We start from the raw sequence: 57,318 nt of genomic DNA on the forward strand, positions 1-57,318 counted from the left end.
AGGTTATCGCTGTCACGTCCCGTTGATACTGTGCGGCGTCTGCCTGCATGCGCGCCCAAAACAACTGCAAAAGATCCGGCCTCAAGAAAATTGAATACTCCGCCCTGACAAGACTCATCCAATAAGTGTTGCAATCACCGCAAGAACCCATACACAGCCAAGACACACCCCACGGCGTTACTGAACAGCAGCTAGTAGTGTCCTGCGCCGTAAGTTCATTTGTTAAATGTTGAATGAGGAAATGGAAGAACTTAAGGCACTCAGCCCGTGAATTCCTGATCCGACTTCGCCAAAGGACTCCTGACGCAGGACATGTGTTTGTGACGGTTTCGTCGGGGAGATTAATCCCGACGGTGCTGGGCGTTACTCACCCTTTCCCGTGGTCCGAAAACGAGCTGTGCTATCGTCGTTAGTGACATTTCAAAACTTCATCAAGGACGCGTACTTGTGGCACCCCTGTCTGATGGGTGGCCGTTTACGTCTGGAGGCCCTGACGGATGCGATCTCATGATTGCTCCAACCCACCGCGGTTTGGCGCATAGACGGTCGAGGCCTGCCCGTTCCACAAGAGCGATGACGCGACAGGGTGGCCGCATGAGTGGCTTTTTCGGCGTAGATCGGGAACCCGTGAGCGATATTACTACCAACACTTCTTCATCACCCGTCTTTGCCATGCGTGCCGTGGCCTTCACCGTCGAGGCGCCGAGCGAGATCGTCGTCACAGCCGATCACCTCTACAAAACCTTCGGTCGTTGGCCGCACGAGATCGCCAAACGACTCTCTGCCGTCATCTGCACCATCTTCGCCCAGGCCGACGCGAAGTACGCTCAGGCCCAGTTCGACGAGGTCACCTGGATGCTCGAGCGCGCACACCCGAAAGTCGCCGAAATGCTCCACGAGGCGCGCTTAGGACGGGAGCTAAAGATAAGTAGTGAACGACTCAATAAAGAGATCACATGCCGCACCGACGTCGGCGGTGTGTTCCCCAGCTCTCCGGCCCTGCTCTGTCTCGCAGGAGCCGTCCCCGTCGAGCGACACGACGACTGGGAAGCCGGGGCCCGCCGCTACCTCTCCGAGGACTGCATGCGCCAACTAGAGGCATTCAACACCGCTCTTTCCGGTCTCGACATCAGGGCCATGAAGGAGGTGATTCCCGTACCCGAGCTCATTGAGGCATAGTCAAATTAGCTGACCCGCACGGTGACGTTGAGTTACACCACCCGGCGGGGCGTGGCCGCAATAATTTAAACAAATGGATAACTCACTTTAACGATTTGATGCACAGCACAGCACGGAGATTGAATGAATCTCTGCAAACCCGTCCGGCGATGTCGCCGGGGAACGGAGCAATCATGGTTGGAAATATTTCACGACGTACTACGTTTGGTAGTGCCGGAGTCGCGATCCTGATGGTCGGACTTCTCGCCGGTTGTACGGCGACCACCGCTGGCGGAGAGACGGACGGCGCACCGGCTGACGCATCCGCATCGACGCTTGAACAACTCCAGGACAAGGGCACGATCACGGTTGGATTTGCCGGTGAAGCACCCTATAGCTTTCAAGACGGCGACCAGCTCACCGGGGCAATCGTGGCCCTGCACAAAGAAATTTTCGGAAACCTCGGCATTGAAACCGTTGAGGGGGTTAATACTGAGTTCGGCGCACTGATTCCTGGCCTGCAGGCTGGCCGGTTCGACGTCGTCAGTGCTGGCATGTCGATTTTGCCCGAGCGATGTGAACAGGCCCAGTTCAGCGAGCCGGAGTTCAACTATACGACGGCCTTCATGGTCACCGACGGCAACCCGTTGGGCCTGAGCGACATGGCTTCGATTAAGGACTCAGGGGCGCGCATGGCCACCCTTACTGGGTCCGTTGAGGCCGGATACGCCGAAAAGCTCGACATCGAGGCGAGCAATGTCGCCACACCTCAAGACGGCATGGACGCAGTGGTGAACGGTCGAGCCGACGTGCTCGCCCTCACCGGAATCTCGTTGAACTGGATGAAGAACAATAACCCGGACGTTCCCGTTGAGGTGACTCCGTCGTTCGTCGCCGTGATTGACGGTGTCGATCAGGTTGGAGCCGGCGGAACCGTGTTCCTGACCGGTGACGATGAACTGGTCGCCGCGTACAACACCGAGTTGAAGAAGATCACGTCCGACGAAGCTGCCTACGTCGCGATCATGGGTGAGTTCGGCTTCACCGCCGGAGAAATGCCTGACCCTGACATGAGCACTGCCGATCTCTGTGAAACGGCCTAGGCCTTCCAGAAACCACCGACGAGGTCGCCGTGAACAACGTCGATGCGTTCATTGCAGCGCTGCCGGGGATCGGTAGGGGAATTCTAGTGACCCTTGAGCTAACCCTCGGCGGCGCAGTGTTCGCGTTCCTGATCGCCCTGGCGCTTGGTCTGGCCACTCGTAGCCGGTTGCTGCTGGTGCGCGGAGCGACACGGATCGTGATTGAATTCTTCCGAGGTACCTCGCTCCTGGTGCAGCTCTTCTGGCTGTTCTACGTGCTCCCGCTGCTGGGAATTCGTCTGGATTCGCTATTTTGCGGCATTCTGGCGCTCGCACTGAACTACGGTGCCTACGGGGCAGAAGTCGTGCGCGGCGGAATCAGCGCGGTGTCAATCGGCCAATTCGAAGCGAGCCGGGCACTCAACTTCACATCGTGGCAACGGATGCGACGGGTCATTTTTCCGCAGGCCTGGGCTCAGATGGTTCCCCCGTTTACGAATCTGCTAATTCAGCTGTTGAAGGGAACGGCGCTGGCGACGTTTATTCTGCTGCACGATCTGAACTTCTTCATCAATGAGTTGCGTCGTTCGACAGGAGACACGCTGTTCGCCTACGGGATCGGCCTGGTCATCTACTTCGTTATCGCCTACCTCCTCACCCTCGGGATGAATGCCGTCGAGGTTCGGGCAAAAAACCGCATCGCTGCCGGGCCGACCCTGCGTGAGGTGATGGGCCTGAAGCCGCCGAAAGCCAGATCGCAGATCGACCAGACGCCGCGTTCACGAATGACCGGGGTGATCTCGTGACCGATCTCTGGAGCTGGGACCGCGCGTTCCAAGCCGTGCCTGTGCTGCTTGAGGGTTTTCAAATCACTCTGCTAGCCACGGCTCTGGGTATGGTCGTGGCAGCAATTCTCGGGCTCGCTATCGCTATTTCACGTCGCTCACAATTTCGCATCATTCGTTGGCCCGTTGGGGCAATGAACGAGTTTATCCGTCAGACGCCGCTCGTGGTGCAGTTGGTGTTTGCCTACTATCTGTTCACCAGCATCTCGCCGCTACAGATCGGCATCACCGTCATCGGCATCCACTACGCGACCTATATGTCAGAGGTATATCGTGCGGGCATCGATGGTGTTGCACCGGGACAATGGGAGGCCACCCGAGCTCTCTCGATGGGTCCCGTCCGCACCTGGCGAGCGGTGATCCTGCCGCAGGCTATTCGCAGTACCCTGCCGGCGCTGGGCAACTATGCGGTATCAATGTTCAAGGAAACACCATTCCTCTTCGCCATCAGCGTCGTCGAGATGGTCACCGCGGCGCAGCAATTCGGCGCCCAGCATTTTCAATACATCGAAGCGATTACCTTGGCTGGGTTGATCTTCTTGATCGCTAGCTACCCGACATCACTGCTTATTCGGAAACTGGAGACCAGACTTGCCTACTAAAAGCGCCGCACGCACCACCGCAGTTCCCGAACCTCCTCGGATCCAGTTTGAGGGGGTCGTTAAGAAGTTCGGACTGAACACGGTGCTGGATGGACTCGACTTTTCGGTGGCACGCGGCGATCGAGTGACCCTGATCGGACCGAGTGGGTCAGGCAAGACCACTATTTTGCGCTTACTCATGACTCTCGAAGAGGCTAATGGCGGCTTGATCTCCATCGATGGTGAACCATTCACTCATGAGCGCAAGGGCAAGCGGCTCGTGGCGGCGTCCGAAAAATACAAGCGTCGGATGCGTACCAAGATCGGAATGGTCTTTCAACAGTTCAACCTGTTTCCCAATATGACAGTGCGAGAAAACATCACGGAAGCGCCGCAGCATGTTCTGGGGCAGTCCAAGGATGTTGCAAATATGCGTGCAACAGAGTTGTTGGCTCAGGTCGGACTGGAGGGGAAAGCGGATGCGCACCCCTCCCAGCTTTCCGGAGGTCAGCAACAGCGGGTCGCGATAGCCCGCGCCCTCGCCATGGAGCCGAAAATCTTGTTGCTCGATGAGGTGACTTCGTCGCTCGACCCGGAGATCGTTGCGGAAGTTCTGGCAATTTTGCGCGACATCGCTCTCAGCACGGACATCACGATGCTCATCGTGACGCACGAAATGCAGTTCGCCCGCGATGTCTCCAACCGGGTACTGATGTTTGATGGCGGCCGCATCGTGGAAGAGGACGAACCAGAAGCCATCTTCACTAACCCCAGAGAAAAGCGCACGCAGGATTTCCTCAAAGCTGTCTTGTAATAAACCTTCGCGTTTTTCTGCAGACCGTACCCAAACATAGACCCGGGTGACTCTGGAGAACACGAGCGCTGCCGCCGAGCAGATCTACCGACTGCCCATTGTGATGTCGTTGTCACCGGCCGTGGCCCCGGGAAACTGGCTGCCGACCGAGGGGCCGCTGAGCCAGCGGGGCATCGGTGTCATCTCTCCGTGTGACATGGCTCTCGACCGCGTTCCCCAGAATCGTCGCCATGCTCCGACGCCGCTAACCAGCAAGCAGCTGGCACGACCCAGGCACCGAAGATATTGTCCATTCCCGACACAGCATGGATCAACAAACCAGCCGACAAACCCATCGAGAATGAACAGCTGGTGTGGTATCGCCCCTGGGTAGTGGACACGGGGTAAGCGGCGAGTTGAACTTCCGCGGTCTGTGACGAGTGTTGCAGTTCGAAGTCGACTGGGCTGACCTGTCCGATCGAGGAGTGCCGGCGCCGACAGTAGTATAGGTCCTCGAACCAGGCTCCGACTTCGCGGTGGCGCGGTCGCGGGTGGGCCACAGTCGGCGGTAGTAGAACTCGGTCTTCAGTATCGCGAAGAAGCTCTCAGCCATTGCGTTGATGCCCCTACGGTGTCAAATCGGCCAGTGTTAGATGTTTGGGCGGGTCGGAGATAGTTTTGATGATGCACCGTCTCAGGTTTCATGCCGCCGTTTCGTTGGCGGCTTCGATATTCATCGGGCCGTTTGTTCCAGCGCAATAGTTGAGCTCATATTCAGCCGGCGGCAGGTTCCCCAAGGCGCTGTGAAGCCGCCGATTGTTCTACCAGTCGAAGATGAGTTTTTCGACGTCGGCGAGGGTCTGTAACGGCCCGGTGATGAAGGGTGAGTTCTTCGCGGCGGCCTCGTTTTTGTAGAGGCCCATCACGGTCTCAGCGGCCGCATTGTCATACGCGTCACGCACCGTTCCAATCGATGCGCCCAAGCTCTCGAGTGCGACAGTCTCGGTGAACTTGATCGACATGTATTGCGAGCCGGCATCATTGTTAAGCCGAATTCGGCTTAACAATGATTAGGCCGAGGAAAACGCTAAACCGAAAAATCGTGCCGCTGCCCATCGTCTGCTGGGAATTGCTCTTCTTTCTCGGGTTAGTGTCTGGCGGTGTTGGCGTTACCGTCGTTGTATCCGGATGCCCAGTAAAGAGAAAATGCAATGGAAACAATGGTTGAAGAGATTGGTATGGCGGTCGTCGACGCGCTGGAAGTGGCCGGCTACAAGGAATCGACGATTGGTCAGTATCGTAAGTCGATTCGGGTTTTGGCAGTCCTGGCGCAGGAGCAGGGTGGCGTCTACACACTCGGCTTCGGCGCAGAATTCGCATCGATGATGATGATGATGATGATGATGATGATGATGATGATGATGATGATGATGATGATGATGATGATGATGATGATGATGATGATGATGATGATGATGATGATGAGTGCGAGGACGGGCAGGTTCAGTGCTCAGCGTCGTTTCGATTACGGCAGATTAGAAGCAATGAACGCCGCGACGCCCGGTAGCAGCCAGTCCGACATTGAATGGCTCACCGAAGAAAAGCTTGAAATGCTCTACACCCTCGCGTAATCAACGGAAACGCTAAGCCGAAGAATGACGGCTGGTTCTCGGCGAGCAAGGGCAGCGGCACGATTTCTCGGCTTAGCGTTTTCCTCGGCTTAATCGCTGTGATGTATCAAACCGGGCCGTACGGCGTGGCCGGCATGGTCGCGACGCCAGAGCGCCATATTCAAACAGACCTCAACGAACGGTGTGTCTTTGACCGTTGACGCATGCCAGCCCACGATCGCACGAGAGTACAAGTCGATCGCGAATGCCACGTAGACGAAGCCGCCCCACGTCGGCACGTACGTGAAATCCGTTACCCAGCTGTGGTTCGGCCGGGGTGCACTGAAGTTGCGCTTGAGCAGGTCAGGGGCTCGAGGTGAGTCCTTGCCGGTCGAGGCCGACGCCCGGGGCTTCCGGCCTCGCACGAGGCCGTTCATGCCCTCGAGGCGCATCAAACGGTCGACCGTGTGCTTGGAGACGTCAGTGAACTCGCCTCGGCGAAGCCACGCCGTCATCTTCCGTCACCCGTAGAGAATCTCGGGCTGCTGGCGCCCGTGCACATCTCGCACTTTCAAGGCTTTCAGCCGGTCGACGAGTGCCGCGTCGCTCTGAAGTCGCGCCGCGGCGGCGCGAGTCTTCCATGCCCGAAATGACCGTGAAGTGACCGTGACGCCCTGCTCGCGCAGGACGCCGCACGGCAACTCGACTCCATGGCCGTTCGCCTTCATCTGGACGATGAAAGCGACTATGGACGGTTGCGAGGGTTGAGCTCCCTGAGCTCAAGAAAGACGCCGCTGCTTTGAGGATGTCATTCGTTTCCCGCAAGTCCCGGTTTTCGCGCTTGAGGCGTTTGATCTCCTCGAGCTCCTCGCTCGTGGGCCCGGTGCGTTCGCCGGCGTCGGCCTGCGCCTGGGTGACCCACTTTCGGAGCGTCTCCGCACCGATGTTGAGCTTGGGTGCCAGGTCGCGGCACGCGGCCCACATTGACGGGTAATCCTTCACACGATCAAGAGTCATACGGACCGCTCGTTCGCGAACCTCTGTTGGGTGTTTCTTGGGCATATCCGAATCCTTTCACCAGAAAGAAAACGGCAGGAAATCAGGGACGGTTCACCTTCTCATCGGTCGCCGACCTCCAAGACGCGATGGAACGCTACATCGAGAACTATAACAAGGACGCCAAGCCGTTCACCTGAACCAAATCAGCGGAGCATCTGCTGGGCAAGATGAAACGGAAACAAATAATTAACACGGAACACTAGTCGCCGCCGGCCGGCTCGCCCATGCCGTCCTTGTCTGGGTAGGCAATCATCCGTCGACGCCCGGGCGGTTGCGCCGGATTGGGTGTTCCGGCACGCATCGTGTATCATGGCGGGGCCTACCCTGCGTCACAAACGTGCTCACATTCCCGTGTACTGCACCTCAGTTGACCGGAGGACCATCGTCAAGTCGTTCAAATCATTCCCCCTGCTCGGCTGGATTATCCTGGCCATCGTCCTCGGTATCCTGACCGGCCCCGTAATGCCTGCCTGGCTTGGCGGGGCATTCATGACGTACAACTCGATCTTCTCCGGATTCCTGGGTTTCATCGTGCCTTTGATCATCCTGGGGCTCGTGATGCCCGCGATCGCCGAACTCGGCAAGGGCGCCGGGAAATGGCTCGGGATCACGGCCATGATCGCGTACGGCTCCACGATCCTGGCGGGAATGCTCGCCTACTTCGTGAGCCGTTGGCTGTTCACTCCGTCGCTGGCAGGAGCCGGCCTCGATGTGATCGGCGATGATTCCGAATCGGGTTTCAGCCCCTACCTCACGGTGGTGGCCACCGCCGGCGACTCGGCGACCGAGATCGTTCTCCCACCTGTCATCGGTGTCATGAGCGCGCTGGTGCTCGCCTTCATCCTCGGTATCTGCCTGGCCGCGCTCCACAGCAAGGTGCTCTTTCGCGCAGCCGTGGAGTTCCGCACGATCATCGAGATCGTGATCCGGCGCATGATCGTTCCCGCATTGCCGCTGTTCATCTTCGGGATCTTCATGGATCTTTCCGCCAGCGGCTCCGCGGTGACCGTCGTCACGAAGTTCCTGCTCGTGGCTCTGGTCTCCTTCGGGCTGACGTTCGTGGTCCTGCTCGCGCAGTACTCGGTGGCCGGAGGGATGGCCGGCGTGAACCCGTTGAAGGCACTGTGGAACATGCGCGATGCCTACTTCACGGCGCTGGGCACCTCGTCGTCGGCTGCCACGATTCCGGTAACGCTTGCCTCGACGAAGAAGAACGGCGTCTCCGACTCGATTGCGGGCTTTGTCGTGCCACTGTGTGCCACGATCCACCTTTCGGGGTCGATGGTGAAGATCACCTGCTTCTCGTTCGCGGTGCTGCTGCTCACGGGCGGTGAAAGCAGCTTCGGTGCCTACCTGCCGTTCATCCTGATGCTGGGCGTCATGATGATCGCCGCCCCTGGCGTTCCCGGCGGGGCGATCGCCGCGGCCGCCGGCCTGCTCACGCAGATGCTGGGGTTCGGCGAGGCCGAGGTGGGGCTCATGTTCGCGGCATACATCGCTCTGGACAGCTTCGGCACTGCCACGAACGTGACGGGCGATGGTGCGATCGCGATGATCATGAACAAGCTCACCAGGGGCAACCTGGGCGCCCAGGCGCAGGATCCGGCAGACGCGAAAGTGGAAGTGGGAGAAGGCCGCGAGACCCCCTCGCACGCCCCGGCCCGGTAGCCCCTCTCCACGGCCGGTTGCCGGAATGTCACCAAGGTCCTCAAATACAGTTCCGGGCATCGCCGATAGGGATCGGCAATGCCCGGACGGGTCATTGGCCTGCCGAATCGATAGTGGTGTCGATCGCACGGACGCCGAGCCGGGCGAAGTTTGCGCCGTACGTGCTCATGGCTGAGTACCGCGCAGGGTACGGCAGCATCGCGATAGCCAGTGTGCCGCAGAGGGTTAGCAGCGCGACCGGCGTAGCAGTGTGTCCTTGTCCTTGGCCTTCACGACCCCGCTCATGGCTCCGATGGCGGATGCGCACAAATGGCAAAACCGGTGGTGATCAGCAGTGGCTGGTGGCCGGGCAGGCGGAACAGGCGCCCGAGCCAGAACGTGCTGCCGAAGGTGAAGAGCACGACGGCCGCGACCGAGGCGATGGTGACCCAGCCGAGACCGGCGATATCGACGAGGCTGAGTTTCAGGCCAAGCAGCACGATCCCGAGGCGCATGAAACGCTTCGCCGCGACAGAGAGCCCTGGCGCGAGAAATCCGGAGAGCGGCGCCTGCGCGGCTGGTAGCTGGGCGACGATGATGCCCAAAGCGACCGCAGCGGTGAGCAGGGGAACGGCGGGCAGTACGGCGTAAACTCCCCAGGCCGCAAGTGCGGCGGCGCCGGACACCGCGACGCCCGGCAGCCATGGGTGACTTCGGATCACAGCACGGGGCCTGGGGATCGCGCGAAGGAGGTCATGCTTTGGCGGGCACCATGAGCTCGCGGAATCGTTGCAGGCCAACGTTGCCGCCGGACAGGATGACGCCGATGCGCTGGTTCGGCGCGCGGTGCTCGCGGAACATCACTGAGGCGAGCGCGGTCGCCCCGGACGGCTCGAGCACGATCTTCAATCGGTCGAAGGCGAATGCCATTGCTTCGATGATCTGGTCGTCGGTGACCAGGTCGACGGCGTCCACGAGCCGGCGGTTCACGCCGAAGGTCAGCTCCCCGGGAATCTCGGCCCCCTGGCCGTCGGCGATCGTGTCAGGCACGGCGATCTGCACACGCTCGCCGGCAGCGATGGATCGCCGGGTGTCGTCACCAGCCTCTGGCTCGACCCCGACCATCCGGATGCCAGGGAAGAGGCCTTTCGCCGCCGTCGCACTGCCCGCCATGAGGCCGCCACCGCCGATGGGAACGCGCAGTTCGTCGAGCTGTCCGATCTCCTCCAGGAGCTCGAGGGCCGCCGTTCCTTGCCCGGCCATGATTCCGTAATGCTCATAAGGGGGGATGATGGTGAGCCCGCGTTCCGCGGCGAGGGTATTGCCCATCGCTTCCCGGTCGCCGGTGAAGCGGTCGTAGAACTGCACCTCGGCGCCGTAGCCGCGCGTGGCAGCGACCTTGGACTCCGGCGCATCGGCCGGCATCACAATGGTCGCGGTCGATCCGGCCATCGCGGCGGAAAGCGCAACAGCCTGCGCGTGGTTACCAGATGACCAGGCTGTGACTCCACGGTTCAGTTCGTCCGCGCCGAGGCGGGAGATCACGTTGTACGCCCCGCGGAACTTGAAGGCACCGATGCGCTGGAAATTCTCGGCTTTGAGAAAGACCCGCGCTTCGCACAAGTCGTCCAGTGTTCTGGATGTCAGCACGGGCGTGACATGAGCGATTCCGGAAATTTGTCGTACGGCATCCCGCACCGAATCGAGGGTTAACATGCTTTAAGCTTACGGTTCTGCCGAAGCTTACGACTTCGCAGAGAGGGCTTCCCTGGCACTGGCGAAGGCATCGGTGCAGCGGATGATGTCGTCGCTGCTGTGCGCCGCAGACAACTGCACACGAATGCGCGCCTTGCCAAGCGGCACCACCGGGTAGGAGAACGCGATCACGTAGACGCCCAACTCAAGCAGGGCGTCCGCCATCGCAGCGGCCTCGTGCTCGTCGGCGAACATGACCGGGATGATCGGATGCTCGCCAGGCAACAGCATGAAGCCGGCCGCGCTCATCCGCTCACGGAACAGTTCGGCGTTGCGCTTCAGCGTTACCCGCAGCTCGGCGCCCTCGGCCACCAGATTCAATGCTTCGATCGATCCGGCGACGACGGATGGCGCGACGGCGTTCGAGAACAGGTACGGGCGGGCGCGCTGACGGAGCAGGTCTACTATTTCCTGGTGGGCACTGATGTAGCCACCGGATGCGCCGCCCAAAGCCTTGCCGAGCGTGCCGGAGACGATGTCAACGCGGTCGGTGACCCCGAACAGTTCCGGGGTTCCGGCGCCGGTTGGCCCGACGAAACCGACCGCGTGCGAATCGTCCACCATCACGAGGGCGTCGTATTGCTCGGCCAGGTCGCAGATCGCATCCAACGGGGCGAGGTAGCCGTCCATGGAGAAGACGCCGTCCGTGACTACCAGGCGGCGGCGGGCACCGGATGCCGCCTGCAACTGGGCTTCCAGGTCGGCCATGTCACGGTTCTTGTAGCGGTAGCGCGTTGCCTTGCTCAGGCGCACCCCGTCAATAATCGACGCGTGATTCAGTTCGTCTGAGATGACGGCATCCTCGGCGCCGAGCAGCACTTCGAAGATGCCGCCGTTGGCGTCGAAGCAGGACGGGAACAGGATGGTCGCCTCGGTTCCAAGAAGCGTGGAAAGCCGGTTCTCCAACTCGACGTGCTGGCTCTGCGTGCCGCAGATGAACCGCACGCTCGCCATGCCGAAGCCCCACTCATCGAGTGCGGTTTTCGCCGCGGCAACCAACCGGGGATGGTTTGCGAGACCGAGATAGTTGTTGGCGCAGAAATTGAGCACCGGCTTGCCCGATGCCCGCACATGCGACGACTGGGCAGACTCTAGCTGGCGCTCCGTTTTATATAGCCCGGCAGCGCGAATCTCGGTAAGTGTCTGCGCGAGCTGCTCGCGAACTGTTCCGTACATCTTCTCCTCCTTAGGTCCAGTCGATGACGACTTTGCCGCTGTCCCCGCCGCGGGCGACGGCGAAGGCCTGCTCCCAGTCGCTCGCGGGGAAACGGTCTGTGATGACGGCCGATACGTCAAGGCCGGTTTGCACCATGGCGTTCATGGCGTACCAGGTTTCGAACATCTCGCGTCCGTAGATGCCCTTGATGGTGATCATATGGCTGACGACTTTTGCCCAGTCGATGCCAATCGGTGCGCTGGGAAGGCCCAGCATTGCGACCCGTCCGCCGTGGGTGAGGTTCTCGAGCATCTCTGGCAGGGCGGTCGGATGCCCGCTCATCTCCAGCCCGATGTCGAAGCCCTCCGTCATGCCCAACGCACCCTGGGCTGACGCGACGCGGTCTATCGCAACGTTCACCGCGAGGTCGACCCCCATCCGCCTGGCGAGTTCTAGGCGGGCTTCATTGACATCGGTGATGACGATGAACCTGGCGCCGATGTGGCGCGCGACTTTCGCGGCCATCAGGCCGATCGGGCCTGCTCCCGTAATCAAAACATCTTCGCCGACGAGGGGAAAAGAGAGGGTCGTGTGCACCGCGTTGCCAAGAGGGTCGAATATTGCGGCCAGGTCGGGATCGATGGTTTCCGGATGCTGCCACACATTGCTCGCGGGAATTACGACGAATTCTGCGAAGGCGCCATCCCGGTTCACACCGACGCTGGAGGTGTTTATGCAGAGGTGCCGGCGACCGGCGCGGCAGTTGCGGCAGTGCCCGCAGACTATGTGGCCCTCGCCCGACACCAGCTCGCCCACCCGGACGCTGGCGACGTCTTCGCCGATCTCGACCACGCGTCCGGAGAACTCGTGCCCCGGAATGAGCGGGGCCTTCACGGCGCCGGCTGCCCAGGCATCCCACGACTCGATGTGCAGGTCGGTCCCGCAGATACCGGTGCGCAGCACGCGGATCTTGACGTCCCCGGGGCCCGGCGTTGGTTCTGGTCTCTCAACCAGGCGCAAGCCGGCTACGGCCGCGTCTTTGTAGAGAGCTTTCATCGGTGATTTCCTCTCGTGCGTCCCTCGTGGGGCCGAGCTAATGAAACCATCTTTGGCCGGAGAATGTCAGGCGTCATTAGGAGTGTTCTTCAGCAGCTATCGCAGGACCTTCAGCCTAGCTGAGCTGGAGTGTGTTCGAATCAACCCAACCTTCACACGAAGCGGTGTTCACTACTTGACACGCTCGTCAGTGACTCGGCACCCGGATAGACCCGTACCTCTCGTACTGTAGTTACAAAACACTCTTCGCGGCGCCGTTCGATTTCTGCTGGGAGGGAGGCCAGTGACTGCCCGCGATACTTGATTGCCCGTCGCACATTTGGAAGAGGCACGAAAACTGGCCTTGCCCCCGTTTGACTGCGAGTTGGGCGATGATGCTCGTGCGCAGGTTCAGCCGTGACCCGTTGAGGGCTCCTTCATCGTCGACGAACAAGTCGATGTCCTCCTCGAGGCCGACGACGTCGAAGTTGTTGCACCCGACGCTCACGTCCAGGGCCTCCACGATGCGGGCCGTGTCGGCGCGTGCCCGGGCAGTGGCGGCGTCTGCGCGGATAGGTGTTCTCGTGTAGTCGTACGTTATGGCATTTCTCTCTTCTCCTCGGACAACTTGTTTTTTTGCCTTCCGGCAAAGAGAAATCGAAAGCGACCGAAGCGGTGAAGTGCCCAGAATTTCAGACGAAATAAGGGAGCCTGCGACCGCGTCTGAAAATCTGGGAACGCAGCCGCGCAGGAAGCTACGATGACCGGCCGGAATGGTCAAAAAAACAGCAGAGGAACAGTGCCGCACAACGGCTCCGCCCTGGCAGGACTGAGGGCGGCCGCGCCGCCGTTCCCTATGTTGCTGCTGTGGTGGCTGTGGCTGGTGTTCTGGTGGGGAAGCGCGAGGGGACGCCCCTCGCCGGCTAGAGTGCGGCGGCGGCCGCTTCAATGATGATGCGTGCGCCGAACTCTCTGATCAGGCGGTGACACCCGGCACTGCTGGGAGAGGTGGCCTGGCCAGGGACGGCGCCGAACGGGTTCCCAGCGCGGCCGTGTGACCGGCGACGTTCAGCGAACCAGAACGCCACTCCGTCTTCACCACGAGCGTCGTCGTACTGCCGGCGGCGATCAACCGTTTTCGCATCCGGAATCTTCGGACCAGGAAGTCCGACCTGCTCGAAAATAATGTATCCCGCCGAGTTATTCTCGACGATTGAGGTCGGGATAGTCCCAATGCTCAGCTTGACGGTGCGCGGCGTTCTCGTATGTATATTGCGTAGCCGAGATCACTGCCGTGATGCTGGTGCGGATGCGCGTGTCATCGAGGTTGGACAGGGCGTGACTGAGCTGGTGTCCTGGGCTGTGTTGAGGCTGATCTCAATTCCTTCGATCTCGCCGAGCTGTGCGCGGTCCAGCGCGGTATCGAGGCGCTCGAGCAGGTCGGTGACGATCTGCTTTAATCACCTGCGCTGAGCCGGATCGAGCCTGACCATCAGAGCAGAACTCTCGGGTCACCACGTCGTCACAACTCACGCAGACCGGTCGATTGAGGATTAGGTGGGGATTAGACTGGTGGGCATCGATCCAGGGCGAGGTCGCGCAAGGAGGTCGCGGGTGCCGATTACGCGGACCGTGTTGGAAGTCGCCGAGCAGCATCCGGACCAGCTGGCGATCGTTGCGGCTGATATTCGGCTGACGTATGCGCAACTCGTCGAGGATTCCCGGTACATGTTCGCCGCCGTGGATGGGCTTCACCGGAGGCAGCACCTGCCGCCGGCACCTGCCGTTGAAACCGGCGGCATCCCGATCACGGCCGTGAGTATCGCATCAGCGTTCCATACGGCACGCATCATTGCGGGGCTCGCGGGGTTCCGCGCTGTGTCGGCGACTATCGACCCACGGTGGCCGCTGGAGCACAGGGTCGGCGTCATTCTTGCCACGGGAATCGGTGTGGTGATCAGTGATGCTACCGACATTGCGGATGCCCTCGCCGCGCTCGGCTGGACCGGTACGATCCACCCGCTGGCGGACTTCATGCAGCGCGAGGCATCTGCCACGGCGGCGGCGGCACCGACGGTGCGGCACGGCAACGAACCTTTCCTCCTCTTGTTCTCATCGGGCACGACGAGCAACCCCAAGGGATTCCTGAAGACGCGGCACCAGTACCGTGAGAACTTCGCGATCTCCAGTGCATACCTGGAACCTTGGCCCGGCGTCGCAACGCTCGCGCCCGGCCCAGTGTCGTACAGCCTCACCCTCTACGCGCTGATCGAGTGCCTCGCCTCTGGAGGCAGCGCGCACATGGCGGACGTGTTCAATCCGCTGGAAATGGCCGCGCGCATTTCCGACGAGAAGATCACCCGCGTCGTTACTGTGCCTGCCGTCGTGCAAGCACTGGTGGATGCCGCCCGTCGTGACCCCGCCCGCTTCACCACGCTCGAGCTGATCGTCACTGGCGGCGCGAATCTACCCGCCGTTCTTCGTACGGGTCTGGCCGACGTGCTGCCCGATGTGCGGTTGATCAGCTATTACGGTGCAGCTGAGATTGGGTTCATCGGTGACAGCCGTGACGGTGACGGCACAACTATCAACATCTACGATGGTGTCAAGGCGAGTATTCGCGACACGGATGGCGTCGAGCTGCCCGACAGCGAGCCCGGCACGCTGTGGATCCGGGCCGCCGCTTGCTCCGACGGCTATATCATCGGTACGACGGACACCGTGCTGAAAGGCTCCGACGGCTGGTCAACTGTAAATGACCACGGCCGGCTGGTCGACGGTGCGTTGGTTCTGGTGGGCCGCGCCGGAGATATCGCCGTCACCGGCGGACACAAGGTGGCGCTACCGGAGGTGGAACGCGCATTCGAGGGGATGCCGCGCATAGGCGCGATTTGCGCGGTGGCGCTTCCTAACGAGCGGCTGGGCGCTATCATCGCCCTCGTCATCGAGGGTGAAACGCCAAACAAGGGCCAGCTGCTCGCCCGCGCGCGGCACAACCTGGCACCGCAATTCGTACCGCGCCGTTGGTACTGGGTCGAGCGGCTGCCGCGTACAGTCGGCGGAAAGATTCGCCGCGCCGCCACCGCTGAGCTCGTCGCGCAGGGAGAGGCCGTGCGGCTGTGAACGATCAGCGCCGCGTGGTCATCACCGGACTCGGGGCCATCACCCCGAGCGGCTTGGATGTGCCAACGATGTGGGATGCCGTCCGCCACGGACGCAGCGCCATTACGACGCTTGACGATCCCGAATTCGCCGACCTGGCCGTGCATATCGGCGGGCAGGTGCACGGGTTCGAGGTATCTAGTGTCCTCGCACCCAGCCTGGCCCGTCGGCTGAGCCGCAGCCAACACTGGGCCGTCGCGGCCGCTGACCAGGCACTCGCGCAGGCAGGCTGGACGCCCGGAGCCGGCGAGATGCCATGGGACCCGGACCGGTTCGCGGTGATCGCCGCCACGGGCTCCGGACCTGTCACCGCGATGCAGCACGCCACCCGCGCCCTCGACGAGCGCGGCCCCCGTGCCGTGCCGCTGACCCTCGCGATCTACGGTGCACCGGACGCGGCGGCGGCCTTACTCAGCCAGCGCTATCAGGCATTCGGGCCGGCACAGAGCGTATCGGCGACGTGCGCGAGCGGCGCAATCGGTCTCGGGGAGGCGCTGCGTCGCATCCGCCACGGCTACGCCGACGCAGTCCTTGTCGTCGGTGTCGAGGACTGTCTAAACCCGGTAAATCTCGCATCGAACGCGAACATACACGCTCTGGCATCTGGGTACGAGCATGATCCCGCCGCTGCATCCCGCCCCTTCGATCGGGCACGCTCCGGGTTCGTAATGTCGGCCGGGGCAGCCGCCATCCTTCTCGAGTCCGAGGAGGGCGCGCGCACCCGCCGGGCTACCGTGTTAGCCCAGCTGGCCGGTTTCGGGGCGGCCAGCGATGCGTACCACCCGACCGCACCGCATCCACAAGGTCGAGGAGCGGCGCAGGCTGTGCGTGTCTGCCTTGCCGACGCAGGTGTCACGCCGGATGCCGTCGACCACATCAACGCACACGGCACCGGAACACCGGCCGGTGATGCCGCAGAACTGAACGCGCTGGATGCCGCGCTCGGTGATCGAGCTCGCAGCATCCCGATCAGCGCGACCAAGTCCAGCACGGGCCACCTCCTCGGCGCGTCGGGGGTGCTGGAGGCGATCATCGCCGTGCAGTCGTTGCGTGACGAGGTATTACCGCCCACTCGCAACCTCGACGACCTCGAGTTCGCAGGCTGGGATATCGTGGCGGGCGAAGCCCGCCGACAGAGTATTGACACGGTGCTGTCGAATTCGTTCGGGTTCGGCGGCCACAACGGCGCGGTACTGATCAGGCGCGTCAATGGATGACGAAGGAGCAGATATGTCAGACCGGGAAACCCGACACGCAGAATTGGCCTCGACGTACCTGCCCGACGACCTGTTGGGACGTTTCCGCGCGCGTGCCGACATCTACGATCGAGAAAACCGCTTCTTCGATGAGGACCTCGCCGAGCTCACAGCGCAGGGCTATCTCACCCTGTTTGTGCCGGAGGAGTTCGGCGGCGCTGGTCTGAGCCTCAACGAAGTATCTCGGCTGCAGCAGCGCCTGGCCACGGCAGCGCCCGCGACGGCCCTCGCTATAAACATGCACCTGATGTGCGTCGGGGTTGTACGTGCGATGTTCGAGCGCGGCGACCGGTCGCTGACGTACGTGCTCGACGAGGTGATGGCTGGTGAGATCTTCGCGTTCGGGGTAAGCGAGCCAGCCAATGACTGGGTACTGCAGGGGTCGAACACCATTGCTCAGCCGCAGGAGGACGGCGGCTACCTGCTGACCGGGGTGAAGATTTTCACCTCACTGTCACCGGTATGGACACGCCTGATCACCCACGGGCTGGACAGCACGGATGCCGACAATCCGAGGCTCGTGTACGGGTTCATCGAGCGGAGCGCGGAAGGCATCAGCGTGTCGGACCAGTGGGACGTGCTCGGTATGCGCGCGTCGCAGAGCCGTTCGACGATCCTGGAGAACGTGCGGATGCGGCCGGAGAAGGTAGCTCGCAGAATTCCGACGGGACGATACCCCGATCTGTTGACGTTCGCGATCACGAGCAACTTTCAACTGCTGATCGGGGCTGTGTACACGGGTATCGCGCGCCGTGCGCTGGATCTGGGCGCCGCGGGGCTGAAAATCCGGAAGTCGGCCAAGAACGGCACTACCTACGCCCAGGTTCCCGAGTTCCGGGCACGCCTGGCCGACTCCCTCATGGCGTACATGGCCGTGCCCGCGCAGTTGGACGCTTACACTCGCGACTTCGACGAACTCATCGACCACGGCGCAGGCTGGCCGCTGCGTCGTCTGATCAGCGCCCGCATCAACGCATCGAACGTGGCCCGGCACGCGACCGAGACCGCGCTGATGTGCGCAAGTGGCAGCGGATACAACAACAGCAACGAGCTCAACCGCCTGTTCCGGGATGCTACGGCCGGGCTGTTCCATCCGCCGAGTGCTGACGCCGCCCGACCGATGTACGCGGCCGCATTACTCGACGAGCCCACCATTGACTGACGGGCTTCGTCCGCCAGAGCTGATCCCTGTTAGCTGATCATTCCATCGTCCTGCCAGGGCGATTGAGGCTGTGTGCAATCTCTCCCAGCAGATCAAACCGGACGAGATCGTGGCATTTTCGGCACGAACAGAGGGGGAAAATTTAAGACGATTAGTCATGAAACAGATTCTCCTTACCGCTGTCTCAATTCACCATACGAGCGCAAGTCTCAGGAGACCGTCACCCGTGTGCTCCACGGCGTCATCATCGACTATTGCGAAACGAACTCTTTAGGAAAAGTAGAGGTAACATGACTGACAATTTCTACTCCAACCCGGCCGCCAGGCGGTGGCGAACGGATGCTGTGGGCGACTCGATCCTGCAATTCCACCGCAGCCTGCCCGACTATCGGCCGAGCCCGCTCACGGAGGTTTCCGCCCTGGCCGACGAGTTGAGAGTCGGCCGTGTGTTCGTGAAAGATGAATCGTCCCGATTCGGCCTGCCGGCATTCAAGATGATGGGCGCGTCGTACGCGGTGTCCCGCGTGCTGTCGGCTCGGGTGGGGTCGCCGGATGCGGCGCTTCCTCTGGACGAGTTGCGCGACCGGCTGACCGCGCAGGCGCCGTTCACCCTGGTCGCCGCGACCGACGGCAACCACGGCCGTGCGGTCGCCCATATTGCGCGGCTGCTCGGCCTGCCTGCGCGCATCTTCGTCTCGGCCTACCTGTCGAAGGTCCCCTGGGCGGCGATCGAATCGGAGGGTGCGGGGGTATTTGGGGTGGACGCACCGTACGACGGCGTGGTGGCTGCCGCCCGCGCCTATGTCGAGTCGGCCGGGGAGAGTGCGCTCCACATCCAGGACACCGCCTGGCCCGGCTATGGGCAGGTACCGCAGCTCATCGTCGACGGCTACTCGACCATCTTCAGTGAGGCTGACGCGCAGCTGGGGGAATTGGGGCTTCTCGCCGACCTGGTGACGGTTCCCGTCGGTGTCGGGTCCCTGGCTGAGGCGGCCATCCGCCACTATCGCTCGCGACCGGATGGAGTCGCCGCCGCTCCGACAGTGCTAAGCGTCGAACCCGAGAACGCGCCATCCGTCATCGTCTCGCTGCAAGCCGGTACGCTCACCTCAGTGCCGACCTCGTACACGATCATGGCCGGTCTCAACTGCGGCACGCCGTCGAGCAACTCCTGGCCATATTTGATCGACGGGCTGGATGCCGCGGTCACCGTCTCGGAGGACGACACGCGCCGCGCTGTACACGACCTTGAGCAGCTCGGGGTGGACGCCGGCCCGTGCGGCGCGTCGTCCCTGGCGGCGATGCGCGCAATCGCAGGCGACCCGGGCAGACGCACCGCAGCGTCGCTGAGTTCCGATGCCGTGGTCGTCCTGCTGAGCACAGAAAGCCGCTCGGCAAATCCGATCTGAGCCGGCGGGTCCGCGTCAGACCCGCCGGATACCCGTCACAGATGGCCCAGCACGTCCAGTTGAAGCTGCGCGACGACGGCGACTACGATGCAGCTGACGACGATGATGGTCGGCACCCCGCCGTGGACCGAGCCGAATGTCCGAGCCATCCGCTCATCGAAACGACCTTGGCTGGTACTGTGCAGGGTCATGGCCCAGAACAGCGGGACTGTCCGATCGTCTGTGAACTCCTGGGTGAAACGCCTACGTGCTGCGGTCATGCTGATCTCTACTTTCAGGAGACCCTTATTTTAAGAGGGCCCACTGTCCGAGATACCTGCAGCAGCTCACACTCAACCGCTACGGACCAACTGAAGTAATACGCGTCCACTATGAGCCATGCCGAAAAATTAACGCACGAAGCCCAATTGAACAGCATTGCATCGAATGCTGCTTTACCAGCTTCTCTTCAGCGATGCCAGGCCCGCCAGCGTGCTTCGAACACATTGGTGCTGAAGCGCTAGGGTGCGCTGAGTAGCGCTGCGAGTTCCTCTAACGCATCTTCTCCGGTCATGTCTCGAACCAGCAGTGGCAGTTCGGTCATCGGCACGGTATGGAGGTGCTCACGGAGCTCTCGAAGACAAATATCTTCGCGTATCCTGCGTTCAGCAAGGAAGGCGCCGGCGTCAGCAGGGGAGCGGCGGTTGACAACAAGAGATGCGACATCGACGCCCAAACCGCGCAATTGCCTGACGATGTCAAGGGATTCGGCAACCGGCATCTTTTCGGCGAGGGTCACGACCACGAAGCCCGTGATGGTGCCATCGGTGATCGTCTTGTTCATGCGGGAAAACCGGTCACGACGGGCCACCAATGTGCGCCGCAGTTCCGATTCGGTTGCGGTCTCCGGGTTTTCACGGCCGACAATTCCTCGGGCTGCCGCGGCGAATCGGTCCGATCTGGAGCGGCTGGCGAGCAGCGATTCCGTCCACCCCGTCAACTTCTCCGGCAGGCTAAGCAGATGTAGCGTGTGGCCCGATGGTGCAGTGTCGAACAACACAAGGTCATAGGCGTCGATGCCGTGGTCTATGAGCTCGGCGATCCGTTCGAGCATGGCAGACTCGTAGCTGCCTGGCGCGGTTTTTGCGAGCTCGAGGTGTGCCTTCGCCGAACGGTGCAGCCGCTCGGGCAGGAGCTTCATCATCGTGGCGCTGACTGTCTTGAAATGGCGCTCGATGGTGGCGCGGGGATCTATCTCAACGGCATCCACACATCCATCGGAAGCGGTGAAAACTCGGGTGACAGCATCCGATAATGCCGTGTCCCAGATATGTCCGAGGTTGTGTGCCGGATCGGTGGAGACGAGCAGTACCCGACCGCCGTTCCGGGCACGCGCAAGCGCCAAAGCGGATGCCACCGAGGTTTTGCCGACTCCGCCTTTGCCTCCAACGAAGAGCACTTGTCGATCGCGAGCGAGTGTCAGCAGCATCCGATATGGTCCAATGGGGAGTGGGGGATTCCGATACGGCGATGCCAGGCATGGAAATTCTCCCAAACAGCAGGCATGAGTTCGGCGGTGTAATAGGCGGCCGGGTCCGGCACGCCAAGGGCTTCGCCCAAAACAGCAACCATGAACAGGTCATCTTCGGACTGCTGCTCCCGTTTGAACATCTGACGGTACGGCCCCACGTAGAACTCGTGCAGTCCCTCCCAGAACGCTGACCAGCGCCGGAAGGAGCCCTCCCGGCGCCGGTTCGTCGGCTTCGATCTCATCGAGATTTACGACGCCCTGGTGCCGGTCAGCTCTGCGTCAGCGTCCTCATCTTCGGGAACCATGTTCTTGGCCTTGCGCATTGCGATGATCGCTTCGGCGGCGACCCACACGCTGGCCACGATGATGATCACATCGAGCGAGAAGAGCATCCAATCTGGATCACCGGGATTCGCGAAACTGGCAAGCTGTACGATCGCTGCCCAGAATGCCATGACGAAAACGATCACGAGCGGTACCAACGCCGTGATGGGGTTGCGCCCCTTGCGAATCAGGATGACCACGATAATCGACAGGCTCAACGCCGCCATCAGCTGGTTGGTGGTTCCGAACAACGGCCAGATGCGTAGACCGCCCTCGCCTCCGACTCCCTGCGAGAACGTCAGACCGAGGCCGAGTGCCACGACGATAAGGGTCGCCGGGGTCTTTCCGATCTTCAACTTGAAGGCCTCGCCGGCTTCCTGGACCACAAAGCGCAGCAGTCGCATTCCGGTGTCCATCGTGGTTGCGGCAAACAGCACCGCCATGGTCGCCAACAGCGTGGCGCTCAGCGATGCAGGCAAGCCGATGCCGTTCTGCATCAGCGTCGAGCCGCCTTGGACAAAGGCATCGACTCCGGCTGAACCGAACGAGCTGTAGATCTCGTTCCACTCAGCTACCGACTTGAATCCACCGATGACTGCGAGGATCGTTCCCAGAGAGAGCAGTCCCTCACCGACAGCGCCGAAGTACCCGACGAAACGAGCATCCGTTTCCTTGTCGAGCTGCTTCGAAGTGGTGCCGGAGGACACCATGCCGTGAAATCCCGAGATGGCACCACACGCGATGGTCACGAACAGCAGAGGAATCATACTCGGCGTGCCCTCGGGAACGTTCATGTTGATGGCGGGGGCGACGATATCCGGTGGTGTTGCGGAGAACAGCGCACCCAAAAGCACGGACCCGAACAGCAAGATCAAGCCGACGAAAAGCTGCACACCATTGATATAGTCACGCGGCTGCAGCAAGACCCACACCGGCAAAAGGGACGCTATCGCCCCATAAACGAACAGGGCGACAATCCAGAATGTGGCCGGTGACATGCCCAGTGTCGATTCGGGGAGCACCACCGGCATCTTGTCGCCAACCAGGATGAGCGCATAGAGCGCTGCGACGCCGACGACGGTAACGGGCAGCAGGTGCCAGTGAAGCCGGTACACTGCCACACCCACCAGAAGGGCGACGACAATCGCACCCCACACGGGGATGACCGCTCCCGGTGTGCTGATGAGGAGGTTCTTAATGACGACGGCGAATGCCGCGATCACCATGAGCAGGACCAGGAAAATCACAACCAGAAACAGGTTGGCTCCGCGTTTGCCGATGTACCGGGCGGACAGGGCGCCGATGGAGCGTCCCTTGTTGCGCGTCGAGGCCCACAGCGTGCCGAGATCGTGCATCCCAGCGAAGAATACGGTGCCGAGGGTTACCCAGAGCAAGGCTGGAAGCCAGCCCCAGATCACTGCAATCGCGGGCCCGACGATGGGAGCAGCGCCGGCGACGGACGTGAAATGGTGGCCCCACAGAATGAACTTGTTCGTGGGAACGTAGTCCACGCCGTCTTTGAGCTCGTGAGCCGGGGTCACGAAAGCGTCGTTGAGTTTGAAGACCCTGTGTGCGAGATATTTGGAATAGACCATGTATCCAGCCACCATGACGGCCAGACCAATAATCATGAGAACTAGGGAACCCATAAAGTTCTCCCCCCTGTCTTGAGCCACCGTGGGCAGCTCTGTCCGATAGCGCGAGTGGACCGACACAAGTTTGCGATGATAGCCAAAGTAACGTCAATCAAATCTCTTCGAAGCTATCAGTTCTGACCGGAATTTTTCTAGTGCGAAAGCCTACTGTGGCTCAAGAACGTTGAATTTACGCGGTTTTTGACCCGATCGACGACGTTGAATGGGCGTTTATAGGAGAGCGAATTCCTCCAGGGGCACGCCCGGCGACAGCCCGGTATTTCTTATGAAAACTGGGATGCAGGGCTTTCACCTTGTGCAGTACGCGGCGGTAGCGCGGTGTCTACTGAACGAATTCGGAAACTTAGAACGGTCGCACCCCCGCCCGCGTTTCAACCCCCACAGCTGGCGAGACGGAATCCAGCAGTGGCGACGAAAGGTTCCACCGCTGCGGATAGAGCGAAACGGCGACCGCAGATCGAGGTGCCAGGTCGACCAAGCGTCCGGTTGCGATCTCCTCGGAGCGTTGCTGTTCGGGAAGCATGCCCCAGCTGAAACCTACCTGGATCGCTCGTGCGAAGTCGTTCGACGTCAAGATGGCCAGCGGTGTGCCCTTAACGGATGCTGACCGCTGGCCATGGCTCGCGCTGGTCGGCCAGGCTCTGGCTGATACCGGTGCAGCGGGAACCGGTCTGATCATCGCCTGCTCAGCGCTCAAACGCGTCTACCGTGACGCCATCGTCGCGGCGGCCCCTAACGTGCGGTTCGTGCACCTGGCCGGAACCCTCGACGTGGTCGGCAACCGGCACGAAAGGCGTAGTGAACACTTCATGCCGCCAGTCCTACTCCGGTCGCAGCTGGCGGCTTTGGAAGAACTTCATGATGACGAGCCGGGCTTATCTGTGGGCATCGATTGGCCCGTGTCGAACGTGGTCACGGAATCTAAGGCCCGGTTGGGCGCACCAAAGCTGCCGGCATCCGTTCACATTGGTGTTGGCCAGGTCGGGCTGCCCGTGGTTCGGGTGAACGGGCCAGCCAGCGCAGCGGCGGTATATCTGCAGGGTGCGCACATGACGAGTTGAAGCCCGGAGGGACAGTCGTCGGTATTGTGGATGAGCACGCTGAGCGGATATGCCCCAGGCCGGCCCATTCGTGGGGGCGTGCCGATCTGCTTGCCGTGGTTTGGGCTGAATGAAACGGATGCGGCGGCTCCACCCCACAGGTTTGCCCGCCTCGCGGAATGGCGGCTGGTGCAGGTCAGCGAGGCCGGCGACGACGTCGTGCTGGTCTTTCGCTTGAGCGACAGCAAGCAGACCCCTCGGTCTGTGTGGTCGCACCGGTTCGAAGCTCTCTACACGGTGGCGGCCGGTGCCGAGCTTGGCCTCGCGCTGCGGGTGCGCAACCTCGATGATGTGTCCGTGACGTTTGCCGCCGAAACGGACCGGATTTACCTCGGCACCAGCGCTGAGGCGCGCATCTCGGATAGGACCGTGCGTATGCTGTCGATCACCACCGAGGGCTCGCAGAGCAGCGTGGTTTGGAACCCGTGGAGCGCTAAAGCGGCAGTAACGCCCGACTTCGGCGCCGATGAATGGACCGGAATGCTGTGCGTCGAAACCGCCAATTGTTGAACGACGAGATCATGCTGGCATCGGAGGAGACCCACGCCATGAGTGCTGTGATCGGGCAGACGTTCTGACAGGGGATGCCGCCGGAACGTCCCCGACGTGTCCTGTCGGCCGTCCCGCCCGGGGCGCCTATCGCAAACCTGAAGAATTCGGTCGGCCACCCGGGTAGCTGGGCTAGCGGCCGGAGGGAGCCCAGATTCTTCTGGTGGGACGGGAACGGGCACCGGGTTCAGGTCGGGAATCCGGCCGCGATGATGTCGAAGCCACGCTGTACGAGCGTGACGAAGTGTACGGGGTCGTCGTCGGCTTTCCAGATGGAGAAGGCGGAAATGAGCACAGCGGTCGCGGTATGAGTTAGTAATGCGGCGGTATACGGATCAAAATCCGTTCGGGTAGCAGCCCACCGGCGAAGCGCCACCTCGACGTGCTGGTGAGCGGTGCGGTGATACTGGTCGAGTTCTGGTTCCTCCTCAATGAGCCGACGGCGAACCGCGATGACGTTCTCATGGCCGGTGACGAAGGACACACAAACCGAGCCTAAGGCGGGCCATAGGTCAACCTGGTTATCGAGTCGTTCTAGCAGATAGGCGAGGCGGTCGGCGTCGTCGGGATCGGGGTCGAAAAGCGCCGCAGCTTTCGTGGGAAAGTGGTTGAAGAAGGTACGTCGGGAAACGTCAGCGGCCGAAGCGATGTCATCGACAGTCACGCTGGCAAAACCGTGCTCGTCGACCAGGTCGATAGCTGCGGTCTGCAAGGCGCGCCAGATTTTGCGTCGTTGCTGTTCTCGAATCGTCATGGAGAGCACTCTGAAAGATTACTGGCTTGGCGGGGAGCAGCGCGCTAGGCTTCAAAGGCTTGTTGCACTCAGTGCAGCAAGGTGGCCGCGCTGTTGGGGCTCGGTCGACCACCTAGTGAAAGGATGGCGTTCCGATGACCGGACGCGTTGAAGGTAGAGTCGCCTTTGTAACTGGAGCAGCCCGAGGTCAAGGCCGGAGCCATGCGCTTCGGCTGGCGCAAGAGGGGGCGGATATTATCGCCGTTGACATCTGCGAGGACATTGAAACCAACCACTATCCCCTGTCGACCGAGGCAGATCTCGCCGAAACAGCCCGATTGATCGAGGCGCTTGACCGACGAGTCGTGACGCGCAAAGCGGATGTTCGCGAGCCTGCGCAACTCGTAGCAGCGTTGGCCGACGGTATCGCCGAGCTGGGCAGAGTTGATATCGTCGTGGCGAATGCAGGAATCTGCCCGCTCGGAGCGGATGTTCCGGCACAGGGTTTTCTCGATGCGATTCAGGTCGACCTGATCGGCGTGATCAATACCGTCTCCGCTGCCCTTCCTCACCTGAGTGCGGGGGCATCCATTGTCTGCACCGGATCCGTCGCCGGGCTCATGGCGGGAGGCACGTCCACCCCCGCGAACGGTCCCGGCGGGGCCGGATACTCTCACGCGAAACGTGGCGTGGCACGCTTCGTGCACGATTTGGCACTGCAGCTTGCCCCGCACTCGATTCGAGTGAATGCCGTGCATCCGACAAATGTCGACACCGACATGCTGCAGAGCCAACCGATGTACAACATCTTCCGACCAGACTTGGAGAACCCGACTCGGGAAGACGCCGAGCTGGCATTTCCGTCTATGCAGCCCATGCCGATCGGTTACGTGGAGCCGGTCGATATTAGTAATGCCGTGTTGTTCCTGGCGTCGGACGAATCACGATACGTCACCGGACTTCAGCTCAAAGTCGATGCCGGGGCGCTCCTCGCGTCAACGACTTCCGGCGCTCCGGCGTAATTCTCTAGCTAGCGACGCCCGCGAAAATTGGGGCGACGCCCCTGGCGGCCAGGCCCGTGGCAGTTGTGGTCCGGGCGCCTAAAAGTACTGAGCGCCGGCGTCGATGCTCAAATGCTCCGAGGTGATCATGCGCGCGTCGTCTGAGGCCAGGAAGGCCACGGCATTGGCAATATCCTTGGCTTCCGCCGTTCCGTCCGGCAGAAAAGGCGTGCCCATCACGCCGAGCGCCGGGTTGCTCTCGCTGGCATGGGTGAGCGCCGAGACCATGTCACCCGAGCCCATCGGGGTGTTGACAGCCCCGGGATGCACGCTGTTCACGCGAATGTTGTCCTTACCCAGTTCTGCCGCGAACGACCGGGTCATGCCGGTGATGGCATGCTTGCTCGCGGTGTAATGCACCATGAACGGTTGCACCTTTTTGCCGGCATACGAGCTGGTGAGGATGATCGATCCGCCACCGGCTACTACCAGGTGCGGCGCACCCACCATGACGGTGTTCCAGGCCCCTGTCACATTCGTGTCCATCGTCACCTGAAACATTTCGGGAGTCGTCTCGTTCCACCTGGCCGGAATGCAGATGCCCGCGTTCGCGACGATGATGTCGAGCCGGCCGAATTCAGCGATGCCCCGCTCAAGGATTCCGCGCATCCCCTCGAGGTCCCGCACGTCACCTTGTTCAAAGTGGATACGGTGGTCCTCCGCCTCGACCAGACGCACCGTTTCGGCCAGGTCCTCCATCGACGAGGAGTCGTAGGGCACCAAGGGGATGGGGCCGGCGAGGTCGATCGCAATGATATTCGCGCCCTCCTGTGCCAGCTTGACCGCGTGGGCGCGTCCCTGCCCCCGTGCAGCGCCAGTGATGAAAGCGACCTTGCCCTCGAGTCGACCAGTCATGAAGTTCGTCCTACCTGTAGATGTTGATGTGGCGATGCGATCGCTACTAGCGGGTCACGGAGTCGGCTGTGCTTTCAGCGCCGAGGATACGCGAGAACGTCGGCGGAATGTAGAAGTCCGCGGGTGACAGTTCGTGGATCGACGAATGGCCCAGGCCGAGAACGGCCGAGTCGAGGCCACCGCGCAGAATGTCGAGTACGTTCTCGACTCCGCCCTGGCCGTTCGCGGCGAGGCCCCACAGGTAGGCGCGGCCGATCATGACCGCGCGCGCGCCGAGCGCGAGAGCCTTGGCCACGTCGCTGCCTCGACGGATGCCGCCGTCGAGTACGATTTCCACGTCGTCGCCGACGGCTTCGGCCACCGAGGCGAGCATGCGGATCGTCGCTGGCGTACTGTCGAGGTTGTTGCCGCCGTGGTTGGAGACCGAGAGGGCCGTGACACCCGAGTCAACTGCGCGACGGGCGTCATCGATGCGGGTGACCCCTTTGAGCATGAACGCTCCGCCCCAGGTTTCGCGCATCCAGACCACGTCGTCCCAGGTGGGCGGCGTCGTCTGCAGCCACTCGCCATACGCTCCGAAGAACGTCGGGGCTGTACCGCCGGGCGGCGTGAGGTTGGGGGCCGTCAGGTCGGGGAGCCGACCTGACTTCAAAAACCGCAGCAGCCATTGCGGGTGCGGGAGCACGTTCGGCGCGAAGTCGATCATTGTCTTCAAGCTCATCTTCTCCGGAATCTGCGGGCTTCCCCAGTCGCGACCGTTGGAGAATGACCAGTCGAAGGTGGCGATGAGACCCTTCGCGCCTGCGGCCCGCGCCCGGTCCATTCGCTGCACCATCGATTCCCGCGAGCCCGACCAGTACATTTGGAAAAACGTATTCGGGTTGGCAGCGACCACGTCCTCAACGGGCTTGCTTGCGAACGAGCTCAGGCCCATGATGGTGCCGCGGTTAGCGGATGCCCGGGCAACGGCCACTTCACCGTCGGGGTGCACGGCTTGCACGCCCGTTGGTGAGATGATAACCGGCAAGGAAATGGGGATGCCCATTACGGTCGTTGACAGGTCGCGCACCGCCTGGTGCCCGGCAACATGCGGTGAGAAGGCCAGTTCACCGTATGCTGCCATGTTGTCGTCGATGGTCAGCCCGCGCTCAGACCCCGCAACGAGAGCCCCGTAGACGGACGAGGGCAGCACCTTCTTGGCTCGTCGTTGCGCTTCGGCAACGGTTTCGAACCACGCATTTTTTGCCATGATACTTCCTGCTTTCTGTAGTCGTTCAGGTTCTAAAAAGTTGGCCCAGGACCGGCGCTACATCACGGTGGGTGCGCACGAGATGAGCTGTACCGTGCCCCGTTGTCGCGAGCTGGCGGCCCAGTTCAATGTCTTTCTCACCGCTCACGTCGATCAGCACGTCGAGTCGAGGCAGCCGCGCGGCCAACTCCCGGGGATCCGGCCCGGCGTTATGCACGCAGTCGGACAGCAACACGACCCTCGCGTCCCGCACCGGCACGCGCGCGAGCTGACGCGCCGCAAGCTCGAGCGGAAACGCGATATTGGTGAGCCCGCGGGCCGGCATCTGCAGGATGGAATCGAGCAGGTCTATCGGTTTCACTTTCTGACCGAGCTGGAGCAGTATCGCTGCGTCCGACCAGAAGGCGATGACGGCGAGGGCATCGCCTTGGAGTTCGCCGGCGAGGGCACCGACCGTCGCCGCGGCGGTCTGCACCCGCTCGCCCTTCATCGAACCGGAGACATCGACGAGCAGCACGACTGACCGGCGCGTCTGCACGCACTCCCGAACAATGATGTCCTCATCTTCGGGAATCGGGTGTTCGGCGAGCATTTCGATCGTGCGGTCGAGGTCAATTTCGTCCGAACCGCCCCGATAGGGGATGCTGGCGAGTTTGCCAGACCCACGGCGGGCCATCGCATCCGTTTTCGGCCAGGGGATGGCCAAGCGCGACGCGATCTGCCTGGCCTTGGCGCGCACGATGGGATCGATGGCGACAGCGTCGGCACCGGCCAGCACGATCTCGCCAGCCTCGTCGGTGATGCCCACCGCAGTGTGTCCAGGGGAAGATTTCGTTGTCGCGCCTGGTGTGGTCGACTGAGCGCGCAAGACTATACCGTTGCCTCCCATGCTGGGCTCGAACACGACCGGATCCTCCTTGAGTTGCTTGGGTTTGCGGCGCAGCGGGGTACTTGTGCGCTTCTGGCGGGATTCCCGTGAGATCGGGGTATCCGCCTCGATCTCCCTTCAGCCCGGCTCGGCAATGGCCGGGTCGAGGACAAAGCGGTCCTCCCAGATTTCGCGCAACACACGCTCGGGCGTGCTTCCCGCGGCCTCGTCGAGGTGGATGCGACCCGACAAGGAGACTGTCATAGCGTCGTAGACGAGTTCGGGGTAGCCCTCGTCATCGGGCGACCTGAGGTCACGCAGCAGGGACAATTGCAGCGCAACGAGCACACAATCGATCGCGCCACGCACACTGCTGCCCTGCTTTATATCCGGATGCCGCCGGGTCGCCCTCGTGACGTAAACGGCATCCGCTACAAGTCGATCCGCGAGATCCCCCGTTGCCTGGGTACGGAGTGTGACGATGCCGCGTTCAGCGGGCTCGTCCTGGTAATCGATTACGAGCCGGTTCAAGCGGTCATGCACGCTCGTAGACAGACGTGTCGTGCCGACGTTGTCGTACGGGTTCATCGACGCGATCACCCGAAAGGTTGGCAGAGCGGTGATGGTTCCCACGCGCGGCACGGCTATAGCCCGATCGGCCATCGCCGTGAGTAGCGAGTTGAGAGTGTCTTCGGGTGCCCGGTTAAACTCCTCAATATAGAGGAACCCGCCGCGTTGCATCGCTTCGACGAGGGGCCCGGCCACGAAGTTCTCGGCGCTATAGTCCTCCCGCAGCACCCGCGCCGGATTGTGGTGACCAACGAGTTTGGCCGGGGTGAGGTCTGCATTGCCTTCAACAAAGAGCAGGGGGATGCCCCACTCCGCGGTGATCGCTTTGAGCATGGTGGTCTTGCTGGTTCCGGGCGGCCCCTCGAGCAGGATGTCGCGGTTAGCCGCGACGGCCGCGAGCGTGAGTTCAATCTCACGTTCACGGCCAACGAGGTGCGCCGCCACCCGCTGCCGGGTTTCGGAAATGTCGGGAATGTTCATAGAACGATTCACTTCGGTTTCGATAGCGGCGGATGGCATCAGTGCTACTTCACTGGAGCGTGATTGAAGCCGGGAAGAATCATATGACCGGCATCGACGGGGATGGTGACTCCCGTCACGGCGGCCGCCAGATTCGAGTTGAGGTAAAGAGCGGTGTCGGCGATCACCTGCGGTGGCATGAAGCTCATACCCTTCAGCGCGTGGAATGAATAGCCGCCTTCCATCATGTCGGCCGCGGTGCCCCCAGGGTGCCCCGCGAACATGTCCCACGCGCCCTGATGATCGGTCATCGGGGTCTTGATGGCGCCGGGATTGATCGAGTTGCAGCGGATGCCGTGCGGCGCGAGTTCGAGTGCGATGTTTTTCATCAGCCCGATAACGCCGTGTTTGGCCGCGACGTAGTGCGCGTAGTTCGCACCCGGTTCGAGGCCGTTGACCGACGAGGTGATCACGATCGACCCAGTTTGCCGTTCGATCATGTGTGGGGCGATTGCCTTGGCTGACTTCCAAACCCCGGTCAGATTCACGCCGATCATGTCATCCCACGCTTTTTCGGAGAGCTCCCAGAAGGCGCCCTGGGTCCAGATGCCCGCGTTGGCGATGAGGATGTCGATCTGCCCGAACTCCGCGATACCCTTCGCGACAGCATCGTCCATTTGCTGCTGCGAACGCACGTCCGCTTCAATGCTGAGCACCCGGCGGTCGAGTGCTTCAACCTGGCGTACGGTCTCAGCGAGGTCAGCGGCCCGACCCATCGCATACGGTACGGAATCGATTTGGTCGGCGATGTCGACCAGAATAATGTCGGCACCCTCGCGCGCCGATGTGATGGCGTGCGCGCGGCCCTGACCGCGGGCTCCGCCGGTGATGAGTGCAACCTTGCCGTCGAGTAAACCCATGATTTCTCTTCTTCCTGTCGTGCGTTCTAGCTGTTTATGACCACGCCTGCGTTTGGCAGGGGATGCTTCGTTCTTTTTTCACGAAGAGCTTGTCGGGCATGACACGCGCCAGCGGGCCGTGCTTAGAGAGCGGCACCCGCGTCGACGACGTGAGTGGTTCCCGTAACGAAGCGGCCGTCGTCCGACACGAGATAAAGGATGGCGTTCGAAATATCGATGGCTTCAAGCCCGCTGGTTGGCATCTTGTTGAGGGTGAGCGCTGCCGCGTTGTAGTCCTCGCGAGTCGGGTTCTCAATGTCCGGGCGGAACAGCTTGTAGGTTGGGTCGTTGAGCACCATGTCGGTATTGACCGTCGTCGGGTGGATCGTGTTGACCCGGATGCTCTGCGGCGCCAGCTCCACGGCCATAACCTTCATGAGGCCGATCAGGCCCGCCTTCGCCGCTGAGTAATGCGCGACGTTGGCGTTGCCCTTGAGCGCGGCGATCGAACTGGTGATCACCACAGCTCCGCCTCGACCGCCGGCGATGATATGGGGAACGGATGCCTTGAGTGACTTCCATTGTCCGGTCAGGTTGACGTCGATCATTGTGTCCCACACCTCGTCGTCCATTTCGAGAGTCGGGGCCGGCACCGAAATGCCAGCGTTGGCAAGTACGATGTCGAGCCTGCCGAACTCGGCAACGCCGGCATCCACGGCCGACTTCAGTGCCGCCGAATCCCGGATGTCCACCTGGCTGGCGATGATGCGCCGGTCAAGTGCCTCCACCTGACGCACTGTTTCGGCGAGGTCGTCGGGAGTCGCGGTGGCGTAGGGGACAGTCTCAACCTGCCTGCAAATGTCGACAGCGATGATGTCGGCGCCCTCTTTCGCGAGCGTTATCGCGTGGCTGCGGCCCTGACCGCGGGCTGCTCCGGTGATGAAGGCGACTTTGCCATCGAGTTTTCCCATGTTGTATCTCTCTTCCTTCCGCGATGTGCGCTTTCGTGTGGACCCGGGGCGGCGCTGCGCGCCGTCCCGGGTCTCAGACGGTTATTTGACGAGCTGGCCGGTGCCGACGATGGTGCGGGGTGCCACGTGTGCTCTTTCGTCTGGCACAGGGCTGGTTACTTGATAGCCGCTCCGCCGTCGACCGGTATCTGGCCTCCGCTGACGTAGTACGACTGGTCGGAGGAGAGCCAGGCGACCGCGTTCGACACGTGGATTGGCTCGATCCAAGCCTTGCCCATAGGATTCAGCCCGGCGAATGCGGGTTCGGCATCCTCGGCCTGAGGATCGTCAAGGTCTGGGCGGAACAGCTTGTAGGTGTTGCTGTTCTTCACCATCTTCGTGTCGATCGAGTTTGGATGGATCGTGTTGACCCGAATTCCGTGAGGACCGAGTTCATTGGCGAGCACCTTCATCAGCCCGACGATGCCGTGCTTGGTAGTCGTATAGGCGGCGACATTGGCGAGTCCCTTGAATCCGGCCAGTGAGGAGATAATAATGACCGATCCACCAGCACCGGATGCGATCAGATGATCGGCAGCCGCTTTGTAGGTGTGCCATACCCCGGTCAGGTTAATGTCCATAAGGTCTTTCCAGGACTGTTCCTCGATCTTCTGGGTGTCCGATCCGAAGGTGAAGATTCCGGCGTTGGCGACGATGATGTCGAGCCGTCCCAGTTGTGCGACCCCCTCGTCCACGGCCTTGGTCAGCGCGTCGATATCGCGCACGTCCGCCTGTTTCGCCACGATGCGCCGGTCGAGAGCTTCGACCTGCCGTACGGTCTCCGCCAGGTCCTCGGCTGTTGCTGGCTCATAGAATGTGGTGACGCTGTCGACGCCCTCGCAGAGGTCGATCGCGATGATGTCGGCGCCCTCCTGCGCCAGACGAATGGCGTGGCTTCTGCCCTGCCCTCTCGCTGCGCCGGTGATGAAGGCCACTTTGCCGTCAAGGTTTCCCATTTCTGTCTCTCTTCTTTCGTATGTGGCGGGGCGGTGCACCGTGCACCGCCCCGCCACGATCTATTACTTCGGGCAGTTCTCCTAGGCGCCGACGGCCACAGCCTCGCGTTCGGCGGCGGGTGAATCGGTGGCCACTGGCGACAAGAGGATGACACCTCGAATGTTCTTGCCGTCCCGCATGTCCTGGTAAGCGTCGTTGATCTGGTCGAGCGTGTACCGGTTGGTGACGAGTTCGTCGAGCTTCAGCTTGCCTTCCTTGTAGAGATTGAGCAGCGTCGGGATGGCGTAGCGCGGAGACCAGGAGCCGTAGAGCGCACCCTGGATGCGCTTCTGCTCCATGACAAGGGTGAACAGGTTCGTCGGGATGCCTTCCTCTTCTAGCGGTGACATCGAGGTGACGACGACGATTCCACCCTTGCGGATGGCATCCGTCGCCGTAGCGACGATGTCGCCGTGCAGCACGCCGGGGGTGCAGATCGCGGCGTCTGCGCCCTGCCCATTGGTGACGCTGTTCACAAAGTCGACCGCGGCTTGCGCGTCGGCGAACACTTCCGTCGCACCGAACTCCGGTGCCTTCTCCCGCTTGAACGGCGCTGGGTCGACCACGACGATGTGCGAAGCTCCGGCTGCAGCGGCGCCCTGGACAGCGTTCATGCCAATGCCGCCCGCACCGAAGATAATCACGACGTCGCCGTTGTGGATATCGGCCGAGTTCACGGCCGATCCGTACCCGGTCGGAACGCCGCAAGCCACTAGTGCGGCGACATCCAGGGGGATGTCGGGATCGATCTTGACGATGGATGCCTCGTCGAAAACCTGCCACTCGGCGAATGTTCCCAAGGCGGCCATCGTGGGGAGATCGACGCCATTGGAGTGCATTCGGTAACCGCCGGACGGCTGGTTGCCGATCAGGGTATTCGCGCCGAGATCGCAGAGGTTCTGCAGCCCCATCGCGCACCACCGGCACTTGCCACAGGAGGGGATAAACGACGTGACGATGTGATCGCCGACTGCGTAATCCGTGATCTGGCTGCCGATAGCGCGGACGATGCCGGCGCCTTCGTGCCCGCCGACGATAGGAATGTTGATCGGCATGTCTGCGGTTGCGGCATGCTCATCGCTGTGGCACAGCCCGGTGGCAACCATCTGTACCAGCACCTCCGTGGGGCCTGGATCGTCCAGGTCCACCTCTTCGATCTGCCATTGTCCAGGCTGTTCCCGAAGTATGGCTGCGTGGGTTTTCATCATGTTCTCCCTTTTGTGATGCGTTCGATCCACGTCGTCGTGAACCGTGTTTCAACTACAACTACAACTACAACTACAACTACAACTACAACTACAACTACAACTACAACTGCACGCGCCTGTGCCGCCGCCTGCGCAGCCGGCTGGCAATTTCGCGAGCAGATTCATCCCGGCCAGGAGCTGCCTTACGCGCCCCGGCCGGTGGTTGTTCGGGCGTGAACCCGAGGAGGGGACTAGCTTTGCCATAGCCTCAGACGCGTTCCGGGTCTGGTCCGCCCGCGGCACTCCGAACGACTGCGGCGAACGGATGCCTGGGGATGGTGATCCCATCCGCGGCTAATATGCAGACTGGAGATGTCAGCGACTAAGTCGACCGCGCGCATGCCATGAATCAAGATCGGGCACTGAGAATTGTTCTGGGCCAGCGAGTCCTGACTCAATGTGGCTGGTCTTTTGTGCGGAAACCATGTGGTTCTCCTGAGCTAGAAATCGACATCACTGGCGAAAAACTCGTGCATGCATCAGACTAGTGGCACTGAGTGCCGAAAAGAAAGGGGAAAGTGCAAATGAGCGACAGCGACCGCCCTGCCCCGCCGCGAATGGGGCGACAGCCGTTGACGACCCGTGCCGACATCAGTCACGTGGCACTTCAACTTTTTCTCGAGCACGGGTTCGAACAGACGACCGTCGATGACGTCGCTCGCGCCGCCGGAATTGGGCGTCGAACCCTATTTCGGTATTTTCCTTCCAAAAGCGATCTGCCCTGGGGGGACTTTGAGGCCAAGCTCAGTCGTATGCGAGCATTCCTCGTTGACACCGATGTGAGCGTACCTGTCGTTGATGCGCTCGCGCGGGCGGTCGTTGAATTCAATCAATTCCCGCTCGAGGAGGTTCCCTACCATCGTGAGCGGATGAACCTGCTGCTGAACGTGCCGGCGCTGGTGGCGCACTCCTCGCTGCGCTACGCGGAGTGGCGGCGTGTGGTGTCGGACTTCGCGGCCGGCCGGTTGGGAGTCAGCGCCGACGCGCTCGAGCCGACAACGATTGGTTGGGTGTTTCTCGGTGCATCCCTCGCGGCTTACGAGCAGTGGCTCAAGGACGACGACTCCGACCTCATCGAATTGCTCGAATCTGCGGTGCTGCTGCTGCGGGTGGGTTTCTCGCCGATTCCGGTGGCACCGGTTCGGCCCGCGGTCGGAGTCTGAAGTGGAGGGGTCGGTCTCGTCGGGCGTGATGTATGACCTGATCGTGGTCGGTGCCGGTGCGGCCGGCGCGCCACTTGCGGCTCGACTGAGTGAGGATCCGGGGAGGCGTGTGCTGCTCCTCGAGGCTGGACCGGTACCGTCAACCCCTGGCGAGTTTCCGCACGAGTTGCTCGATGCCGGGACCGTGCAGGGAGCGATGCCGGGGCATCCGCAGAATTGGTCATTTATGGGCAATCTCACGCCGGAACTTCCCTACTCGATCGCGCGTGGTCGGATCGTAGGCGGATCGTCAACGATTAACGGCGCGTACTTTGTTCGCGGGAGAAAGGCCGACTTCGATTCCTGGTCGGTCGCGGCACCCGAATGGGCTTGGGACAAGGTGCTGCCGTTCTATCGCCGGATCGAAACCGACCAGCAGTATGGTGAGTCGACCGTGCATGGCGGCGCAGGACCGATCGGCGTCGGTCGGCCCGCGCAAGACCATCCGGTCACGGTCGCCTTTCGCGCGGCGGCGGCCGAGCTGGGCTTCGCCGACGAACCCGACAAGAACGATCAGGGCATGCCGGGACACGGACCGCTGCCGATGAACACGATCGACGGTGTGCGGCAAAACACCGGGATCGCCTACCTGAATCCGGTGCGGTACCGCACAAACCTTACCGCATGGGGTAACAGCGACGTTCGCCGCGTGCTGTTTGAGGGTACGAGGGCCATCGGCGTCGAGATGGCGCGCGGCGACGCCATCGTTCAGGTGCTCGGGCGGGAGATTGTGCTCTCGGCCGGTGCGATTAAGTCGCCCCACCTCTTGTTGGTTTCCGGGGTCGGACCCCGGGAACAGTTGGAACAATTCAACATTCCTGTCGTGCGTGACCTGCCAGGGGTCGGGGCAAATTTTAGCGATCATCCGGACATCGCCGTGCAGTGGCAGCCGCGCCGACAGATCGTTGACTATCGCACGACGCAGTCGATGGCGGCGTGCCTGAACTTCACGGCGACCGGTTCGACCGTGCTCGGGGATCTGGAGATCCTTCCGATAATCAAACCGATGGGCTATCTATTGACCGGCAGCGCGCGCGGCGTCCTGGTGGGAATACGGGCCGCGGTGCGGCATCCGCTTCGAACGTTCCGGGCAATGCGCGGGATATCGGTGCGGCGCTTCGCAAAACAGGTCGCCCACCGGGGTGACCTCGCATTTCTCGTTGCCGTGCAGTCGGAGACATCGCGCGGACGTATCAGCCTCGAGTCGGGCGACCCGGCCGTGCAACCGCGGATCGACTACAACTACCTCTCGACCGAGTGGGATCTCGAACGCATGCGCGAAGTTGTGCGGGTGGCGGTGCGATTGCTCCGAACGGATGCCTACAAACACCTGTTTAAGCGACTGACCGAACTCACCGACGCCGTGCTGGAGAGCGATGACCTGCTCAATGGCTGGCTGCGCTCGCACCTCGGAACGGCGATTCACCTGTGCGGCAGCGCACGTTTCGGGGCAGAAGACGACCCGGACGCCGTCGTCGACCAATACGGGCGCGTGCACGGTATCGACGGGTTGCGCATCGCCGACACGTCGATTTTGCCGACAACGCCGGTGCGCGGCCCGGCCGCGACCGCAATCCTTGTGGGGGAACGCGTGGCGGACTTCATCCGCCGTGGCCTCTAATCAGGTGGGTTCATCCTCGGGTGGCGCTGATTGTGATGCCATGGAGGAATCGCCGGGTCATCGCGGCCACCGGGGGAATCGAAGTCGGGGAGTTACGACGTTCGGAACCCGCTTCCGGATCGCATTTCTGATGACTCCCGTTCCATACGATGCATCATCGAGCGCACGCAGCGCGAGGCTGCGCACTGGGTCCAGCCGGGTGGTGTGCAGCAGATGGTCGCGTACGGGCTCCCAGAGCATCGCGACGGCGATTCCTCGGGCAAGGCGAGACTTCGGTGTGGCTATCAGCACGGCCAGACCCACCGGCCACCAGTCGCGGCGCAGCAGATGCCCCATCCAGAAACCATCGGACCACATAGTGCGAGCGACGATTTCGGCGACCACGGGCAGCGGAATCTCCGGGTCCAAGAGGCGCCGGTGCCGCGCCAGCTCGTATCCGGCGATACTCGCGGCGATCCAGGGGTAACCAAGAGCAAGAGCCGCAACCGCTGCGAGGCCGGAAACAGATGGGCGAGCCGGAACTAGGCGTCCCGGATGGCGCTGTTCCAACTCCGCGGCTGATCCGCCGTACATGGCGCGTCGGTAGGAGAATTCTTTCAGTGACGTGCGTACGCCGTGATGGTTCAGCACATCTGTCACATAGCGCACCGTCCATCCCGCCACATCCATACGCCAGAAAAAGTCGACATCCTCACCGACACGAAGCCCGGGCTCGAACGGAGGATCGGTCACCGCCTGACGGCGCACGAGCACTGAAGCGCTCGGCAGCCATCCCACGGGAACCCCGGGCACCACCCGGCTCGGCTCGGCTCCCATGTCGAGTTCCGAGCGGGTCTCCTCATAGCGCTCGATTACAGAGTCACCCTGCAAATCAGGACGGATGCGCGGGCCGAGCGCGCCGATGCGCGGGTCGTCGAACAAGGGGCGCAGCCTCGCAATCCAGTCGGGGGCGGCGATCGCGTCCGCGTCGATGAACGCCACGAACGGTGCCGTCGTCGCGGCAACACCGGTATTGCGCGCACCGCCGGGGCCCCCATTCTCGTCACGGACAATGAGACGTGCACCGAAAGCTGCAACGACAGCCCTAATAGCGGAGGCGAATGGCTCCGGTGAGGCGTCGTCGACCACGGTGACCGGCAGCCCTTCGACTTTGAGAGATTCCAGACAGCGGGCAAGCGGCCCGGCGTCGCCGTAGACCGGAATCACGATATCGACATCGTCCACGGTGCGATCGGCGATCGGCAACGGGTCGGCGATGCCATGATCCAGCAGATAGATAGCCGCGTCCTGCTCTGTGGCATCAGTCGCCACAATCCCTCTGCGTTCGGAGTCATAGAGTTTGCGCGCGAAGGGACGCACCTCCTCTGGCAACATCGTCACTTCCCACGGGGACCCACCGATCGCGATCTTTCGATTGCGTAGCGCCACCCCCGTTGTCCACGCCATCGGAATTCGGCGCGTGAACTCGGAGGCTTCCCGCGTTCTTGCCGGCGGCACTGGATGCGGTGGTGGCCCCCAGACGGTGACGCGTGCGGAATCGGTCATGGAAACTCCTTCATGATCAAGACAAGGCGGATCTTTGGCCGGCGATATATCAAAACCTCACCGAAGCCAGGCCGCAGCTGATGCACTTCGTGATCCGCCCCATCCTGACATATTGACACCGGGTGCCAAAATGGGCGGCGCTTCGCGTCTTGGCGAGCGTACTATTAGCTTGAGGTTGTCGTTGGACGATCTCTCCGCTGTATCGTCGGCGCCCGTGCTGACCATCTTTTCCATTGACGTTCAACGTTACTCCGATCCGTATCGTTACAGAGCTGTGAGCTGGGGAAACACGGCAGCGTACCTGAGTGCATATCTATGCTGATCTTTGGATTCCAATCGGAAGATCGTCATGCCTCGCGTGCGCTTGCTCTCTGGCCGAAGAAAGCGAGCACATAAACATTGCAAAACAGCACGGACCCCAGAATGACGCCGTACAGAACTCGAGGCATATCGCTTGTCTCACTCGCCACTATCGCGGGCCTCTGGTTGACCGGCTGCGCGGCAGGAAGCGACAACGTCGAGGAAGCCCAGCCGATCAAGATCGGGGCTGTGAGCTCGATCACCGGTCCTGCGCCATTCCCGGAGGTTCCCGGGGCTGCGCAGGCCGTGTTCGACCGCGTAAACGCCGACGGCGGCATTAACGGCAGGCCGATCGAGTTCTTCTCCGAGGACGACGGGGCCGATCCCGCACAGGCGGGCCAGGCCGCGCGGCGCCTCGTCGATGAGAACAAGGTCGTCGCCTTCGTGGGTTCCGCGAGCTTGGTCGAGTGCAGTGCGAACGCCGTGTTCTACGCACAGCGTGACATCGTCTCCATCTCAGGAACCGGGGTCGAGCCGGCCTGCTTCGAGTCGGCGAACATCGCTCCGGTGAATAACGGCACGATTCAGGGCTACGCGAGCCTGCTCTACTACGCATCCGAAACACTCGGTCACGAAAAGGTGTGCCCGGTGATTCTCAATAGCGCCGGCCTGACTGACCCCTACCTCGAACTCATCGAAAAGTGGGAAGAGGAGACCGGAAGCACCGCTGCCCACATCGACACCTCGGTGGTGCTCGGCGATGACCCGACGCCGGCGATCCTCGCCGCGCGGGATGCGGGGTGCGAGGCTGTCGTATTCAACGCGAACGAGCCCGTTGCCGTCGCGTTCATGAACACCGTTAAACAGCAGGGGCTGCTCGACCAAATGGACTGGCTGACACTGACTTCGGCGTACAGCGAGAGCGTGTTCGAGGCGCTGAAGGAGCAGGGCACGCTGGGCCTGTACGCGAACTCCGAGTTCCTCCCCTTCATGAGCGACGATCCCGAGTTGGCGGGATGGCGTACCGCCCTGACGGATGCCGGCGTGCCGCTCACTTCCCTCTCCATGGGCGGGTATGTGAGCGCCGAGATCCTCGTCGACGTGTTGAAAAGCATCGAGGGTGACATTACCAGCGAGTCGGTGACCGAGGCGTTCCGCAGCCTCGAACCGGTGGAGAATCCGCTGATGGGAATGCCCTTTACCTTCGGCGATGAAACCGCGCACAACCCTAACCGGGCGAGCATGATGGTGCAGGCTGGTGAGAACGGGTGGGAGACCGTAAGCGACTGGGTGCTGGTGCCGTGACACCTGGCCTGGGCGGGACCGAAACGGTGAGGCGCCCTTAACCGTGCTGGACGGAATCATCTCCGGGCTCGTGTCGGGGTCCACCTACGCAATCCTGGCCGTGTGCGTGGTCGTACTGTACAGACTTGTCGGCGTGCTGAATTTCGGCCAGGCGGCGCTCGGTGCGCTCGGCGCCTATGTTTGTTATGCGTTGGTCGGTGCCGAGGTGTCGCTCGCGCTCGCGGTGTTCTGTGGCCTCGCCGTCGCGAGCGTTACCGCCGGATTTTCCGGCTGGGTGTTGGCTAGATGGCTGGGCGAACCGTCGGCGATCGTACGGTCAGTCGGCACGGTGGTGCTCTTGATTCTGCTGCTCACCGCTGGCTTCAGGCTGTTCGGTGACTCGCCCCGAGCGATGCCGAGTCTCGTACCGGAGGCGGCGTTTGATCTGGGTGGGGTACGGGTGTCGCTCAGTACGGTAATCGCGCTGCTGGTTACCATTGCGATTGCGGGTGCGCTATCACTCCTTCTGCGGTACACGCAGCTGGGCATCCGTCTTGAAGCTATGTCGGAGCGTCCGCTGACCGTGCAACTGCTCGGTGTGAACTCGCGTCAGCTGGCTGTCGCGGTGTGGGCTGCGACGGGATTGCTTTCGACGCTTGCGATGCTGCTGATTGCGCCGACGCGCAATCCAACGTTTGAGTCGATGTCATTTCTCGTCGTGCCGGCGTTGGTCGCAGGCCTGCTCGGGGCGTTCTCAAACGTGTGGATCGCCGTTGCCAGTGGCCTCGCCATCGGGGCAGTCGAGGGTGCGGGTGCCCGGATCGAGGGGCTCGCGGACTATCGCGGGGCGATCCCGTTCGCCATTATCATCGTCGCGCTCATCTGGTTGCGCCGGAGGGAGGTGTGGGATGCGGCTCGGTAAACCGACCCGCCTGGGCGGAGGACTGTTCCTTCTCGTGCTGGTGACGCTCGGCCTGATTCTCCCAACATATTGGGTGTATCTACTTTCTACTGTTGCGATCACGGCAATCATCGCGCGCAGCATCGGCCTCGTCACGCATCAGTCTGGCATCATCACGCTCTGCCAGATGTCGTTCGCCGCGCTCGGCGGCTGGGCGGTCTCATGGCTTGACATTGCCTGGCCGACGGCCCCGTTCCCGATGCTCGTACTGATCGGAGGTGTTGTAACCGCTCCGGTCGGACTGCTAATCGGCATCGCCACCACTCGTGTTCGCGGCGTCGAGCTCGCGGTCGTCACCTTAGGGTTTGCGACCGCACTCGATCTCGTGCTGCGGCAGGGGAGCTTCCCCGGCGTCGGTGAGGGCACACCGGTGATCCCTTCAGCGCCGTTTGATGACCCGCGCTGGTTCTTCGCCCTCGCCTGGGCGCTACTAATTGTGCTGCAGGTCGGCATCGCGACCCTCAGCCGCTCCGTGCACGGACTTGGTTGGACAGCCGTGCGGGTGAGCGAGCGAGCGGCAGCGGCGCTGGGCGTACGGGTCGGGGGTGCGAAGTCGAGCGCCTTTGCTCTGGGGGCACTATTCGCGGGCATCGCCGGCGGGTTGCTGGCCGGACAATACGGACTGTTGACGACGGCAGTCTTCACCCCGCTGACCTCGATGGTGCATCTGGTAACCGCAGTCTTGTGCGGGGCGAGCATATTCGGTGGTGCGGTCCTGGCCGGTCTGTTCGTTGTCTTCATCCCCGAGCTACTACGGCGCATCGGCCTGCCCCTCGACGCCGCAAACACGTTGCTCGCGCTCGGTGCCTTTGATGTGCTCCGACGCGGGGGTGGCGGCTTGGTCGAGAAGCTGAACGACCAACTACAAGAGCGCGCCTTTCGAAACACCCGGGTGACTTGCCAACTGTCACCGGTACGCGACGAACGGCTGCAGGCGGACGCAATGCAACCTGACGGTGCAGCGCTGCAAGGTGAAACTGTGAAGCATCAAACGCTCCGGGTAGCCTGCCTTCACGTCGACAGCCTGACGGTAGCCTTCGGCGACCACCGGGTGCTCGAAGCGGTGAACCTGACGGTCGAACACGAAGAGGTGCACGCTCTCATCGGCCCGAACGGCGCGGGAAAATCGACGCTCGTCGATGCGGTCACCGGGTTCTTGCCCTCATGCGAGGGACGGGTCAGCCTCGACGGAAAGCCGATCGAGCGGTTTGGACCCCGGGAACGTGCCCGGCTCGGCATCCGTCGTACCTTCCAGTACGTGCATGCCATCGACGCGATCACGGTAGAGAACTATCTGAAGCTCGCCGCTGGCGCTGCAGGTGCCGAGCGAATCCCCGCCGTCCATGAGTTGCTCGATCTACCTGACGGAGGTGTACCAATCCGTCTTATGGACGTCGGCTCCCGCCGCATTCTCGAGATCGCGGGCGCGCTGGCATCGAAGCCGCAAATCCTGTTGCTGGACGAACCCGCTGCGGGACTCGGTGAAGCCGAGAGTCGCGCGCTCGCGGAACGCGTGCGTCAGATTCCGGCTGTCTTCGGTTGCGCGGTGTTGCTGATCGAACACGACATGGGATTCGTCCGTGTGGCATCGACCCGGGTGACCGTACTTGATGATGGTCGCCTCTTGACAAGCGGCCCGGTCTCCGAGGTGCTCGATGACCCGCGTGTCATCGCGGCCTATCTGGGGCAGGAGACGGCATCGTGACGAGCGGACTGAAGGTGGAGGGGCTCACGGTCAAGCGTGGTGACCTGACGATCTGCCGCGACGTCGATCTCACCGTTCCCAAAGGTGAGATCACGGTACTGCTCGGCGCAAACGGTGCGGGCAAGACAACGTTGCTCGATGGAATCGCTGGGGTACTCCCCGCGGCTGCCGGTTCTATCTCGCTCGGAGCCCGCAGCATCGATGCGATACCTGTGCACCGCCGGGCTTCTCTCGGACTGTCGTATGTCGAGCAGGGGCGGAGCGTCTTCTCCCGCCTCACGGTCGTGCAGAACCTCGCGGTCGTTGATCGCTCCCAGCACACACGTGACAAGGCCTTTGAACTGTTTCCTCGGCTCGCCGACAAACGGAACGTGCGCGCCGGCCTCCTCTCGGGCGGAGAGCAGCAGATGCTCGTCATCGCACGGGCACTCGCGACCAGACCGACGATGTTGCTGGTCGATGAGCTGTCCCTCGGCCTCGCACCGCGGGCTGTGCGCATGCTCATGGATACGCTGGTGAAACTCGCCGAGTCCGGCATGGGGATCCTGCTGGTCGAGCAATTTGCGGAGGTAGCCCTTCGGGTGGGCACCACGGCCTATGTCATGGAACGAGGCCAGATCGTCCACGCGGAGGCATGCAGCACAATATTGCAAGATCATACCTCGCGCATCTCGCCCTACTACTTGGGCGTTGCTTCTTGCCGGCAACTGGAGCCACAGAACAAGCGATCGCGACGATACGGCGATCCTCAAACAGTGCCGGGATTAGATGAGTGAGTCCTGATTGGTTGGTAGCGCGCCGACTACTCAGTCCGATCGGACTTTCCCCGCGTGGGCGCTGTTGATCGAGGGCGGAGGGTGTTGAACCCAGTGTGTGAAAACAGACCTCAACACCCTCCTGACCACACTTTACGTCCATCTAGACGATCGGATCATCCCTGCGCTGGGGTTTTCCAGACGCGGTCGCCCCGGCAGACCACCGGCCCTGACCGACGTTGAGCTGCTCTGCCTCGTTGTCGCGCAGCACCTGCTCGGCATCGCGTCGGACCGCAAGTGGATCCGCTACGCCAACAAGCACCTCGCCAGCATGTTTCCGAACCTGCCTCAACAATCCGGGTGGGGTAAACGCGTTCGCTAATCCACCGGGCTGCTCTCCGCGGTGATCACCGATCTCGCCCGGGATACCCTGTCCTGGGGCGAGATCACTCGACTGATCGATTCTACCCCGGTGCTCTGCGGCAAATCTCGAGAGACCGTGAAACGCTCCGACTTGGCCGGGTACGCCGGCTACGGCTACTGCGCGTCCCACTCCCGCTACTTCTGGGGATTCCGCCTCTACCTGATCTGCACACCCGACGGAATGCCCATCGTCTGGGGCCTCGCCACCCAAGATCGGCGAACGCGAAGCCGCCGAAACGATGCTCCGCCACGACCGACACCTGATCCACCCCGGCCAGGTCATCATCGGAGACAAGGGCTTCGCCGGCCGCCAGTTCGAAAGATTCATCACCGACGAACTCGGCGCCCACCTGATCCGACCCGACCGGAAAGACGAGAAAAAGCGATTCGGAAAGCTCGGCGGAATCCGCCAATGGGTCGAGTCCGTCTTCGACACCCTCAAAGGCCCACTCACCCTCGAAGACCACGGCGGACGCACCATCCCCGGCGTCTACTCCCGCGTCGCCGGCCGCCTACTCGCCCTCGCCGCCGGAATCTGGCACAACTGGCTCCTCGAAACTCCCAACAAACGATCCCTCATCGCCTACGACCATTAGGACACACCCATCCAGGAGCCTGCTGAATAACAGGGGTTCAGCCGGTCTGGCGAGTCTCTAGAGTGTTTTTTTGCTCCGGGGTGGGACGCGGTGAGGTGGGCTGAGCGGTCGGTACCGGTATGAAGATGTGGCGTTGCGTCGGCTCGGAGGAGACGTTGTGGGCGGCTGTGCCGCGTCGGCCGCTATGTCGAGGTGGTGGTCGTGCTCTGGGGTGTCAGCCAAGGGCCCAACCCCCCTTTTCTCTGGTCAATCCCAGGTTGAGGAGCCGTTTGAGGTTGATGGCGGCGGCCCTGTTCGACCACCACGCGTTGTTCTTCACGACGCCCCGATAGGGCACTCTGCGCGCTCCTCAAGTCATCCAGGCCAAAGCCTGACCACGCCACCGCAGTTTGGAGTCATGCAGTCCGCGCCCTCATTCAACGGCTGAATCTCGCGCGCCGACGACGATCAAACCCTCGCGTCATCAAGCGTAGGGTCTCCAAATGGCCCGCCAAACGCTTCCATCACGCCCACTGGCCACAACCCGCTCACGAGCCAGAAATCACCATTCAACTGCTTAAGTGAACGGTATTGGTCTTAGCCCGGTGCGGCTCAGACGAGACGGCCGGAATCGTGGTCGACGACGCGGGTCAAATACTTGTGGCCGCGCTTGTAACTAATTTCATCGATCCCGATTCGGGTGAGGTCCGCGAACTGGTCATCAAAGAAGAGAGTGTGACCGCTTTGGTGCCGGGCCCAGGGCACGGCGGAGACAGTAACGCCGTGGACGCGGCAGGATACTCGGGGGGTGCGACAGCTTCGAGGTGAACTTGAATTGAGCCCACGACTAATGCCCGCCAACGACGCCGCCCGTCACCGAAGTCGTAGCGTGGGTTGCGCTTCTGACAGGATCGGAGCTCAGCAACACAACGACAACAATCCGCTAAAGCTACGGCCGGTTCCGATACTATTGGCACTTCCTTGTAAATAGTTGCCAGTCCTAGTATATTTTTTCGAGGTAACGCGGCTCTGTAATGACGAAAAGAATTAGGGGTGAATCGATGGAGATTATCGTCTTGGTGAAGCAGATGCCTGACACTTATGGAGATCGCAAACTCGATGCGGCGACAGGGTTGCTCAACCGACCCGTCGGGTATCGGGTGATCGACCAGATCAATGAACGCGCACTCGAACCAGTGCTCAGCTTCATCGAGAAACGCCCAGTGCGATTCCGGACCCGTTTTGAAGGGTGCTGAAATGACCGCGACTGAGAACACCAAGAGGTTCCGGGCAGCACGCGACCAGCTCTTCGCGCTCGGCCACGACTACGAACGCGCCGTTGCGGAGTTCGCCTGGCCCGAGATCGGCCCGACCTTCAATTGGGCCGTCGAGTGGTTCGACGTGATCGCCGACGGCAACAACCGCACTGCACTCTGGATCGTCGAGGAGGACGGTCGGGAGCGCAAGGTCAGCTTCCAGGAGATGTCGCGCCGTTCCGACCAAGTGGCTGGCTGGCTCCGCGAGCACGGCGTGCACCAGGGTGACCGCGTATTGGTCATGCTCGCCAATCAGGTTGAGCTCTGGGAGTGTGTGCTCGCGATTATGAAACTCGGCGCGGTCATCGTGCCGAGCGCGACCGCCCTCGGCACCGCGGAGCTCGTCGATCGCTTAGCCCGCGGCCGCATCGCGCATGTCATCGCGAACTCCGCGGATAACGCAAAGTTCGACGGTGTCGACGGTGACTTCTCGCGGATCTCGATCGGCGCTCCGATCGACGGTTGGGCCGACTACGCCACGACAATTTTGCACACGGGCGTCTTCATCCCGGCCGTTCCTGAGGCGGATGATCCGCTCCTGGTCTACTTCACGTCCGGCACGACGAGCATGCCGAAGATAGTCGAGCAGTCGCAGAAGAGCTATCCCGTCGGCCACCTGACGACGATGTACTGGATCGGCGCCCAGCCAGGCGACGTGCACATGTCCGTCAGCGCGCCCGGGTGGGCGAAGCACGCATGGAGCCTGATCTTCGCGCCCTGGAACGCCGAAGCGACGATCTTCATCTACAACTTTTCACGGTTCGACGCCCAGGAACTCGTACGCCAGCTCGACCGAGCAGCTGTGACAACCTTCTGTGCTCCCCCCACTGTGTGGCGCATGGTGATCCAGTCCAAGACACTCGACCGCCCATCAGCGCTGCGCGAGGTCGTCTCGGCGGGTGAGCCACTGAATCCCGAGGTGATCGCGCAGATCCGGGCCGTCTGGGGCCTCACAATCCGCGACGGCTTCGGTCAGACCGAGACCTCCGCGCTGGTCGCGAACACTCCGGGAGTCGAGATCGTGCCTGGCGCCATGGGTCGGCCGCTGCCAGGGGTTCTCATCGTCCTCGTCGATCCGATCACGGGCGTTGTCGGCGATGAGGGTGAGCTATGCCTCGACCTGTCGCGGCATCCCGTCAACGTTATGACCGAGTACCTGGACGATCCACAGCGTAACGTCGAGGTCACCCTGGACGGTTTTTTTCACACCGGAGACGTGGCATCCCGTGATGCTTCCGGCACGATCACCTATATTGGCCGCACCGATGACGTGTTCAAGTCATCCGACTTCAAAGTGTCACCGTTCGAGGTCGAGAGCATACTGCTCGAGCACGAAGCGGTCGCCGAGGCCGCTGTAGTTCCGGCACCACATGAGACCCGCTTCACGACGCCTAAGGCCTATGTAGTGCTCGCTGAGGGGTGGGAACCCACTGACGAGACGGCGCTATCCATCTTCGTGCACTCGGCAGCGAGCATGCCGCCATACATGCGCGTCCGTCGGATCGAGTTCTTCGACCTGCCAAAGACAATCTCAGGCAAGATCCGCCGCGTCGAGCTGCGGCTGCGTGAAGTGGATGCCGCCGCCGGCCACATCACCATCACCGAGTGGAGGGAAGAGCAGTTCCCCCAGCTGAAGCATGGCCGGGCATGACCCAACTCCCAAAAATCACCTGGGTCGTCGGTGCGGGACAGCCGGGTCCGGGTGTCCCGCGATGACGAAGCGAGGATGATGCGTAATGCTGAATGTCGGAGCTCAGCAACACAACGACAACAATCTGCTAAAGCTACGGCCGGTTCCGATGCTAATGGCACGTCCTCGTAAATAGTTGTGAATCCTATTATATTTTCTCAGGGTAACGCGGCCCCGTAATGGCGAAAAGAATTAGGAGTGAATCGATGATGATCATCGTTTTGGTGAAGCAGGTGCCTGACACTTATGGAGAACGTAAACTCGATATGGCGACAGGGCTGCTCAACCGATCCATCGGAGATCGGGTGATCGACGAGATCAACGAACGCGCACTCGAAACCCCGCTTAGTTATAAGGACTCGCACAACGATGCCGAGATTATCGTTCTGTCGATGGGCCCTGCTACCGCTGCCGAGGCGCTGCGCAAGGCGCTGTCGATGGGAGCGGATGCAGCCGTCCACGTCGTGGATGACGCGCTCGTCGGCTCTGACCTTGGCCTGACTCCAGGGTTCTCGCCGTCGCTGTTGCGCGCACCGGCTACGACCTGCTGGTGGCCGGCAATGAGTCGACGGACGGTCGCGGCGGGGTCATCCCCGCGATGATCGCCGAGCGACTGACGATCCCGCACCTCAGCTCGATGACGACCATCAAAATCTCGGAGAAATCGGTGAGCGGCGAACGCAGAACTGAAGCAGCTGCAGCGACAGTCCACGCGGCGCTTCCCGCTATCGTGTCCGTCACCGAGAGTGCTCCGGAAGCGCGTTTTCCCAATTTCAAAGGCATCAGGACGGCCAAGCGCAAGCCCTTCACCACCCTGTCGATTAGCGAGCTGGATGTCGAGCTCACTTCGGGTGGTCGATCGGTAGTCACAATCACCACCGAGCGGCCTGCGCGGTCCGCCGGAACCAAAATTATCGACGACGGCAACGCTGCAGTGGAGCTCGCAGAGTTACTCGCCGCCGGCTGCCTGACCTGACGGAGAAGCCACAATGTCGAATATTCTTATTCTCATCGAAGTCTCCAACGCGGGCAAGCTCGCCAGTTCAGCTCCATCGCTCATCACCGCTGCTCGTAGGCTGGGCAACCCGATAGCCGTTGTTGCATCGAACAGGCCTGAGCTGCGGGGGCATCCACTGTCGTCTCTGGTGGTCGTGACGTCGGATCGAAGGAAAACTTTGCGCTGGTGGAGCAGCTTGCAGACGCGCTTGGCGCCGCCATCGGGGCGTCCCGCGCCGCGGTGGACGCCGGCTACGTGCCGCCGAGTTACCAGGTTGGGCAGACCGAAATGACGGTATCTCCCCAGCTTTACATCGCGCTCGGAATCTCGGGCGCCATCCAGCACCGCGCCGGCATGCAGACGGCGAAAACTATTGTTGCCATCAACAAGGATGCGGATGCTCCAATCTTCGATGTCGCCGACTTCGGGATTATCGGAGACGTATTCACCGTTGTGCCGCAGCTGGTGGCGGCAATTTTAGCGCGTCGCAAATAGCAGCCGAGACCGCCAATAGAAAAAGAGCGTCCGTGTCCAAGCGTGCAAAGCGCCGAACCGCGCTCCAGAAATTGCTTGACCCGTTTCACCTGGCTCGTTGTTGGCTTGCTGGTGCTGACTTTTGTCGGTGTTTTGATCGCTCACTGGGTGCGGGAGCTGCCGGCGGTGCAAGACTTTCCGACCAGTTATCCCGGCCAGTCCGAACTTCCGGATGGTGTCGCGGTCGACTTCCAGGCCTGGTTTGCGTGGCAGAACTTTCTCAACGTGTCCTTTCTGGTGCGCATCATCCGCACCGAGTGATTGGTGCGCACCAACCAGCGTCCGGCCGCCTTCTGGACGCGCAACAACTCCGGCCCGATCCGCACGCGCAACTCCCCGAAGAAGATCAGCCGCGACTGTGGTTGCACCTCAGCCTCGACGCGCTTTGGGTACTGAACGGCGTAGTCTTCTTCCTGCTCATTTTCTCCACTGCGCAATGGATGCGAATCGTCCCGACCAGCTGGGATGTCTTGCCGAACGCTATCTCGGCGGCCATCCAGTACACCTCCCTCAGGTGGCCAACCGAGAACGGCTGGGTCAACTACAACGGCCTGCAGCTGCTGAGGTATTTCATTACCGTGTTCATTGCCGCACCGCTGGCGGTGATCACCGGCATCCGGATGTCCGTAGCGTGGCCCCAGGGTGCGACGCGGCTGAACCGGTTGTATCCGGTCGAAGTTGCCCGTGCTGTGTACATTCCGCTGATGCTCTACTTCGTGTTGTTCATCATCGCCCACGTCACATTGGTGTTCGCCGCCGGGGCGCTGCGAAACCCCAACCACATGTATGGCGGTCGCGATGACGAGTCCTGGGTCGGGTTCTGGTTCCTTGCAGGCTCGCTGGTGCTTATAGTCCTGGCCTGGTTCGTCGCGCGTCCGATTATCCTGCGTCCGATCGCAGCCCTCTTAGGAAGGGTTTCACGCTAGCACTTTGAATATTCGCCCACCCGGATGATTACCAGCATGTCCTATGAATTACTAGCTCACCCAAGTATATTTGATGAGAGCGTCGACCACGGTGGTTGCGCGGGAAGTAGGGTTTCAGATGGTTCGCGAATCGACATACTTCGTCGGAGGTAAGCATGTCGCCGGCACTTCAGGGCAGTTCGGTGACGTCTTCGATCCGAGCACCGGAGCCGTGCAGGCGCGTGTGCCGCTGGCGACTACGGAAAAAGTGCAGGTGGTAATCGCGAACGCAGAAGAGGCGCAGCTCGCCTGGGGCGAGTGGAACCCGCAGCGTCGCGCACGCGTGCTACTGAAATTCCTCGAACTCGTGGCACGCGACATGGACTCCCTCGCGCGGACACTCGCGTCCGAGCACGGCAAGGCCATCGTCGACGCCAAGGGAGACATTCAACGAGGCGTGGAAGTCATCGGGTTTGCCGCCGGTGCTCCCCACCTGCTCAAAGGTGAATGCTCCAGTGGTGCCGGAACCGGCATCGATGTCTGTTCGATGCGTCAGCCGCTCGGCGTTGTTGCGGGGATCACCCCATTCAACTTTCCTGCCATGATCCCGCTCTGGAAGATGGGACCCGCGCTCGCTGCGGGCAACTCTTTCATCCTCAAACCGTCAGAGCGAGACCCTTCCGTCCTACTGTGCATCGCAGAACTCTTTCTCGAAGCCGGTCTTCCGGCCGGCGTGCTGAACGTCGTGAACGGTGACAAGGTTGCCGTCGACGCGCTACTAATGGATGACCGCGTCAAGGCCATCGGCCTTATCGGCTCCACCCCGATCGCGCAGTACATCTGCGAGACTGCTACCGCCAATGGCAAGCACGCCCAATGCTTTGGTGGGTCGAAAAACCACATGGTTGTAATGCCGGATGCCGACCTCGACCAAGTCGCCGGCGTCGTCGGCACCGGACACGGCTCAGCAGGGGAACGCTGCATGGCCATCTCTGTCTCCGTTCCGGTTGGCAAGGATACCGGCGATGCGCTGGCAGCAAAATTCGCCGAACGGGCGAAGTCTCTCAAAATCGGTCACTCGCACGACGAAACCGCTGACTACGGCCCGCTCATCACAATGGATGCCGTCGGCCGAGTCTCCGATGCCATTCAGATCGGAGTCGACGAGAGGGCCGAGTTGCTGGCCGACGGCCGCGGACACGTCGTCGACGGCTACGAGAACGGGTTTTATCTCGGCCCGATACTCTTCGACCACGTCGCTCCTGAGATACACATATACAAAGAGGAGGTCTTCGGTCCGGTGCTGATCATCGTGCGCGCGGACAACTACGAAGATGCGCTGCGATTTTCGTCCGAGCATATGTACGGCAACGGCGTCTCGATCTTCACCCGCGACGGCGATACCGCGCGGGACTTCTGCGCTCGGGTGAACACCGGGATGGTCGGGGTCAACGTGCCGATCCCTGTGCCGATCGCGCACCACACCTTCGGCGGCTGGAAGAAGTCCGGGTTCGGCGACCTCAACCAGCTTGGGCCTGACTCTTTCCGCTCCTACACCAAAACGAAAACCGTCACCTCTCGCTGGCCGTCCGGCATCAGGGAGGGCGCAAGCTTCGTCACTCCGGCGATGCATTGACCCATGTACGCACTGACTGAGGAACAAGACGCCATCGTCGATGCCGTCCGCGACTTCGCGACGGTCGCACTCGCCCCGCACGCTGTCGAGTGGGACCAGGCTAAGCACTTCCCCGTGGATGTCCTGCGCGAAGCCGGAAGGTTGGGACTCGGCGGTATCTACGCCAGCGAGAAACACGGCGGGGTCGGCCTCACCCGCAGTGATGCCGTACTGATCTTCGAGGAACTGGCAAAGGGTGACACCACCATTGCGGCGTACATCTCCATCCATAACATGGTGGTGTGGATGATCGACACCTTCGGCAGCGATCAGATCCGCGCACAGTGGGTTCCAGAACTTGCGACGATGGAGAAGCTCGGAAGCTACTGCCTGACCGAGCCGGAGGCCGGATCGGATGCCGCAGCGCTGTCGACTTCTGCGTTGCGCGACGGGGATCACTACCTGATAAACGGCACCAAGCAGTTCATTTCCGGCGCCGGAACATCGTCTGCGTATGTGGTGATGGCGCGCACCGGAGGTCATGGCGCGCAGGGGATCAGTGCCATCCTGGTTCCTTCAGATGTTGAAGGACTGTCATTCGGCGCCAACGAGAAAAAGATGGGCTGGAACGCGCAGCCGACTCGACAGGTAATCCTGGACAACGTGCGAGTTCCGGTCGATAACCTGCTTGGCGAGGAGGGCGCCGGCTTCACCATCGCGATGAAGGGACTCAATGGTGGCCGCATCAACATTGGAGCCTGCTCGCTCGGCGGTGCACAGTGGGCACTAGAGAAGACGATCGCCTACGTCACCCAGCGCAGCGCCTTCGGCAAGCCGCTGGCCGAACACCAGGCGCTGCTGTTCACCCTCGCTGATATGGAGACTGAACTTCAGGCGGCGCGGGCACTGCTTCATCGTGCGGCCTGGGCCCTGGATACCGGTGCGGATGACGCGATATCGTTGTGTGCTATGGCGAAGCGCTTCGCAACGGATGCAAGCTTCACGGCCGCGAACGCGGCGCTTCAGCTGCACGGCGGCTACGGCTACCTCGCCGACTACGGCATCGAGAAGGTGGTACGTGATCTGCGAGTTCATCAGATTCTCGAGGGAAGCAACGAGATTATGCGTCTGATCGTTGGGCGCGCGCTGCTGGACGACAGGCAATGAGCGCGACGGTTGAGACCGCCACAGAGATGCTCCTGGAGAAGCGAGACCGGCTCGGGCTTATCATCCTGAATCGCCCGAAAGTGCTGAGCGCCCTCAACGAGGCGCTCATGCACGAAGTGGTTGATGCGGCAACGGCGTTCGACCGGGGCGCACCGGCCTCGGCGCAACCATGCTCACCGGTTCGGAGCGCGCGTTCGCGGCCAGCGCAGACATCAAGGAGATGGCGGACAAAAGCTATCAGGATGTCTTCTTTAGCGGATTGTTCTCAGCTCGGGACGATTTTGCAGCCGTGCACACGCCGATGATCGCCGCCGTCTCCGGGTGTGCGCTCGGCGGAGGATGCGAGGTCGCGATGATGTGCGACTTCATCCTGGCCTCCGACACCGCGAAGTTCGGTCAGCCAGAAATCAACTCAGGCGCAATTCCAGGAATGGGCGAAACCCAGCGCCTGACGCGCGCTATCGGTAAGGCGAAGGCCATGGAGCTGATCCTCACCGGTCGAACCATGGACGCTGAAGACGGAGCGGTGCGGCTTAGTCGCCAAAATCGTTCCGGCAGCCGACCTGCTTGAGGATGCCGTCTCAACGGCAACCACTATTGCCGAAAAGTCACTGCCCGTCGTCTATGCCGCGAAGGAAGCGGTCAATGTCGCGTTCGAGTCAACACTTGCTGAGGATGTACGCTTCGAGCGGCGAGCCATCCACTCCACCTTCGCGCTGGAAGACCAGACGGAGGGCATGGTCGCCTTTATCGACAAGCGCGAGATGCAGTTCGTCAACCGCTGAGCTGCCTAGAGCGGATCTGGCGGTATCGGCGGATCGATGAAGTCGCCGGACTGGCGGCGAAACCGCGCGAGAATTCGCACCAGGCCGGTGAGGTCGTCCTCTGGCATTCCCGGATTGGTGAAGACATCGCTGTTCAGGCTGGCGGATGCCGTGGCCACCAGCTCGCGTCCGGCGGCCTCCAGTATCACGAGGGTCGCCCGGCCATCTGTCGGATGCGCTGCGCGGCGAACCAGACCGTCTTTCTCCAGGCGGTCAACCGTGTTTGTCACACTGGTTGGATGCACCTGCAGCCGCGCGCTGGCGCTCGTCATCGGCAGGGCACCGTCATGGGTGAAGCTAAGCAGCGTAAGCAGCTCGTATCGCGCGAAGGACAGCGCGTACTGCTTCAATGCCGACTCGACCCTAGCGAGCATGAGTTGCTGAGCTCGCATAATCGACGTTACGGCGGCCATGCCGTTTGCGGCATCCGTCCAGCCATGGTCTACCCACTGACGGCGGGCTTCGGCGATCGGGTCAACGGCGAGTGGGGTCGAAGGGGGCACCGAGTTCCTTTGGTCGATTAACGTGCACTTTCGTTGCATGACAAATTAGTTTATCGGATCGCCTAATAATTTGAGCTGCGATGCAGCAATATGGCATGAACATGGAGATTTTGGGCAAGGTCGCTTTTGTGACCGGAGGCGCTTCCGGGCTTGAACTAGCAACGTCACGTCTGCTTCACACCGAAGGCGCGAGTGTTGTGGTCGTTGACCGTGATCGGGACCGCGGGAAAGCCGTCGTTGCAGAGATGGGCGAGCGAGCTGCGTTCGTACAGGCGGATGTCACTGCTGAGGGTGATGTTACGCGTAACCTGGACGCGGCAGCCGAGCTCGGCGGACTCGACATCGTTGTGAACTGCGCTGGAGCTGTGACAGCGTCGTGGGTAGTTGGCAAGAAGGGGCCCGCATCCGCTCGCTGACTTCCGTCGAGTAATCGAGATCAATCTCATTGGTTCCTTCAATGTCATTCGCATCAGCGGAGCGCTGTGATGGAGTCTCCCGCGGAGAGGCAGGAACGTGGCGTTATCGTCAACACCTATCGGTTGCCGCGTTCGATGGTCAGATGGGGCAGGCTGCATATTCAGCTTCTAAAGCTGGGATAGCAGGGATTACCCTTCCGATTGCACGGGAGTTTGCTGAGCACAAGATTCGCGTCATGACGATAGCACCCAGACTCTTCCACACCCCGATGTTCGAGTCGTTGCTGGCGGGTGCAATCGCCGCGTTTGGATCGCAGACGTCGCATCCATCGTGCCTGGGCAAACCCGAGGAGCATGCAGCCCTCGTTGCGTACATCGTAGAGAACGCGATGCTCAACGGTGAGACGATCCGTCTCGACGGCGCGATCCGGATGGCGCCGCGTTGAGCGCGGAGTACGAGACGCTGAAGGTCACGCGCCGTGGTGGTGTGGTTTAGGTCGCACTAAATTGCCCCGCCGAGGTGAACGCCCTCAGTATCTCGCTGGCTCACTAACTGAAGGCTGTGGTAGCGGCAGCCGAATCCGACCCGGGGTGTCATGCCCTTGTGCTGCGCGGCAACGGTAAATTCTTCTGTGCCGGAGGGGACGTGAAGGGGATGGCCGCCTCCGTGCCGCGGTTGGCCTCGCGGTGCTTGTTCAGCCGAAGGTGAAGCGTCTCGGGCCCGATAACGTACGCGGTCGCGACGTCCTCGATCGGTTTGGACGTGCTGATCACTTCGCGGCACAGCTCGTCGTTGAACTCTTGGGTAAATTTTCTCCGCAATGTGGTCATGCTGATCTCTACTTTCAGTAACCCCCCATTTCAAGACGGCCCATTGTCCGAGATAACCGCGGCAGCTCACCCGTAAGAGCATCGGCTGTGCGTGGGCTGAGACATGCCCTGCGGAGCCTTTGACGACTGACAGCTCTCCACTACCGTCACTCGGGCCGATCGGGACACGATTTCCCTCAGCGACCATCATTTCAGCGTTCTTTCAGCGAACCTCGATTGTATGAATTTCATAATCTCAGTTACCTCCAACGAACCATCTACGATTACGAGGAGAGAACATGCCTTTCATCACCGTCCCCGGTCAGAACGATCCTGATGTAGAACTGCATTACGAAGATGTCGGCGCTGGGAATCCCGTCGTCCTGATTCATGGCTGGCCCCTAAGTAGCAGGTCTTGGGAAGGTCAAGTGCCTGCGCTGGTCGATGCCGGTTACCGGGTGATCACCTACGATCGTCGCGGGTTCGGCCAGTCGTCCCAGCCGTGGAATGGATACGACTATGACACGTTCGCTGCCGACCTGAAGGCCGTCGTCGACACCCTGGACCTACGGGACGTCACCCTGATCGGATTCTCGATGGGTGGCGGTGAGGTTGCCCGTTACGTGGGCACGTACGGTACCGAGCGCATCGCGAAGCTCGTCTTCGCCAGTGCCGTGCCGCCTTACCTGTGGAAATCGGATGACAATCCTGATGGAGGCGTAGACACCGGACTGGCTCAGTGGTTCCACGACGGGTTGACCGGTGACCGGCCGGCATTCCTACACGAATTTGTTCAGATGTTCTTCACCGCCGGCAAGCCGTCGCTGGTGAACAAGCCGAAGGTCAGCTCGGAGCAGATTGCTTACAACCTTGATATCGCCGAAATGGCGTCGCCGAAGGGCACGCTCGACAGTACGACCGCATTCGCCACGACGGATTTTCGTGTTGATCTGACGAAAATCACCGTGCCGACCCTGGTGATACACGGGGACTCCGACACCATCGTGCCGTTCGAGGTCAGTGGCAAGCGCACTCACGAGGCCATTTCCGGCAGCGAACTTGTGCTGATTGAAGACGCCCCTCACGGTCTCACCGTCTCACACAAAGACGAATGGAACCGGCACGTGCTCGCCTTCCTCGCGAAGTAGTGGAACCGAAAGGGCCCACCTTGGTCGTCGTCGACGAAACGTTGAATGTCAACGGAGGTATGGTCACCCTGTGACCCACACAAACCCATCCACGGTAAATCTCTACGAAGAGAGTAAACACATGAGTAAAGAAGTGAATATCGCGGCCCAGCAGAAGTTTGGTGACGCCGTGAACAGCGGGCAACTTGACCTTCTCGATGATCTTGTGGCCGTCGACGCGGTCGACA

General features: G+C 61.6%; 52 protein-coding genes and 8 pseudogenes (1 of these 60 only partly in view). 34 read left to right on the top strand and 26 right to left on the bottom strand.

Annotated features, from left to right (window positions below):
* Positions 1-627: 627 nt before the first annotated feature.
* From CXY71_RS07710 to ehuA, 5 genes are all read left to right on the top strand, one after another.
* Positions 628-1,179, top strand: a complete 552-nt coding sequence (locus CXY71_RS07710) for a transposase (RefSeq protein ID WP_158253017.1) — start codon at positions 628-630, stop codon at positions 1,177-1,179.
* A 173-nt stretch (positions 1,180-1,352) separates the two neighbouring features.
* A complete protein-coding gene (locus tag CXY71_RS07715) occupies positions 1,353-2,261 on the top strand; it encodes a transporter substrate-binding domain-containing protein (protein ID WP_104135109.1) in 909 nt (302 codons plus the stop codon).
* 29 nt (positions 2,262-2,290) lie between these two features.
* Positions 2,291-3,046 (top strand): ectoine/hydroxyectoine ABC transporter permease subunit EhuC, encoded by a 756-nt coding sequence (gene ehuC, locus CXY71_RS07720; RefSeq protein ID WP_104135068.1) that lies wholly within the window; start codon positions 2,291-2,293, stop codon positions 3,044-3,046.
* Positions 3,043-3,687, top strand: a complete 645-nt coding sequence (ehuD, locus tag CXY71_RS07725; protein ID WP_104135069.1) for an ectoine/hydroxyectoine ABC transporter permease subunit EhuD — start codon at positions 3,043-3,045, stop codon at positions 3,685-3,687. Before ehuC ends, ehuD begins: the two co-directional genes overlap by 4 nt.
* Positions 3,688-3,727: 40 nt before the next feature.
* On the top strand, positions 3,728-4,480 hold the full coding sequence (gene ehuA / locus CXY71_RS07730; RefSeq protein ID WP_104135110.1) for an ectoine/hydroxyectoine ABC transporter ATP-binding protein EhuA: 753 nt from the start codon (positions 3,728-3,730) through the stop codon (positions 4,478-4,480).
* Between the two features lie 800 nt (positions 4,481-5,280).
* Here the strand turns inward: ehuA and CXY71_RS07735 are convergent.
* A complete protein-coding gene (locus tag CXY71_RS07735; protein ID WP_104135070.1) occupies positions 5,281-5,481 on the bottom strand; it encodes a hypothetical protein in 201 nt (66 codons plus the stop codon).
* 189 nt (positions 5,482-5,670) lie between these two features.
* Between CXY71_RS07735 and CXY71_RS07740 the strand changes: the two genes are divergently transcribed.
* Positions 5,671-6,090, top strand: coding sequence for a hypothetical protein (locus CXY71_RS07740; protein WP_104135071.1), 420 nt, complete (start codon positions 5,671-5,673; stop codon positions 6,088-6,090).
* Positions 6,091-6,179: 89 nt separating this feature from the next.
* Here CXY71_RS07740 and CXY71_RS07745 read toward each other — a convergent pair whose 3' ends face one another.
* The 3 genes and pseudogenes from CXY71_RS07745 to CXY71_RS22610 all read right to left on the bottom strand — a co-directional run.
* Entirely contained in the window at positions 6,180-6,584 is a 405-nt protein-coding gene (locus CXY71_RS07745; protein ID WP_104135072.1) for a DDE-type integrase/transposase/recombinase, read from the bottom strand.
* 6 nt (positions 6,585-6,590) lie between these two features.
* Positions 6,591-6,797 carry a hypothetical protein gene (locus tag CXY71_RS21920; protein ID WP_104135073.1) on the bottom strand — a complete coding sequence of 69 codons (207 nt, stop codon included), beginning with the start codon at positions 6,795-6,797 and terminating at the stop codon, positions 6,591-6,593.
* A 115-nt stretch (positions 6,798-6,912) separates the two neighbouring features.
* Positions 6,913-7,131 (bottom strand): annotated as a pseudogene (locus tag CXY71_RS22610) (transposase); the annotation flags it as partial.
* A 306-nt stretch (positions 7,132-7,437) separates the two neighbouring features.
* Between CXY71_RS22610 and CXY71_RS07755 the strand changes: the two are divergent.
* Entirely contained in the window at positions 7,438-8,796 is a 1,359-nt protein-coding gene (locus tag CXY71_RS07755; RefSeq protein WP_104135074.1) for a dicarboxylate/amino acid:cation symporter, read from the top strand.
* 281 nt (positions 8,797-9,077) lie between these two features.
* Here the strand turns inward: CXY71_RS07755 and CXY71_RS07760 are convergent, their stop codons facing one another.
* From CXY71_RS07760 to CXY71_RS21040, 6 genes and pseudogenes are all read right to left on the bottom strand, one after another.
* Positions 9,078-9,497 (bottom strand): putative sulfate exporter family transporter, encoded by a 420-nt coding sequence (locus CXY71_RS07760; protein ID WP_233198118.1) that lies wholly within the window; start codon positions 9,495-9,497, stop codon positions 9,078-9,080.
* Positions 9,498-9,528: 31 nt separating this feature from the next.
* Positions 9,529-10,491 (bottom strand): pyridoxal-phosphate dependent enzyme, encoded by a 963-nt coding sequence (locus tag CXY71_RS07765; protein ID WP_104135075.1) that lies wholly within the window; start codon positions 10,489-10,491, stop codon positions 9,529-9,531.
* Between the two features lie 27 nt (positions 10,492-10,518).
* The gene (locus CXY71_RS07770) at positions 10,519-11,706 is read right to left on the bottom strand and encodes a glycine C-acetyltransferase (protein ID WP_104135076.1); all 1,188 of its coding nucleotides are present in this window, start codon (positions 11,704-11,706) and stop codon (positions 10,519-10,521) included.
* Positions 11,707-11,716: 10 nt separating this feature from the next.
* On the bottom strand, positions 11,717-12,742 hold the full coding sequence (gene tdh, locus CXY71_RS07775) for an L-threonine 3-dehydrogenase (RefSeq protein WP_104135077.1): 1,026 nt from the start codon (positions 12,740-12,742) through the stop codon (positions 11,717-11,719).
* A gap of 232 nt (positions 12,743-12,974) precedes the next feature.
* Positions 12,975-13,502 (bottom strand): DUF3846 domain-containing protein, encoded by a 528-nt coding sequence (locus CXY71_RS20645; protein WP_158253019.1) that lies wholly within the window; start codon positions 13,500-13,502, stop codon positions 12,975-12,977.
* Between the two features lie 169 nt (positions 13,503-13,671).
* Positions 13,672-13,874 (bottom strand): annotated as a pseudogene (locus CXY71_RS21040) (DNA-processing protein DprA); the annotation flags it as partial.
* Between the two features lie 461 nt (positions 13,875-14,335).
* Here CXY71_RS21040 and CXY71_RS07785 point away from each other — a divergent pair.
* The 4 genes from CXY71_RS07785 (at position 14,336) to CXY71_RS07800 (ending at position 19,710) form a co-directional block, all read left to right on the top strand.
* Positions 14,336-15,844 (top strand): class I adenylate-forming enzyme family protein, encoded by a 1,509-nt coding sequence (locus CXY71_RS07785; RefSeq protein WP_104135079.1) that lies wholly within the window; start codon positions 14,336-14,338, stop codon positions 15,842-15,844.
* Positions 15,841-17,100, top strand: a complete 1,260-nt coding sequence (locus CXY71_RS07790; RefSeq protein WP_104135080.1) for a beta-ketoacyl synthase — start codon at positions 15,841-15,843, stop codon at positions 17,098-17,100. The genes CXY71_RS07785 and CXY71_RS07790 overlap by 4 nt, the downstream gene beginning before the upstream one ends.
* A 13-nt stretch (positions 17,101-17,113) precedes the next feature.
* The gene (locus tag CXY71_RS07795) at positions 17,114-18,301 is read left to right on the top strand and encodes an acyl-CoA dehydrogenase family protein (RefSeq protein WP_104135081.1); all 1,188 of its coding nucleotides are present in this window, start codon (positions 17,114-17,116) and stop codon (positions 18,299-18,301) included.
* Between the two features lie 290 nt (positions 18,302-18,591).
* On the top strand, positions 18,592-19,710 hold the full coding sequence (locus tag CXY71_RS07800; RefSeq protein WP_104135082.1) for a pyridoxal-phosphate dependent enzyme: 1,119 nt from the start codon (positions 18,592-18,594) through the stop codon (positions 19,708-19,710).
* Positions 19,711-19,745: 35 nt separating this feature from the next.
* Here CXY71_RS07800 and CXY71_RS07805 read toward each other — a convergent pair whose 3' ends face one another.
* The 4 genes from CXY71_RS07805 to CXY71_RS07820 all read right to left on the bottom strand — a co-directional run bounded on the left by CXY71_RS07805 (position 19,746) and on the right by CXY71_RS07820 (position 23,193).
* Positions 19,746-19,970 carry a hypothetical protein gene (locus tag CXY71_RS07805; protein WP_104135083.1) on the bottom strand — a complete coding sequence of 75 codons (225 nt, stop codon included), beginning with the start codon at positions 19,968-19,970 and terminating at the stop codon, positions 19,746-19,748.
* A 239-nt stretch (positions 19,971-20,209) separates the two neighbouring features.
* Positions 20,210-21,178, bottom strand: coding sequence for an ArsA family ATPase (locus CXY71_RS07810; protein WP_104135084.1), 969 nt, complete (start codon positions 21,176-21,178; stop codon positions 20,210-20,212).
* Positions 21,169-21,462, bottom strand: coding sequence for a cory-CC-star protein (locus CXY71_RS07815; protein ID WP_233198117.1), 294 nt, complete (start codon positions 21,460-21,462; stop codon positions 21,169-21,171). Before CXY71_RS07815 ends, CXY71_RS07810 begins: the two co-directional genes overlap by 10 nt.
* Positions 21,463-21,468: 6 nt before the next feature.
* On the bottom strand, positions 21,469-23,193 hold the full coding sequence (locus tag CXY71_RS07820; RefSeq protein WP_104135085.1) for a carbon starvation protein A: 1,725 nt from the start codon (positions 23,191-23,193) through the stop codon (positions 21,469-21,471).
* Positions 23,194-23,720: 527 nt separating this feature from the next.
* On the opposite strand from CXY71_RS07820, the gene CXY71_RS07830 reads away from it, so the two are divergent.
* Positions 23,721-24,260 carry a gluconokinase gene (locus CXY71_RS07830; protein ID WP_104135087.1) on the top strand — a complete coding sequence of 180 codons (540 nt, stop codon included), beginning with the start codon at positions 23,721-23,723 and terminating at the stop codon, positions 24,258-24,260.
* Positions 24,261-24,284: 24 nt separating this feature from the next.
* A complete protein-coding gene (locus tag CXY71_RS07835; protein ID WP_255412628.1) occupies positions 24,285-24,809 on the top strand; it encodes a hypothetical protein in 525 nt (174 codons plus the stop codon).
* Positions 24,810-25,035: 226 nt separating this feature from the next.
* Here CXY71_RS07835 and CXY71_RS07840 read toward each other — a convergent pair whose 3' ends face one another.
* On the bottom strand, positions 25,036-25,602 hold the full coding sequence (locus tag CXY71_RS07840; protein ID WP_104135089.1) for a TetR/AcrR family transcriptional regulator: 567 nt from the start codon (positions 25,600-25,602) through the stop codon (positions 25,036-25,038).
* A 134-nt stretch (positions 25,603-25,736) separates the two neighbouring features.
* Between CXY71_RS07840 and CXY71_RS07845 the strand changes: the two genes are divergently transcribed.
* Positions 25,737-26,603: a mycofactocin-coupled SDR family oxidoreductase gene (locus CXY71_RS07845; RefSeq protein ID WP_104083362.1), complete on the top strand. Its 867-nt coding sequence runs from the start codon at positions 25,737-25,739 to the stop codon at positions 26,601-26,603.
* Positions 26,604-26,681: 78 nt separating this feature from the next.
* On the opposite strand, the gene CXY71_RS07850 is transcribed toward CXY71_RS07845, so the two are convergent.
* From CXY71_RS07850 to CXY71_RS07885, 8 genes are all read right to left on the bottom strand, one after another.
* Entirely contained in the window at positions 26,682-27,497 is an 816-nt protein-coding gene (locus tag CXY71_RS07850; RefSeq protein WP_104135090.1) for a mycofactocin-coupled SDR family oxidoreductase, read from the bottom strand.
* Positions 27,498-27,543: 46 nt separating this feature from the next.
* Positions 27,544-28,746 (bottom strand): pre-mycofactocin synthase MftD, encoded by a 1,203-nt coding sequence (gene mftD / locus CXY71_RS07855; RefSeq protein WP_104135091.1) that lies wholly within the window; start codon positions 28,744-28,746, stop codon positions 27,544-27,546.
* 25 nt (positions 28,747-28,771) lie between these two features.
* Positions 28,772-29,650, bottom strand: coding sequence for a VWA domain-containing protein (locus tag CXY71_RS07860; RefSeq protein ID WP_233204542.1), 879 nt, complete (start codon positions 29,648-29,650; stop codon positions 28,772-28,774).
* Positions 29,651-29,752: 102 nt separating this feature from the next.
* Positions 29,753-30,664, bottom strand: coding sequence for a MoxR family ATPase (locus CXY71_RS07865; protein WP_104135112.1), 912 nt, complete (start codon positions 30,662-30,664; stop codon positions 29,753-29,755).
* A gap of 44 nt (positions 30,665-30,708) precedes the next feature.
* Entirely contained in the window at positions 30,709-31,563 is an 855-nt protein-coding gene (locus tag CXY71_RS07870; protein ID WP_104135093.1) for a mycofactocin-coupled SDR family oxidoreductase, read from the bottom strand.
* 122 nt (positions 31,564-31,685) lie between these two features.
* Positions 31,686-32,513 carry a mycofactocin-coupled SDR family oxidoreductase gene (locus CXY71_RS07875; RefSeq protein ID WP_104135094.1) on the bottom strand — a complete coding sequence of 276 codons (828 nt, stop codon included), beginning with the start codon at positions 32,511-32,513 and terminating at the stop codon, positions 31,686-31,688.
* Positions 32,514-32,668: 155 nt separating this feature from the next.
* Entirely contained in the window at positions 32,669-33,508 is an 840-nt protein-coding gene (locus CXY71_RS07880) for a mycofactocin-coupled SDR family oxidoreductase (protein ID WP_104135095.1), read from the bottom strand.
* Between the two features lie 81 nt (positions 33,509-33,589).
* On the bottom strand, positions 33,590-34,756 hold the full coding sequence (locus tag CXY71_RS07885; protein ID WP_233204543.1) for an NDMA-dependent alcohol dehydrogenase: 1,167 nt from the start codon (positions 34,754-34,756) through the stop codon (positions 33,590-33,592).
* Positions 34,757-35,352: 596 nt separating this feature from the next.
* On the opposite strand from CXY71_RS07885, the gene mftR reads away from it, so the two are divergent.
* Together mftR and CXY71_RS07900 are read left to right on the top strand one after the other, a co-directional pair.
* Positions 35,353-35,958 carry a mycofactocin system transcriptional regulator gene (mftR, locus tag CXY71_RS07895; RefSeq protein ID WP_255412629.1) on the top strand — a complete coding sequence of 202 codons (606 nt, stop codon included), beginning with the start codon at positions 35,353-35,355 and terminating at the stop codon, positions 35,956-35,958.
* Position 35,959: 1 nt separating this feature from the next.
* Positions 35,960-37,618, top strand: coding sequence for a GMC family oxidoreductase N-terminal domain-containing protein (locus tag CXY71_RS07900; RefSeq protein WP_199184249.1), 1,659 nt, complete (start codon positions 35,960-35,962; stop codon positions 37,616-37,618).
* Between the two features lie 57 nt (positions 37,619-37,675).
* Here the strand turns inward: CXY71_RS07900 and mftF are convergent, their stop codons facing one another.
* On the bottom strand, positions 37,676-39,163 hold the full coding sequence (mftF, locus tag CXY71_RS07905; RefSeq protein ID WP_104135098.1) for a mycofactocin biosynthesis glycosyltransferase MftF: 1,488 nt from the start codon (positions 39,161-39,163) through the stop codon (positions 37,676-37,678).
* A 423-nt stretch (positions 39,164-39,586) separates the two neighbouring features.
* On the opposite strand from mftF, the gene CXY71_RS07910 reads away from it, so the two are divergent.
* From CXY71_RS07910 to CXY71_RS07930, 5 genes and pseudogenes are all read left to right on the top strand, one after another.
* Positions 39,587-40,768, top strand: coding sequence for an ABC transporter substrate-binding protein (locus tag CXY71_RS07910; protein WP_104135099.1), 1,182 nt, complete (start codon positions 39,587-39,589; stop codon positions 40,766-40,768).
* A gap of 43 nt (positions 40,769-40,811) precedes the next feature.
* Positions 40,812-41,669, top strand: coding sequence for a branched-chain amino acid ABC transporter permease (locus tag CXY71_RS07915; RefSeq protein ID WP_104135100.1), 858 nt, complete (start codon positions 40,812-40,814; stop codon positions 41,667-41,669).
* A complete protein-coding gene (locus CXY71_RS07920) occupies positions 41,656-43,413 on the top strand; it encodes an ATP-binding cassette domain-containing protein (protein ID WP_104135101.1) in 1,758 nt (585 codons plus the stop codon). The genes CXY71_RS07915 and CXY71_RS07920 overlap by 14 nt, the downstream gene beginning before the upstream one ends.
* Entirely contained in the window at positions 43,410-44,189 is a 780-nt protein-coding gene (locus CXY71_RS07925) for an ABC transporter ATP-binding protein (protein ID WP_199184250.1), read from the top strand. The genes CXY71_RS07920 and CXY71_RS07925 overlap by 4 nt, the downstream gene beginning before the upstream one ends.
* 97 nt (positions 44,190-44,286) lie before the next feature.
* A pseudogene (locus CXY71_RS07930) lies at positions 44,287-45,187 on the top strand (IS982 family transposase).
* Positions 45,188-45,781: 594 nt separating this feature from the next.
* Here CXY71_RS07930 and CXY71_RS21445 read toward each other — a convergent pair.
* Positions 45,782-46,074, bottom strand: a pseudogene (locus CXY71_RS21445) (transposase family protein); the annotation flags it as partial.
* 180 nt (positions 46,075-46,254) lie between these two features.
* Between CXY71_RS21445 and CXY71_RS21045 the strand changes: the two are divergent.
* The 9 genes and pseudogenes from CXY71_RS21045 to CXY71_RS07975 all read left to right on the top strand — a co-directional run bounded on the left by CXY71_RS21045 (position 46,255) and on the right by CXY71_RS07975 (position 54,175).
* A complete protein-coding gene (locus CXY71_RS21045) occupies positions 46,255-46,422 on the top strand; it encodes a hypothetical protein (protein ID WP_233204546.1) in 168 nt (55 codons plus the stop codon).
* Position 46,423: 1 nt separating this feature from the next.
* Entirely contained in the window at positions 46,424-48,133 is a 1,710-nt protein-coding gene (locus CXY71_RS07945; RefSeq protein WP_104135103.1) for an AMP-binding protein, read from the top strand.
* A gap of 245 nt (positions 48,134-48,378) precedes the next feature.
* The gene (locus CXY71_RS22615; protein WP_368665870.1) at positions 48,379-48,774 is read left to right on the top strand and encodes a hypothetical protein; all 396 of its coding nucleotides are present in this window, start codon (positions 48,379-48,381) and stop codon (positions 48,772-48,774) included.
* A complete protein-coding gene (locus CXY71_RS22620; protein ID WP_368665871.1) occupies positions 48,723-49,148 on the top strand; it encodes a hypothetical protein in 426 nt (141 codons plus the stop codon). The genes CXY71_RS22615 and CXY71_RS22620 overlap by 52 nt, the downstream gene beginning before the upstream one ends.
* Positions 49,149-49,266: 118 nt before the next feature.
* A pseudogene (locus CXY71_RS07955) lies at positions 49,267-49,664 on the top strand (electron transfer flavoprotein subunit alpha/FixB family protein); the annotation flags it as partial.
* A 75-nt stretch (positions 49,665-49,739) separates the two neighbouring features.
* A pseudogene (locus CXY71_RS07960) lies at positions 49,740-50,629 on the top strand (cytochrome b/b6 domain-containing protein).
* Positions 50,630-50,747: 118 nt separating this feature from the next.
* On the top strand, positions 50,748-52,244 hold the full coding sequence (locus CXY71_RS07965; RefSeq protein WP_104135116.1) for a CoA-acylating methylmalonate-semialdehyde dehydrogenase: 1,497 nt from the start codon (positions 50,748-50,750) through the stop codon (positions 52,242-52,244).
* 3 nt (positions 52,245-52,247) lie between these two features.
* On the top strand, positions 52,248-53,390 hold the full coding sequence (locus CXY71_RS07970; protein ID WP_104135104.1) for an acyl-CoA dehydrogenase family protein: 1,143 nt from the start codon (positions 52,248-52,250) through the stop codon (positions 53,388-53,390).
* Positions 53,387-54,175 (top strand): annotated as a pseudogene (locus CXY71_RS07975) (enoyl-CoA hydratase-related protein). The gene CXY71_RS07970 and the pseudogene CXY71_RS07975 overlap by 4 nt, the downstream one beginning before the upstream one ends.
* A gap of 5 nt (positions 54,176-54,180) precedes the next feature.
* On the opposite strand, the gene CXY71_RS07980 reads toward CXY71_RS07975, so the two are convergent.
* Positions 54,181-54,717, bottom strand: coding sequence for a MarR family winged helix-turn-helix transcriptional regulator (locus CXY71_RS07980; RefSeq protein WP_233198062.1), 537 nt, complete (start codon positions 54,715-54,717; stop codon positions 54,181-54,183).
* A gap of 101 nt (positions 54,718-54,818) precedes the next feature.
* On the opposite strand from CXY71_RS07980, the pseudogene CXY71_RS07985 reads away from it, so the two are divergent.
* The 4 genes and pseudogenes from CXY71_RS07985 to CXY71_RS08000 form a co-directional block, all read left to right on the top strand.
* Positions 54,819-55,579: pseudogene (locus CXY71_RS07985) on the top strand (SDR family NAD(P)-dependent oxidoreductase).
* Positions 55,580-55,737: 158 nt separating this feature from the next.
* Positions 55,738-55,842, top strand: coding sequence for a hypothetical protein (locus tag CXY71_RS22625; RefSeq protein WP_368665872.1), 105 nt, complete (start codon positions 55,738-55,740; stop codon positions 55,840-55,842).
* 400 nt (positions 55,843-56,242) lie between these two features.
* Complete coding sequence (locus tag CXY71_RS07995) at positions 56,243-57,091, top strand: alpha/beta fold hydrolase (RefSeq protein ID WP_104135107.1); 849 nt, start codon at positions 56,243-56,245, stop codon at positions 57,089-57,091.
* A 121-nt stretch (positions 57,092-57,212) separates the two neighbouring features.
* A protein-coding gene (locus tag CXY71_RS08000) for an ester cyclase (protein ID WP_104135108.1) crosses the window boundary here: on the top strand, positions 57,213-57,318 show its start. It continues 305 nt past the right edge of the window; the window shows 106 of its 411 coding nt (coding positions 1-106); it begins with the start codon at positions 57,213-57,215; its stop codon lies off the right edge, out of view.

The organism is Cryobacterium sp. Y62 (assembly GCF_002929785.1).
GTDB lineage: Bacteria > Actinomycetota > Actinomycetes > Actinomycetales > Microbacteriaceae > Cryobacterium.

What these genes read in the sequence shown, in the direction of transcription:
- CXY71_RS07715 (WP_104135109.1), top strand. Translation starts at nt 1,353, where the DNA reads ATGGTTGGAAATATTTCACGACGTACTACGTTTGGTAGTGCCGGAGTC.
- CXY71_RS07735 (WP_104135070.1), bottom strand. Translation starts at nt 5,481, where the DNA reads ATGTCGATCAAGTTCACCGAGACTGTCGCACTCGAGAGCTTGGGCGCA.
- CXY71_RS07740 (WP_104135071.1), top strand. Translation starts at nt 5,671, where the DNA reads ATGGAAACAATGGTTGAAGAGATTGGTATGGCGGTCGTCGACGCGCTG.
- CXY71_RS07745 (WP_104135072.1), bottom strand. Translation starts at nt 6,584, where the DNA reads ATGACGGCGTGGCTTCGCCGAGGCGAGTTCACTGACGTCTCCAAGCAC.
- CXY71_RS21920 (WP_104135073.1), bottom strand. Translation starts at nt 6,797, where the DNA reads ATGAAGGCGAACGGCCATGGAGTCGAGTTGCCGTGCGGCGTCCTGCGC.
- CXY71_RS07755 (WP_104135074.1), top strand. Translation starts at nt 7,438, where the DNA reads ATGGCGGGGCCTACCCTGCGTCACAAACGTGCTCACATTCCCGTGTAC.
- CXY71_RS07765 (WP_104135075.1), bottom strand. Translation starts at nt 10,491, where the DNA reads ATGTTAACCCTCGATTCGGTGCGGGATGCCGTACGACAAATTTCCGGA.
- CXY71_RS07770 (WP_104135076.1), bottom strand. Translation starts at nt 11,706, where the DNA reads ATGTACGGAACAGTTCGCGAGCAGCTCGCGCAGACACTTACCGAGATT.
- tdh (WP_104135077.1), bottom strand. Translation starts at nt 12,742, where the DNA reads ATGAAAGCTCTCTACAAAGACGCGGCCGTAGCCGGCTTGCGCCTGGTT.
- CXY71_RS07795 (WP_104135081.1), top strand. Translation starts at nt 17,114, where the DNA reads ATGTCAGACCGGGAAACCCGACACGCAGAATTGGCCTCGACGTACCTG.
- CXY71_RS07800 (WP_104135082.1), top strand. Translation starts at nt 18,592, where the DNA reads ATGACTGACAATTTCTACTCCAACCCGGCCGCCAGGCGGTGGCGAACG.
- CXY71_RS07805 (WP_104135083.1), bottom strand. Translation starts at nt 19,970, where the DNA reads ATGACCGCAGCACGTAGGCGTTTCACCCAGGAGTTCACAGACGATCGG.
- CXY71_RS07810 (WP_104135084.1), bottom strand. Translation starts at nt 21,178, where the DNA reads ATGCTGCTGACACTCGCTCGCGATCGACAAGTGCTCTTCGTTGGAGGC.
- CXY71_RS07815 (WP_233198117.1), bottom strand. Translation starts at nt 21,462, where the DNA reads ATGAGATCGAAGCCGACGAACCGGCGCCGGGAGGGCTCCTTCCGGCGC.
- CXY71_RS07820 (WP_104135085.1), bottom strand. Translation starts at nt 23,193, where the DNA reads ATGGGTTCCCTAGTTCTCATGATTATTGGTCTGGCCGTCATGGTGGCT.
- CXY71_RS07830 (WP_104135087.1), top strand. Translation starts at nt 23,721, where the DNA reads ATGCCCCAGCTGAAACCTACCTGGATCGCTCGTGCGAAGTCGTTCGAC.
- CXY71_RS07840 (WP_104135089.1), bottom strand. Translation starts at nt 25,602, where the DNA reads ATGACGATTCGAGAACAGCAACGACGCAAAATCTGGCGCGCCTTGCAG.
- CXY71_RS07845 (WP_104083362.1), top strand. Translation starts at nt 25,737, where the DNA reads ATGACCGGACGCGTTGAAGGTAGAGTCGCCTTTGTAACTGGAGCAGCC.
- CXY71_RS07850 (WP_104135090.1), bottom strand. Translation starts at nt 27,497, where the DNA reads ATGACTGGTCGACTCGAGGGCAAGGTCGCTTTCATCACTGGCGCTGCA.
- mftD (WP_104135091.1), bottom strand. Translation starts at nt 28,746, where the DNA reads ATGGCAAAAAATGCGTGGTTCGAAACCGTTGCCGAAGCGCAACGACGA.
- CXY71_RS07865 (WP_104135112.1), bottom strand. Translation starts at nt 30,664, where the DNA reads ATGAACATTCCCGACATTTCCGAAACCCGGCAGCGGGTGGCGGCGCAC.
- CXY71_RS07870 (WP_104135093.1), bottom strand. Translation starts at nt 31,563, where the DNA reads ATGGGTTTACTCGACGGCAAGGTTGCACTCATCACCGGCGGAGCCCGC.
- CXY71_RS07875 (WP_104135094.1), bottom strand. Translation starts at nt 32,513, where the DNA reads ATGGGAAAACTCGATGGCAAAGTCGCCTTCATCACCGGAGCAGCCCGC.
- CXY71_RS07880 (WP_104135095.1), bottom strand. Translation starts at nt 33,508, where the DNA reads ATGGGAAACCTTGACGGCAAAGTGGCCTTCATCACCGGCGCAGCGAGA.
- CXY71_RS07885 (WP_233204543.1), bottom strand. Translation starts at nt 34,756, where the DNA reads ATGATGAAAACCCACGCAGCCATACTTCGGGAACAGCCTGGACAATGG.
- mftR (WP_255412629.1), top strand. Translation starts at nt 35,353, where the DNA reads ATGGGGCGACAGCCGTTGACGACCCGTGCCGACATCAGTCACGTGGCA.
- mftF (WP_104135098.1), bottom strand. Translation starts at nt 39,163, where the DNA reads ATGACCGATTCCGCACGCGTCACCGTCTGGGGGCCACCACCGCATCCA.
- CXY71_RS07910 (WP_104135099.1), top strand. Translation starts at nt 39,587, where the DNA reads ATGACGCCGTACAGAACTCGAGGCATATCGCTTGTCTCACTCGCCACT.
- CXY71_RS07920 (WP_104135101.1), top strand. Translation starts at nt 41,656, where the DNA reads ATGCGGCTCGGTAAACCGACCCGCCTGGGCGGAGGACTGTTCCTTCTC.
- CXY71_RS21045 (WP_233204546.1), top strand. Translation starts at nt 46,255, where the DNA reads ATGCCTGACACTTATGGAGATCGCAAACTCGATGCGGCGACAGGGTTG.
- CXY71_RS07945 (WP_104135103.1), top strand. Translation starts at nt 46,424, where the DNA reads ATGACCGCGACTGAGAACACCAAGAGGTTCCGGGCAGCACGCGACCAG.
- CXY71_RS22615 (WP_368665870.1), top strand. Translation starts at nt 48,379, where the DNA reads ATGATGATCATCGTTTTGGTGAAGCAGGTGCCTGACACTTATGGAGAA.
- CXY71_RS07965 (WP_104135116.1), top strand. Translation starts at nt 50,748, where the DNA reads ATGGTTCGCGAATCGACATACTTCGTCGGAGGTAAGCATGTCGCCGGC.
- CXY71_RS07970 (WP_104135104.1), top strand. Translation starts at nt 52,248, where the DNA reads ATGTACGCACTGACTGAGGAACAAGACGCCATCGTCGATGCCGTCCGC.
- CXY71_RS07995 (WP_104135107.1), top strand. Translation starts at nt 56,243, where the DNA reads ATGCCTTTCATCACCGTCCCCGGTCAGAACGATCCTGATGTAGAACTG.